Here is a 51,642-nt window from a genome sequence, read left to right on the forward strand (position 1 = left end):
CCCTGCAGGTATCTCCAGAACAACATCATCCGCTCCAATTACCAACTGCGGTGAGCCGGAACAGCCTAACAAAGCACCTGTAGTGAGTGCCGGTGAAGATAAAAGTCTTACGCTGCCAGAGAACAGCACTTCCTTTACTGCCAGTGCTACCGATGAGGATGGTTCCATCGCCTCTTACCTGTGGAAGCAGCTAAGCGGCCCTTCCGCCACGCTTGCAGGAACCGGTTCGGCCACGCTACAGCTCTCCAACCTCGTGGAGGGAAGCTACAGTTTTAGAGTGACTGTTACTGATAATAAAGGAGCTACCGCTTCAGATGATGTAAGCTTAAGCGTGGTAGCCAGCAGCAACAATGAGCTGTGCCAGTCACTGGTGTTGAATGGCAGCACTGCTGCTTCGCTAAGCAAGAACCTGGTGCTGAGCGGCGACTTTACCATCGAGTACTGGGCCAAATTCTCCGGCAGCATTAGCAATGCCGATGCTCCTGCAGGAGAAGGGGCCAGTCAGTACATCAACTACTACCGAGGACAGGCACGTATCTACAGCAATGGCGCTCCGGGAGGCAGTGACCCTATCATCTCCTCTCATGTAAGCCAGCCGGATACCTGGACCCACTATGCTTTTGTGAGAGCAGGAAGCCAGATGAAGGTCTATATCAACGGAGTGGAGGATACTAAGGCTAAAACCACCGGACAATGGACAGGAGATTTCACCATCAATAAACTGGGAGATGGTGCAGGCTATATGGCCGGTGAGCTGGATGAGCTCCGCGTGTGGAGACAGGCCAGAAGCAGTACCGCCATTGCAGAGAACTACAACAGCAGCATTTCTGCTTCCACTTCAGGACTAGCCGCTTATTTCAGTTTTGATGAACAGGATGGGGTGCTGCTGGATATCAGCGGAAACGGCTACGACAGCCAGACACTCCCTGCAGGTATCTCCAGAACAACATCATCCGCTCCAATTACCAACTGCGGTGAGGGAAGCAAGGATGAACAGACGGCTCCATCGGTTAGGATTGCAGAAAACAGCAGTGCAACAGCAACAGCGTCTGTAACAGTTTATCCGAATACCTTCCGCGATAACATCAATGTTGAAGTAAAGGATGATACAGGCGGGCAATTAGATATAAGAATTATCGACCTGAGAGGAAGAATTGTATACACAGGCAGCTTTACTCCTACAACAGGCAACTCAGGCATTCATGAGATTGATTTATCTGACAGCCAGCTTCGCGAAGGAATGTACCTGCTGGAGGTAGAAAACAGAGCCTCAGGCTTTAAAGAAGTGAAGAAGGTACTGAAAAGCTGGTAACCAGCTGTATAATACAATAGAAAACGACTGCTCTGAATAAACCCGGGGCAGTCGTTTTTTAATTAATAATGTTTTTTGCCTAAAACTGGGGAGACTGTAGGAAGGGTCGTAAATTTGCAGCAATGTCTGCCAAGGAGAAAGAAAAGAGGAATTACCAGCGCCTGGCTATTGCCACCGGAGCATTTATTCTGATAGTCAAGTTTTTTACTTACTGGCTTACCGGTTCTAATGCCATTCTTTCAGATGCACTGGAATCCATTATTAATGTTCTGGCCAGTAGTTTTGCTTTGTACAGCGTGGTGCTGGCTGCCCGGCCGCAGGACGAAAATCACCCTTACGGGCATGGTAAGATAGAGTTTGTATCGGTAGGTCTGGAAGGAACACTTATTCTCCTGGCCGGCCTTGCGACCATCGGCAAGGCATTCTACAACTTCTTTCATCCTCAGGAGGTACAGGCCATTGATTTAGGCATCCTGCTTACTGCCTTTAGTGGTCTGCTTAACTTTGGCCTTGCTCAGTTACTGCTCCGGAAAGGAAAGGAACTTGGTTCTCTTTCTATGGTAGGCGATGGCAGGCACCTGATGACAGATGTGTTTTCCAGCATTGGCCTTATTGCAGGCCTTACGGTGCTTTACTTTACCGGTCAGCTCTGGCTGGACAACCTTATTGCCATTGCTTTTGGCTGCTATATTATTTACGCTGGTTTTCGCCTGCTCCGCGATTTTATTTCCGGCATTATGGATGAGGCCGATGAACAGCTCATCAGCCGGGTTATCAGCATTTTAAATGCAAATCGCCGCCAAAACTGGATGGACATCCACAACCTTCGAATAATTAAATACGGCGATGGACTACATGTCGATTGCCACGCCACCATTCCCTGGTACTTTACCCTTGAACAGGCTCATCAGGAAGTAACGCTCATTGGCCAGCTGGTAGATAAAAACCTCCCCAACGAGGTAGAGTTTTTCATACATGCCGACCCTTGCGAGCCGCCTCTTTCCTGCGCCGTTTGTATGAAAGACGACTGCCAGGTTCGACAGCAGCCCTTCAGGAAAAAAGTTGAATGGAAGCTACACAATGTGCTACCGAACAAAAAGCACAATATTCATACCTCCTGAGCTAAAGCCCCATGTGCTTCCGAAGCAGGCGAAGCTGCAGGCGGGCTACCTCCGGAAAAACCGGATCGCAGTTAAGCATTACCAGGCAGTAGCCCAGCTTTGAGAGCTTCCAGTCTTTAACAATTTCATTTTTCCGGCAGCGGTACACTGCTTTAAAATGATGATCGAGCGAGAGTTGCTGACTCCGACACACACTCATGGCTCGTCGTACAGCTTCGCTAAGCTGGCTGTTCATGCTAAAGCCGAGTTCCTTCTGTATTTCACTTGCATAAAACTGTAAATGGCGTTCGCTTACCCCTCTGCGAAACTCCTCAAAAAAAGGACTTACTAATTCATCAATATGTATTAGCATATTTATTCTCTTTTAAAGTCTTCAATTGTCTGAACAGTTCCTTTTCCTCTGCCGACAGCCGTTGCGGCAGCACCACTTTTACCTGCACATACATATCGCCAAACAAATCTTCTTTGCCATAGACAGGCATTCCCTTTCCCTTAAGCCGAAGCACTTTATCGTTCTGGGTGTAGGGAGGCAGCGTTAATTGAACGGGTTTGGAAAGCGTAGGCACTGTTATTTTTCCTCCCAATACTGCCGTATACAAATCTACCTCCACGGTAGCGCGAATATCATTTCCTTCCCGCGTCCATTGCGGGTGTGGCAGTACGTGAATGGTTAGGTACAGGTCGCCGGCAGATCCTCCCTGAGGAGCAGGCGCCCCTTTACCTTTCAGCTTTAAGCTTTGACCATCCTCGATACCTGGTTTTAATTTTATCCGTAGTTGCTGTCCGTTTACCGTAAACTGGCGGGTAGCACCCCTGTAAGCCTCCTCTAAGCTGATCTCCAGACTGGCCTGGTAATCCTGCCCTTTAAAACGGCCGGACCGGCCAGCACGGCCAGTTGCACCAAACCCACCGCCGAACATATTCTGGAAAAAGCTCGAGAAGCTACCTCCTGCTGTACCTGCCTCATCAAAAAAGTCTCCGAAATTTCCATCAAACCCATAACCGCTTTGACTGGCACCTCCATACTGGCGGGAATACTGCGACCAGTCAAAGCCTGCCGGATCGCCTCCAGCCTGGCGGTACTGGTTCCAGTTCGCTCCCATCTGATCATACTGCTTCCTCTTCTCCGGATTACTCAGCACATTGTAAGCCTCACTCACTTCTTTAAACTTATCTTCGGCAGCTTTATCCCCCTTATTTTTATCAGGATGATACTTTACCGCCAGCTTCCGGTATGCTTTTTTTATCTCATCTGCGGAAGCCGTTTTACTCACGCCTAATATCTTATAATAATCTTTATAGTCCATAGACTAACTCTTTTAGTCAGTTGGTTAATTTTCTCCAGTAGTTATAAATAAAATTGCATGTTCATTCTACTTCAGTGCTTTTTCGGTTCCACCCTTATGAAGCAATAAATTAATGCAGTTGGTGGTAAACCTTTAAGCGATAGGAAGAGCCCTTTATTTCCCTTCCCTTGATTATCCTGCCCGAGCTCTTCTTATTAAAACGAAGCTATAACAATTTGCGTTTCTGCTTCCTCCACAAAAAATTTAAAAGGCAATATGTTTCTTTTACGAGGTTCTTCGCCTAATCAACTGCTGATCACTTACTTATTTCAACAATAATGTTCTATAATTATATGGTCTTTCTTATATTTGCACGTCTGTAAGGTACCTACCATTTAAGTTATTAATTCTTTAAATGATTTAACTCCTTACATAAACTGAGGCAAAATTCTCAGCTTCGCTTTTATTTGATTATACTTTCACCGGCTTCTATGGGTTCTTTTTCAAAAAAATTACCTGATTTTATTCTGTTGCGCTGTTATAAAATGCAGTAAAATGATATTTTTAGAAAATAGCCATTGAAAGGACTTGTAAAAAGTGTATGAATTTTAAAGGAATAGAAGTTAGTAGAGGTCACTTATGCAGACAGTATAGCTCCAGATTATTCTTGGTCTTAAGCCTGTTCCTGCTTGTCTGGCACCAGGCTTCTGCACAGCAGACAGGAAAACTTAAAACTTACCATTCCCATTCCTATTATGAGGAAGATGGCCTTGCCTCCAATATGGTTTATGAAATGGAGCAGGCAGCCGACGGGCTTATGTGGTTTGCTACTCAAAAAGGCATTTCCACCTTCGACGGCTTACGGTGGAACACTATTAATAATGACAGTGTTCTCACTGCCCCTAATGAGGATCGAAACTGTTTAATTGCCCTCTCAAATGGAGAAATGGTTTTGGGGGCCACTCACCCTCATGGAATCAGCTTTACCCATTTCGATGAAGATACCCTGTATGAGATTATTACACCCAATGTCCATCCGGAAAGTTCAAAGTTAAAACACATTCTTATTGCAATCTCTGAGTACAAGCCAGGTAAATTCTTGCTTTCTTTTACCTTAGACAATAGCCTCCATTTTTATTTATCTGAGCAGAAGAAATGGGAAAGCTTTGAACTTCCCGCTTCTCTTAACTGGGAGAGCGTTACTGACCTCCATTTCTTCGAGACTTACCTGTACTTACTAACTGAAAACGGTATCCATCGCTTCAATCTTCTGACCCAACAGTTTGAAGAATCAATTTTTCCTCAGCTCCAGGGCTTACACCTTCTCACTGCCTGTAGTGCACCCAATGGAGGGGCCATGTATATCCTGGGGGATAATTTTGTTGGTGAAATAAAAGATGGGAATTATAACCCCCTCATAAAATCAATTTACACTAAAAGGCCTAACTTTTTCCAGTACCACAATATTATAGCAGATAGCTACGGGCGCCTCTTCTTTCACCATAATGCCGCATTATTTAAATATAATATCAATACTGCCAGCCTGGAGCCCATAAAAATAGATCATGCCAGTTCAGATGCTATTCCAACCGATATTCTGCAAGATCAGGAAGGAAATTTATGGTTTGCGACCCTCAGAGGTTTAAATAAAATTAACAGTTTCCGTTTTCACTCGCTTAATAAGGCAAGTGGGCTGATTGCAAATGAAATCAGTACAATACAGCGCATCGGTGAAAATGCTATTCTGTTAGCTGGAAACAACGGGTACAGTATTTTAAAGAATGATTCCATACAAAACTTTTCTGAGCCTGTTGAGAATTACAATGTTTCTCTTAACAGAATTTTAGATGCAACTACAGGTTCCGATGGCAAAACCTACCTTGCAGCTAACAGCCGTGGCCTTGGAATACTTTCTCCAGATTTATCCCTGCAATGGTACTCTCTCCCTGTTGATGAACTGGTCAATACCGTTACCTTTCACAACGACAGCCTGCTGGTTGGAACCAACAGCGGAAATATTTTTCACTTCCATAAAGGAAAGTTCCTCCCCTTTTGGTTTCAAAGGGAATTTTACATTCGGAAAATCTTTACTGAGGATAAAAAGCTGATTATACTAACCAATTTCGGATATTATAGTAAATCCGGGAAAATGATTAAGCATATTCGGCACATGAACAAACCGCTCGAAAACATATACAGCTATATTAGGTGGAAAGAAAAAATCTATTTAGGCACCCGCGGCGGACTGGCAGAGCTCAGGAATGACAGCATCATAAAAGTAACCGAGCCCGGCATGGAAATAGAAAGACCTGTTTATGCCCTACTCGAGGATACGGAGGGACGCCTATGGGCCGGCACGGATAAAGGGGTGTATGTTTATGAGCAAGAAAAAGAGAGCTTCGTTAACTATAATTTACACCACGGCCTCTCCGGTAAAGAAGTAAACCGTAATGCATTTGAGCTCATGCCCGATGGCAAAATATGGATTGGCACTGACCAAGGTGTTTCTGTTTATAACAGCTCTGATGATATTGAGCAGAAATTAGCACCAAAAATTCGCCTGACCAATCTGTTGATTCCAAATGAAGAACCGCTTTCTCCCAACAGGGAACTGGAATTAAGCCATCACCAGAATACGCTGGAAGTAACTTTCCAGGCAATCAGCTTTTCCAACCCCACCGATCTCCAGTTCCGCTACAGGCTCGAAGGCCTTGAGGATAACTGGATATATTCTGATAACCACCTCCTGAACCAGGTGCGGTATCCGGATTTAGCAGCAGGAGAATACCGCTTTGTAGTGCAGGCAGGTTTGGGAAATAACCAGTGGAGCAAGCCCGCACGGTCTGCTATTATTAGTGTTCTCCCTCCTTTCTATGCCACCCCCTGGTTCTTATTGATTTCTTTAGCCGCCATTTCTTCCATTGGGTACCTAGCTCATGCCATGCAAACCCATAGGAGAAATGAGCAGAAATTAAAGGAAGCCATTGAGCAAAAGAAAAATGAGGTGGAAAAATCGGAGAAGCGATTCAGAGCAGTATGGAATGCGACTGATACCGGCATTGCGCTGGTTGACCAGGAAGGGAAAATATTAATGGCAAACCCTTCTTTATGTTCCCTCCTCCGTACCGAAGCGAGCGCTGCCTGTGGCAGGCCTATTTTCCACCTCATGCCTACCGCCTTATTAAAAAAAGAAAACCTCCAGAAGCTTTATACAGAAAAGACTGTTTGCAAAAGGGATATCAGCATCAATCTTCACAGGCAAACGCACTTTCTCCTGGTTACCATTTCTTTTATAGACCACCTGATTCAGGGAGAGTCACTCATGATTATTGGCTGCAAGGATATAACCAGCCAGCGAATGGCTGAATCCAAAAACATACGCCTTAATGAGAAGCTTTTGCAGCAGAACACCTCACTTATCAAGAAGGAAGAAGAGCTGGCAAATTATAACCATGAGCTCCTCCAGCAAAGAGAAGAGCTGGAGCAGGCGTTAAAAGCCGTAGAAGAAAGGAATTATGAACTCGACCAGTTCGTCTATAAGACTTCCCATGATTTGCGGGCACCTATTGCCTCGGCCCTTGGTTTGCTCAACCTTATTGAAATGGAGAGCGATCAGCAGCGGCTACCTGAATACCTGAAAATGATTGGCAATGCCCTTGAAAAGCAGGATGGATTTATAAAAGCGATGCTTAGTTTTTCCAGATCAACCCGCTCAAAAAACCTGGCAGAAGGAGTCGATTTTAAGGAACTTACTGATAAAATTTTCAGTGACCTGCAGCACCTGAATGGATTTGACGCCATAGACAGGCAGGTAAATATTGAAGCAGGAACTACAGCATTTCACTCCGACAACACCAAGCTTTATATTATTCTGGCAAATGTGATTTCCAATAGTATCAAATACCGCGACCCATCCAAAAAAAGTTATCTTCAGATATCGGTTAGCATCAATAAAGCCGGAGCCGAATTGGTAGTGCAGGATAACGGGATTGGAATTGCCAAAGAACATATCAATCATGTTTTTGATATGTTCTATCGGGCCACAGATCTGTCTGACGGTTCAGGCCTTGGCTTATATATTGTTAAACAGACTGTAAGTAAATTGCGGGGGCACATTAGTATTACCGCCAGCAGGGGTGAAGGAACCACTGTAAGTATTTTTGTTCCCTGCCAGCAAATCATGAGCCCGGACCCAGAACCGGCTTCTGTCGCTGCTAATGGCCGGGTTCAATCGGCATAAGCTATCCGTAACCATCCTCAGCAGAGTCACCTCCTACTATTCATTTTCCAGCCAGAGAACCTTTACTGCTTATACATGGCCTGGCATTTCCCACCTGTTCCGGTAGTCGGTACCTTCATGGCAGCCTTCGAAACACAGCAAAGCAGAAGCAGCCTTTCACTATTAAACTAAAATCAGGCACCGGTTCGACCAAAGCAATAGTCCGGCCTTTTTTACCTCTTCATTATTTCTCCCTCCTGCCATCACTGGTAGGTTTTGCCTGTGGATCTTTTCGCTGAGGCGGAACCGGAGTTTCAGGCTTTTTACTTTCCTTATCCTTATCTGGCTGCTGCTGTATATTTTCTCTCCGGTCGTTTTTATCATTTGTCTCCATACTCATCTGGTTTAGCTATAAACTATCTACCCAACTACCTGACAAACTGATTGTTAAAAGGAAAGGAAAATTTGTTACCCCGCAATGTTGGTAGCCAGTCCCCGGGAAGCCCGACACAGCTGTTTTCACTCATCAGGCGGCTATCAGGCAAAGAGCGGGTAGAATGTTCTGCTGAAGCTCTCAGTGGTTTTTCGATCTAAACGGCTGGCCACTACTGTGCTGGCCATCGAGTTTACAATTGACTTCATTTTAGCCTCGGTCTCACTTGGGTAGCCTTCCGGGTAAAACTCAAAAGTGTAAATACCAGACTCTTCCCCTCCCATACTCTTTTTAAAGCGAATAAGCCCCCGGTTTTCTTTTATATCACTCAAACCCAGATCGACAAAGTCAAAACCCTCCCGCTGTGCCTGGTGGATCAATTCATAAAACATTAAGTTATTTGGCCGATCAATCAGGTGCTGCTTCGAAGAGCAGCCCCACTTATAGTACAGGCCCCTGCCATTCTGCAGCACCACAGCCGATGCTAATAAGGTATCTTCCTTCCATACCTCTGTAAAAAATCCTCTGCCCTTACGGATAAACTGTTCAAAGATCCGCTCAAAGAATGAAAAAGGCTGTGGAATAAGGCCAAACTTTTGCATCCGCAGTTCATAGAAAAGCGAATAGAACTGCTCCAGAGACTGATAGCTGCAGGAGGTACCATATACGAGTCCACGGCTTCGGGCCCTCCTCATACCGCGCCTGAAACTGCCAGCCATTTTCTTATCCAGCTGTATATCCGGACTAGTATTTACCCGGTGGAGACTTCCTTTTTTAGCTATCGGACCAAGGCGGGAAAGTTCCTGCTCATCTACATGGGCCATATTTATTTTTACTACTACCGGATAATCAGGAAACTCTCTCTGGATAGCTTCGATGTGCAACTGCAGTGCCTGGGCCGAGGGAAGCCTCGGGCTGGTATAATCAGAAAAAGGTAAACTTACAATTTTAGGTCCGGTTAGCCCTTTAATGAGGGCAAAGATCATGAACTCCCCGCTGTTTATATCGGTAGTAACATAGTACTGGCAACCGTAGCTTTCGCGCAAAACCGACAACCACGTACTGCAATAAAATAAAATGTCCTCTTTCCCATCCAGGATATGACCCGGAAGCTCGTTGTATTTAAAAACGCTTACCACTTAATTTATCATCCTTTCCTGCTTCAGCAACTCAGTTCTTAAAATTTGTGGCGCCCTCCCCATTCCTTTTTCCTCAGGAGAAATATCAGGAAGCGCGCTTTGAGCGCATAAGAGGTAAACCTGCCACATAATCAACAGTTAAACCTTTTACCAAAGCAGTTGTTTCCGCCATTCCTCTTCATAATGCTTTAAGAAAAGGGCAGCCAGGTATTTTAGCGAATCTGACGGCCGAATGGAGTAAAAGAAAAGGCAGCGAGCTTCATATGCTGCTTTGCAAAAGGGATCCCTATAATCGTGATGGCCATAAGCACCGCAAACAATACATGGGTGAGCGCCACCCAAATTCCTCCAATTAGTATCCAGATAATATTCATAATCGTGGAAAGACATCCCTCCCCTCCTTCAGCCGGCCCCACTTCCTTTCCAAAAGGAATCAGGCTTAAAAATGCCAGCCGTACCGCCTGTATACCAAAAGGAATGCCTATAATGGTAAGGCAAAGCAGGAGCCCTGCTATCAGGTACTCGAAAAAAATGAAGATCCCGCCACCCAGGATCACCCAGAGAATATTTCCAAACGCATTCATAATTTTAATATAAACAGGAATACGGAAAAAACTGCTAAACACACTATTTTTGTTACACCTAAGCGCCTCCTGAGTCGTTATGATTCAGGAACTTGTTTTGCTCACAGGTGTTACCTTAAATCATGATCAAAATAAAAAATAAAAACGTGCCCTTAAAAGTTGATAAAGCTAGTCAGCTCGAAAGAACCCGCCGTCTCCGCTTTTTACTGAAGCTGAGCATATTTGTGGTTATAATTCTGTTTCGCTGGTTATATTCTGACAATTTACTGGGCGATGAAATTTATGTGCCGGAGCATTTCCTTAAAGCCATTGTTTTCTTCGCTACAGCTTATATGATTATTTCCTTTATTCGCCTTACCCTGGTGGCCATCTACCTCCGCCGGCACCACCAGCAGAGTGGCTTCAGGAATAATTTCGTTATTGGAATCAACCAGATTGCCAATCTGCTCTCCTACCTGGCACTCTTTATTTCAATTCTCTTTCTCTTTCATATTGAGCCGGGGCAGTTCTTCACCTCCATTTCCATTATTGCGGCTGCCATTGCCATTATCTTTAAAGATTATATTACCAATATGATCAATGGTCTGATAGTCATGTTCTCAGACCAGCTGGCTATCGATGACTATGTGAAAATTGGAGACCATAAAGGAAAAATAGTGGATATTACCCTGTTAAATGTTCACCTGCTCAATGAAGACGACGATTTGATCTACATCGCCAACAGTACTATACTCACCACCCATATCGTAAACCTTACCAAAAATAACCAGAAGAAGATTACCCTGGAATTTTCGCTACAGCCGAATCAAATCGAAGGACTGGATGAAATGGAACAGCACCTGGTCAATTCCATGGCCGAATATGAGGAGCACATCCGGACAGATAGTATGCACATGCGGGTAACCAACATCAACAACAATGCTGTTACCATTAAATTTCAACTGGTGTTAAACAAGCAAAACCGGCGCATGGAGCGCGATATCCGGCGCCACCTGAACTGGAACATTATTAGCTATATCAACGAAAGAAAGCACCAAGAAACAGCTTAGGGGCGGGAGATATGAGACATTAGACTTGAGACTATGGATATAGGACATAAGATTCAAGAGCCAGGAATCAGGACCCAGGACCGGAGGAACTCGTAAACCGCTGTCATTGCGATGGAGCCTTAGCGGAAGAAGCAATCTGTCCGTATGCAAGAGAGCTGTAAAGAGATAGATAATAGAGATAGTACTTACAGGCGGCAGGTTGCTTCGACTGGGTGTCCGCGTCGGCTACCGGTCACAACACCATTAATGAGTGTCGCACATCGCAAACTAGGCACCAGCAACTAACAACGACCAACCATCAACGATATAATGGTACTGAAAGACGGCAGCTTTTTTGAAAATGTATACGAAGTAGTAAAGCTGGTACCGGAAGGCAGGGTAACCAGTTATGGCGCCATTGCCCGCTACTTAGGCGCCAGCCGGAGCGCCCGTGTAGTAGGCTGGGCCATGCAGGCCGCCCACACCATGCTCGACCAGGTGCCGGCCCACCGGGTACTTAACAGGCAGGGCATGCTTACCGGCAAGCAACACTACAGCAGCCCCACCGAAATGCAGGAGCGGCTGGAAGCCGAAGGTATACCCGTAAAAGACGATCAGGTTCAGAATCACGAGCAGTACTTCTGGGACCCGAATACAGAGCTTCTTTAAGCCCGGATAGCTTTAACTGGCAGGCACTTCTTTTGCAGCAGTTTCAGGGGCTACCTTATGCCGGTCGTACCAGGTTAAGGCACCCTCCAGAGTGGTGGCAGGACGGCTGATGAGCCAAAGCCCTACAAAGGTAAGCACACCGTTTACCAGCAGAATAAAGAAGCCAAACTTAAATCCTCCAAACAGCTCTTCCGACCAGAAATCCAGGCCAAAAGCAATAAGAGGCGTAAGGAAACAAACCAGTGGCGCCCAGCGGTCGGTAATTTGCCTGCGGGTAAATAAACCAAAGGCAAACAGCCCCAGCAAAGGGCCATAAGTAAAACCGGCTGCTTTAAACAGCTGACTGATGACGCTCTTATCATTCAGGGAATTAAAGGCAAGAATGACAAGGAAGAGAATAATTGAAAAACCTATATGGACCATTGTCCTGATTTTCTTCTTCCCTTCATCAGGCTTTTTCCTGAACTCCAGAAAGTCCACACAAAAAGAGGTGGTAAGGGCCGTAAGGGCTGAGTCGGCCGAGCTGTAGGCCGCCGCAATAATGCCCAACAGAAAAAGTACTCCGGCTATGAGCGGGAAGTGGTCAAGCGCCAGCATAGGATAAAGATTATCGGTTCGCTCCGGCATGGCAATTCCTTTCTCTCCAATGTAAATATAGAGCAGGGCTCCCAGGCACAGGAAAAACAGGTTCACCACCAGCAGCACCGAAGAAAACCAGAACATATTCTTCTGCGCATCGCCCAGGCTGCGGCAGGTCAGGTTCTTCTGCATCATGTCCTGGTCGAGCCCGGTCATAACAATAGCAATAAAGGCACCGGCGATGAATTGCTTCCAAAAGTAATTGGCGCCATCGAAATTCCAGAAGAACATTTTAGAATACTCACTCTGCTGCACTGTCTGCAGCATTCCTTCCATGCCCATACTAAGCTCTTCGGAAATAAGGTATATACTGATACACACCGCCAGCAGCATAAAGGCCGTTTGCAGGGTATCAGTATAGACAATTGTTTTGATACCTCCTTTAAAAGTATACAGCCAGATGAGCCCGATGGTAACCGCCACCGTTACCCAAAACGGAAGCTCCCACGCATCGAAAACTGCCAGCTGCAGCACGCCTGCCACTAAAAACAGGCGGAAGGCAGCACCTACGATACGGGAGATGAGAAAATAAAAAGCCCCTGTTTTATAAGACCAGAAGCCAAACCGTTGTTCCAGGTATCCGTAAATACTAATTAAATTAAGCCGGTAATAAAGGGGTAACAACACACTCCCGATTACAAAATAGCCGACCATATACCCCATTACCACCTGGAAATAGCTAAAGCCTGTGCTTCCCACCTCCCCGGGAATAGAAATAAAAGTAACCCCACTGAGGGAGGCTCCAATCATACCAAAGGCAACCAGGTACCAGGGACTCTGGCGGTTGGCGGTAAAGAAAGTTTCGGAATCGGAGGTTTCGCCCCGGGAGGTTAAATAGGAAATCAGGAGCAGTAAACAGAAGTAAGCCGCAATGACAACGATAACGAGAATCGGATCCATACGTAAGTATTTATAAGCAGTAAATTTGCTGAATATTTATTATTTTTGCCACAGAACCGACATAAAGTATGAAAAGTCCATATCAATACGAAGAGGAAGTTGAAGTACTGGAAGAGGTCATAAGCGTAGATGAACGGGACCTGATGGTATACAATGACGATTTTAATACGTTCGATCATGTAACCGCTACCCTTATAAAGGTTTGTAAACATAGTGCCCAGCAGGCAGAGCAATGTACATGGCTCATCCATTATAAGGGAAAATGTTCTGTAAAGAAGGGCAGCTATGAAGAACTCAAGCCAATGAAGGACGGTATTTGCGAAGCGGGCATCGATGCTAAAATTGTGTAATATATGTACCACTGTTCTTCATTTCCAACTGAACTCCGCACTGTGTTCAGGTGTTAATATACCAATGAGTTAAGGCAGCAGTAGCCTTTTTAAGCTGCAGAGAATTTGCTCTTTCACATTATAAAAAGCACTTCCCTTCTGGCTTTAACACGCCGGAAAGTCCATAAATCAATAACACATCAGCACCTCAGCACTTTAAATGCAATATCCATCCAAGTATATAGAAAAGGCCGTGGAAGAGATTTCCAGCCTGCCGGGTATCGGTAAAAAAACTGCTCTCCGGCTGGCCCTGCACCTCCTGCGGAAAGACGAAGAAAATACGCATGCACTGGCCACCGCACTGGTCGATCTCCGTAGTAAGACTCAGTACTGCCAGCAGTGCCACAATATATCCGACGCGGCAGTTTGCAGCACCTGCAGCAGCCACCATCGTGACCGCTCCGTTATTTGTATAGTCGAGAATCCGCAGGATGTAATGGCCATCGAGAATACCGCACAATACCGTGGGCTGTACCATGTGCTGGGCGGCATTATCTCCCCTATCGAAGGAGTAGGTCCATCAGATATTAAACTGGAGTCGCTGGTCCAAAGAGTGGCCGAAGCAAGTGATCCTGCCATAAAAGAGGTAATTCTTGCCCTTAGCCCTACCATGGAAGGCGATACCACTGCTTTTTACATTACAAAAAAGCTTAAACCGTATGGAGTAAAGGTCAGCAGCATTGCCAGAGGTATACCTGTGGGTGGTGAGCTGGAGTATACCGATGAAATTACCCTAGGCCGTAGTATTCTCAGCCGCACCGCCTACGACACCAGCCACTCCTAAGCATTTTCGGGAGCCGTAAAGATATTTGTGCTTCGAAAATTATAGATTTGAGGCTAAGTTGTTAATTTTACGGCTCCAAAAACCGCAATTATGAACAAGCTTTCTGACAGGATTAACCAGCTTTCCGAATCAGCCACCCTGGCCATGGCTGCCAAAGCCAGAGAATATAAAGCCAAAGGTATCAACATCATTAGCCTGAGCCTGGGAGAACCCGATTTTAAAACTCCTCAGCACATACAGGATGCTGCCAAAGCCGCCATTGACAGTGGTGCTTACTTTACTTACCCCCCAGTACCCGGTTATCCTGATCTTCGTAAAGCCCTTGCCGAAAAACTACAGCGCGAAAACAACATCAGCTGCAACGAAAATAATATTGTGGTTTCTACCGGCGCTAAACAATCGCTGGCCAATGTAATGCTTTCGCTGGTAAACCCCGGCGATGAAGTGATTATTTTCTCTCCTTACTGGGTGAGCTATATGGCCCTGGTGGAGCTTACGCAGGCAAAAGCTGTTGAAATTAAAGGCAGTATCGAAAACAACTTTAAGGCTACTGCCGCACAGCTCGAAGCAGCAATTACCGATAAAACCCGGGTAGTTATTTATTCCTCGCCCTGTAACCCTACAGGAGCCGTATTTAGCCGCGAGGAGCTGAAAGCCATTGCTGCTGTGCTGCAAAAAAATAAACACGTTATTACCATTGCCGACGAAATTTACGAGCATATCAACTTTAGCGGAGAGGCAGTAAGTCTGGCTTCCTTCCCCGAGGTAGCCGAACAGGTAGTAACCGTCAATGGCTTCTCTAAAGGCTTTGCCATGACGGGCTGGCGCCTGGGCTATATTTGTGCGCCTGAATGGATAGCCAAGGCCTGTAATAAAATGCAGGGGCAGTTTACCTCCGGTGCTAATGGTATTGCGCAGAGGGCTGCCTTGGCCGCCATTACCTCCGACCTGGAGCCTACCCGTAAAATGACAGAGGCTTACCACCGCCGCCGCAACCTGGTACTGGAGCTACTGAAAGAAATTCCAGACTTAAAAACTTATACCCCCAACGGTGCTTTTTACATTCTGCCGGACGTAAGCGCCTACTTTGGCCGCTCCTTTGATGGCAATGTTATCAGCAATTCCGATGACCTGGCCCTCTTCCTGCTCGACCATGCCCGGGTTTCTGTTGTAACCGGCGATGCTTTTGGTGCACCGGAATGTATCCGGATATCCTACGCTGCATCGGAAGAAGACCTGAAAGAGGCTCTTAAAAGGATAAAAGAAGCGCTGGCAAAGCTACGGTAAATGAGGGAACGCTCACTTCAGGAAATTTTTGATTCCTTTAATTCCCTTACCGCCCTCATTATCGGCGATGTAATGGTCGATGCCTATATATGGGGAAAGGTGGAGAGAATTTCGCCCGAAGCACCCGTTCCGGTAGTGCAGGTAACCAAGAGAGAAAAGAGGCTCGGTGGGGCTGCCAACGTAGCCCTGAATGTGCAGGCACTGGGGGCTACCCCTATCCTTTGTACTCTTATTGGGGAAGACAGCTATGCCGATGAATTTGCCTGGCTCCTGAAAAACAGAGGACTCAGCGAAGAAGGAATTATCCGGAGCCCCCGCCGGATGACCACCTGTAAGGAACGGGTGTTGTCCGGGTCTCAGCACATTTTACGGGTCGACTCTGAATCGGACAGTCTGCTGCACGAAGAGGATGAAAAGGCCCTGCTCGAACGAATAAGCCGGCTACTCCCCCAGGCAGATGTGGTAATTTTTGAAGATTACGATAAAGGTGTTCTGAATGAAAATCTTATTCAGGAAGTTATAGCGTTGGCTCGAACAAACGGAATTCCGACGGTTGTAGATCCGAAAAAGCGGAACTTCTTTGCTTACAGGGGTGCTTCGCTCTTTAAACCCAACCTGAAGGAGCTGCGCGAAGGACTGAAGCTGGACTTCGAGAAGCATGATCAGCAGGCTATTGAACAGGCCGTAAAGCAGCTGAAAGAAATCCTTCAGCTACCTACTGCGCTAATTACCCTTTCCGAAAGAGGAATATACATCGATGCTCCTGAAGAGCACCATTTACTCCCGGCCCATGTCCGGTCCATTTCCGATGTATCCGGCGCAGGCGATACGGTGGTGAGCATTGCGGCACTTGCACAGGCACTTGGACTGCCACCGCGCCTATTGGCCGACCTGGCGAACCTAGGCGGGGGCCTGGTGTGCGAGCACCTGGGTGTTGTGCCGGTAGATAAGGCGCGGCTTTACCAGGAAGCGCTAAAGAATGAACTGCACCCATGAAGTTAAGCAAGCAAAAGAATAATGTGGCGGAGGCGCTCAATAACTTCCTGTATGAGAGCAGGAGCAAAGCCTATACCTCCATCCGTACAATCACTTTCATCAGTTCATTTGCAGCCATTAGCCTCATTACCTACCGGTTTGGTTTTAGCCTCAACTTAAGAGAGGAGCAGCAGGTATTTTACGGGCTTGACATTATTTTCGGCATTTTTGTTCTCGCTTATCTTGTCCGCTGGCTCTACGCCTTCAGGCGCCTCGACTTTATCAGGAAGCACTGGTTTGAAGGATTACTCATCAGCCTTATTCTCATTAATGGATTATCACTGTACCTGTTCGGCTACCACTTAATCCCTTCCCTCCTGGCCTATGCAGGAGTAGAAGAGCCGATTAGTATATACCAGGCAGCCGTCACCATCTTTATTTTTATCCTGCTCTTTTACGAAATAGGTATTGCGGGCTCTCAGCTAACCAACCTGAACATAAAACCGGCTTCAGCCTTCCTGATCAGCTTTCTGGTATTGATTGGAATAGGCACCGTCCTGTTAATGATGCCCGAAATGACGGTAGTGGCAGGTAGTATGCCTTTTCTGGACGCCCTGTTCACCAGCACCAGTGCCGTATGTGTTACAGGCCTGATTGTGGTCGATACCGCCACCTATTTTACCACCAAAGGGCACATTGTCATCATGACGCTTATTCAGCTGGGGGGCTTTGGCATCCTCTCTTTTGCCAGTTTCTTCACCCTTTTTCTGGGGCAGGGTGTAGGCATCCGCCACCAGGTAATGCTACAGGATTTCCTCAGCAGCGAGTCTTTGTTTACGGCAAAGGGTTTGATACGAAAAATTATATTCCTGACTTTTATCATTGAGTTCTTTGGCTTCATCTTCCTTTATTTTACCTGGGGAGGAGAAATAGAATTTGAATCTGTGGAGCAAAAGCTTTTCTTCTCTGCCTTCCACGCTATTTCTGCTTTTTGCAATGCAGGCTTCAGCCTTTTCTCTGCTGGCCTATACCAGGATTTTGTGCGCGAAGCTTACATTTTTCACCTGATCATTGCCGGTCTCGTCATTTTAGGGGGCATCGGCTTCCCGGTTATCCACGAAATTCTGTCGCCCAGCAAAATGCGGGAGCGCCTGCGCAATCCATGGAAAGACTGGAGCCTTGGCACCAAAATAGCCGTTTATGTTTCTATTGCCTTACTGGCTTTTGGCACTATCTCCTTTTACCTGCTGGAACGCAATAACACCCTGGCCAATCTTTCTTATGTGGAAGCGCTCATCAGCAGTTTCTTTCAATCGGTAGTTGCCAGAACGGCCGGTTTTAACACAGTTGACTTTTCCAGCTTACGCCTGCCTACTTACCTCATTATTATCTTTCTGATGTTTATCGGCGGCAGCTCAGGGTCCATTGCCGGGGGCATTAAAACCTCCACCTTCTTCCTTATTCTGACTTCTGCCTTTGCCACCATACAGGGTAAGCTAAAACTGGAAATTGGTCGCAACTATATCGGGAATTCGCTCCTCTTCCGGGCCCTTTCCATTTTTATTTTTGCGGTAGGTTTTATTGCCTTAGGCACTCTGCTCCTCACCATATTCGAGCCGGGCATGAGGTTTATAGATCTGTTCTTCGAAGAGGTATCAGCCTTTGGAACTGTAGGGCTTAGCACCGGCATTACCCCTGAGCTGAATGTGTATAGCCGAATGGTAATTATTTGCTCTATGTTTATAGGGAGGGTAGGCACCATTACCTTTGCCATTGCCTTTGTATCGCGTACCACCACCCATGCCTATAAATACCCGAAGGCCCACCTGATGGTAGGTTAAAAAGAATAGAAAAGCGGAATAAGCAGGGTTGCCAGCAGCCAGAAAAAGAGGTTGAGCATGGTGCCGACCTTCAAAAAATCGCTGAAGCGGTACTGTCCTGCTGTATAAATCATGGTGTTGGTCTGGTAGCCTACGGGCGTCATAAAGCTGGCAGAGGCGGCAAAGGTGACCGCCAGCAAAAAGGGCAGGGGATTAATGCCAAGGCCCGCAGCCGTTGCAATGGCAATAGGAGTAATAAGGGCGGCGGTGGCATTATTAGACATTATTTCGGTAAACAAGGAAGTCATCAGGTATAAGCCCGACATAATAGCGACGGGACCCCATGGCCCCAGGGCATCTACCAGGCCGCCGGCAATAAAGGCTGCCAGGCCGCTATTCTGCATAGCGACTCCCAGGCTCAGCGCTCCTGCGAGCAGAAACACCACCTTCCACTCAATTGCATCATAAAACTCTTTCATGCTAATACAACGGGTAAGCACCAGCAGGGCTGCCCCGGCAATTACGCCCATCATAATTGGTACCAGTTCAAAAGTGGCAGCCAGGATAACAGCCGTGCCAATGGCGGCCACTGTGTAAAACTTCCGGCGGTTAAACTCTGTCATTCCTGCCTCGGAGAGTACAATAAAAGGGCTTTCCTGCTCCCTTTCCATCTCTTTTAGCTTATCAAGATAGTGCGCTTTTACTTCTGCCAGAATAACGTCTCCAGCCTGCAGGGGCACATCCTGCAGCTTTTCATGCATTATTTCCTGCCGGTGCTTAATCGCCAGTGGCACGGCACGGTACTTTCTCCGGAAGTCCAGCCGTTTGAGCGTCTTTCCTTCAAACTCTGAATTAGAGGTAATAATCAGCTCTACCAGGCTGGTGTTCTTATCATTAAAGCTATTATTGTTTATTCTGATGGAACCCGCCGAATTTAACCGCTCCTGCTCCTTCAGCGATACCATCTTCTCCATATTACAGCGCACCTTCAGCACATCGCCTGCCTGTAGCACCAGGTCGCCGGGTGGCAGGTAGTGGCGGTTGCCGTTTATACGGCGCACTTCCATAATTTCCAGGTCGAGCTGGCGCACCAGGGGCGCATCCATAATTTTCTTTTCTACCGAATCGGCATTTTCGTTCAGCTCTATTTCGGCCAGGTAATCACGCACACCAAATTTGCTTTCCAGGTCTGTATCCTGCTTACGGTCGGGCAGCATTCGGTTGCCAATCAGCATCATATACACAATACCTCCTACCAGCAGCAGCAGGGCTACCGGCGTTAGAGTAAACATAGAGAATGGCTCCAGTCCGCTTTCTTCTGCAATACCGCTTACCAGAATATTGGTGGACGTACCGATAAGTGTACAGGTACCGCCAAAAATAGAGGCATAGGAAAGCGGAATCAGTAGTTTGGAAGGGCTCTGGCCCGCCCGCTGGGCCACCTGCATGATAATGGGAATAAAAATAGCCACCACCGGGGTGTTGTTAATAAAAGCTGAAATCAGGGCTACTGACAGCATCATTAAAATAAGACCACCACGGTAACTCTTCTGGAATACACGGGCTAACCTTGGGCCTACCTGTTGCAGGGCCCCTGTTTTTAGCAAGGCTGCACTAAGCACAAACATAAAGGCTACCGTAAGCGTAGCACTATTGCTAAAGCCGGCTACTCCCTCCTCAGGCGAAACAACCCCAGTCAATACCAGGCTTACCATAATCAAGATCGCCACCAGGTCTACCGGCATCCATTCTGTTATAAAGAGGACCACCGCCACACACAGGATCAGTAATACCACTATTGCCTCTAGGCCCATACATCAATAATTGAGAATTTGCTTTTATACCTATGCCGAAAGGAGCTATAAAACCTGCCGGAAGAATAGAACAGACAAAAATATTAAAAGTCTATAGAATTAATAGAGTTATGTAAAAATTGTTTTTAGCGCTGCTTCATTTGCTCTTCCCTGGAGATGATTTCAGAAAGGGTACTTCTTTTTAAAATATTCACCGTCTCATTCCGCACCTCCTGAAATACGTCCCTGATACCACAGCTGGCCTCATCGACACACTCTTCGCAACGCTCATAATAACGGTGGGTAACACAGGGCAGCAGCGCAATAGCTCCATCGAACAGTCGCATTACCTCTGCCATATTTACCTCTTCCGGCTTTTTAATGAGGTAGTAGCCTCCTCCTCTTCCCTTTTTACTGTTAAGGATGCCGGCATTTTTCAGGTCGAGCAAAATAGCTTCCAGAAACTTTTGCGGAATATGCTGTTCGCGGGCAATCTGGCTGATGAGCACCGGCCCCTGCTGATGCTGGCGGGCCAGGTATACCAGGGCATTGATAGCGTATTTAGTTTTCTTGGATATCATTTCTTTAAAAGTACATAAACTTTTATAAAGAGGAAAAGCGGCGCCCGCCAGCCGTCAGCTGCAGAATGATGATCAGATTCAGCAGCTATAAAATCCTCCTTACCTGCCATAAAGAAAGCGAACCCTTCCATAAGTGAGGAAAACGAGTGCACCGAAAGGAACAAAACCAGGCTGCCAGTATCACCGGGAAGGCTGCAATACGTATGAATAACAGAAAAATGCAAAAACTAGGCACCGCAGCATGCTTTTTTTGAAGAAGTTGTTAATTTGCAACTCCTTAGCTTATTAATGACATCATGAGAATTGAAGAGGAAATACATCAGAATAAATTCAGGAACGAATACCAGAAGGCGGCCATCAACCTTATTTATACCCACAACTGGTTAACCACCCGCCTGAAGAATTTTTTAGCTGAGCATGAAATAACGCTTCAGCAATACAATGTGCTACGCATTTTACGCGGGCAGTTTCCCGACAGCATTTCTACTTCTGCTATCCGTGAACGTATGCTTGACCGCAGCTCCGATGCCTCCCGTATTGTGGAGCGCATTCATAAACAAGGGCTGGTGGAGAAGAAAACAAGCATGGCAGACAAACGGCTCGTTGACGTTAAAATAAGCAATAAGGGCTTAAAGCTTTTAGAAAAGATAGATGCCGTAACCGAAGATTTAGACCGGATACTGGGAAATCTGGAACTCGAGGAGGCCGTAGAACTAAACAGATTGCTGGATAAAGTACGGTCAAAAGAAGAAGAGCAGTAGAAGTAAGGCAGCCTTGCGGAAGCCATAAAGAATTAAAAGCAGGCGGTGGCATACTGTAGCCTTCCCGCCTGCTTTTCTATTACAGATAGCCGGCGCTTACTCCTTCATTTGCGCACTGTATTCCTTTACCGTTCGTACGAAAGCTTTTACCTTCTCCGGCTCTATATCAGGATATACCCCGTGCCCCAGGTTGGCAATGTGCCTGTGAGGACCGAAAGCATCCAGCATTTTCCGCGTGGCATCCGCCACCTCTTCTTCTGTTCCGTAGAGGGCACAAGGGTCAAGATTCCCCTGCAGGGTTTTATTACTTCCGATAATGGCACGACTTTCTGCAATATCCATATTCCAGTCGAGGCCAATGGTTTCGCAGGGGAGCTGCCCCATTTCTTTACGAGCGAAGAAAGCTCCTTTTGCAAAAACTGTTTTCGGCACCTCCTCAATGGCTGCACAAATTTCTTCGATGTACCGGAACGAAAACTCCTGGTACTGGCCCGGGGGCAGAATCCCTGCCCAAGAGTCGAACAGCTGCACCAGGTTAGCGCCAGCCTCTATCTGGGCTTTTAAATAAGTAATGGTGGTATCGGTAATTTTCCGCAGCAGCTCATGGGCCAGCTGTGGCTCGGTATACAGCATCCGGCGGGCCTTGGCAAAGGTTTTGCTGCCACTTCCTTCTACCATATAGCAGAAAATGGTAAAAGGTGCCCCGGCAAAACCTATGAGCGGCACCCTTCCATTCAGTGCTCTTTTGGTAATGCTGATGGCTTCCAGCACATAGTTCAGCTCCACCGTTGGGTCCGGCACCTGAAGTTTACGAATATCTGCCGCCGATTGAACCGTTTCCGGAAACCATGGTCCCCGTTTTTCTATCATTTTATAAGGAAGGCCCATGGCTTCAGGCACTACCAGAATATCAGAAAAAATAATGGCTGCATCCACATCCAAAATATCTACCGGCTGAATAGTTACCTCTGCCGCCAGGTTGGGAGTGGTTGCCAGCTCAATAAATCCGCTAAGCCTGTTACGTATTTCGCGGTACTCAGGCAATATACGCCCTGCCTGGCGCATCAGCCAAACGGGAGTTCGTTCTGTTTTCTCTCCCCGGGCTGCCCGGAGAATCAGGTCATTTTTCAGTTGCATAATACAAAGGTAACAGGATTTAACAGAGATTGTGTAATGATAGTTGAGATTTGAGAGGGAGATACTGGATGTGAGAGCTGAGGCCATTGGATACAGAAATGAGGCAGAAATATAAAAAGACTCGAGCAACTAACCATCAGTCCCAATAACCATTAACGAATAACCACCAACGAACCAAGAAATGAGAAAAGCCGCTGTAAATGCCCCGGAATTCCCCACCCGCCATGGCTGGGTAAATACCGACAGGCCCTATACCCTCGATGAGTTCAGAGGAAGGATTGTACTTCTCGATTTCTGGACCTACGGCTGTATCAATTGTCAGCATATTTTACCCGACCTGCAGCGGCTCGAGGAAGAGTACCCGGAAGAGTTGGTGGTAATAGGAGTTCACTCCGGAAAGTTTACTGCTGAAAAAGAGAACAGCCACATCAGGGAAGCCATCCTGAAGTTTGGCATAAACCACCCGGTGCTGAATGATGCCGATTATGCCCTCTGGAATGCCTACGCCATCCGTGCCTGGCCCACTGTTGTACTTATTTCTCCAACGGGCAAAGTGGTGGGACAGCATGCAGGCGAGGGTATATACCAGGTGGCGAAACCTTATATCGAACAGCTGCTACAGGAAAACAGGGACAATATCCGCAGAAGTCTTTTTACTTTCCAGCAGACCCTCCTGGCTGAACAAAAAAGCTCTTTTTGCTTTCCCACCAAACTGCTTGCCGGGACCGGAGATACCCTCTGGCTGAGCGACAGCGGCCACCATCGAATTCTCCAACTAAACGCTGATGGAGAAATATTGATGAGCATAGGTAGTGGAGAGAAAGGATTTGCAGATGGTACTTTCGGCCAATGTAGCTTTAATGAGCCACAGGGACTGGCTTTACAGGACCACTTCCTCTATATTGCTGATACCAAAAACAACGCTATCCGTCTTGCCAATCTCCAGGCCCAAACCCTTACCACCCTGGCCGGCACCGGTGAGCTGGACTATTACTTTTTCGATGAACGCCGGAATGAAGAAGTGCTACCCAACTCCCCCTGGGATTTGCTCATCCATCAAAACACACTTTACATTGCCAGTGCCGGCAATCACCAGATTCTGCAAATGGACCTGAATGAGAAAGTTGTAAAGCGTTTTGCCGGCACCGGGCGGGAGGTACTCGCCAATGGCAGTCTGCACGACGCCTGTTTTAACCAGCCCAGCAGCCTCAGCCAAATTGGCAATGCCCTTTACGTAGCCGATGCTGAAGCAAGTGCTATAAGGGCTATTGACCTGGAGCAGGGGCTGGTATATACCCCTTTGGGTAAAGGCTTGTTTGACTTTGGAGACAAAGATGGGGATGTGGAAGATGCCCTGCTGCAGCACAACATGGGCCTGGTGGCACATGATGGATTTCTTTTTATCGCCGATACCTACAACGGCAAAATAAAGCAGTTCGATCTTTACAAAGAAAGGGTAAAGACCATCCTCTCCGGCCTTAACGAACCCAACGACCTGCTGTTCCACCAGGGGTACCTATGGGTAAGCGATACCAATAACCATCAGCTGGTTCGGATTAACAGACAAAGCCAGGAGAAGAAGATATTCCGTGGACAGTAACCTGCTTAGGCAGTCTCTTTCCCCTAAGAGAAGCCACAGCCCCCTTTCTGTAAAAAGATCGCACTTTTTCCGCTATATTTGTATTATAATACAGCCGGAATTGATTTAAATAATTCATTCTCCCGCTTACTGCCACAATGGGCAAAATTAAAAGAGCAAACAGATATGGCATTTCTATTCGACAGCTTTGAAGGCTGGAAACAATATTGCGAAGAGCATAATAAATCATTACACGAAACGGTACTGGCTTTTGAGGCAGAGCAGAAAGGTCGTACCAAAGACGAAGTGTGGGCACACCTCAGCAACGCCTACCATGTAATGAAGGATGCAGTGGAAACTGGTCTGCATGAAGATATGCAGTCGCAGTCAGGCATGATTAATAATGGTGCAAAAAAGGTATTCAATTACCCTACTCCTGTGCTGTCGCCGGAGTTTCAGCGGCTGATTTCGCGTGCACTGGCGGCTAAGGAAGTAAACTCCTGTATGGGCCGTGTGGTGGCTGCCCCCACTGCAGGCGCTTCAGGTATTTTGCCCGGCACCATGTATACCCTGCAGGAAATCCACCAGCTGGACGATGAGCAGATTATAGAAGGATTACTCATTGGTGCCGGCATTGCCCTTATTATTGAACAAAAAGCCTCCCTCGCAGGTGCGGTAGGCGGTTGCCAGGCCGAAACCGGGAGTGCCGCCGCCATGGCCTCCGGTGCCATTGTCCATTGCCTTGGCGGCAATATCGACCAGGTGTTTAATGCTGTGGCCACTACCATACAGTGCATGCTCGGCCTGGTGTGCGACCCTGTTGCGGGGTTGGTGGAGGTACCCTGTGTGGTACGCAATGCCAGCGCTTCGGCGATTGCTTTCTCCTCCGCACAAATTGCACTGGCCAATGTTAATGCCGTAATACCTGTCGACGAATGCGTGGAAGCGATGGGCGAAATTGGCCAGAGCATGGAAGCACGCTATAAAGAAACCGCTCTTGGAGGACTCGCCGCCACCCGCACAGGACAGGCCATCAGCAAAAGAGTGCTCATCCAGGACATCGAGATGCTGCCCGACGAAGAGCAGCAGGAAGGTTAAAAATACCTGAAAGTTTAAATGATAAAATACAAAGAGCCTCAGCGGTAAACGTTGAGGTTCCCTTTTTATAGGCTGTAACAGGAATCCAATCTTCCGGAATACTTCATATTCTGGAAAAGGTTATAGAACCAACCTTATTGCTTCCTTTATTCCACTAATCACAAGCTTTTACTGTTGATTAGAATCTTAAAAAATTATGGATTTTGCTATGTCTCTATATCACCCAGTCCCCTACTGAAAAAATTACGCCTGATATTACGCAGCTCCAAAAGGTGGAACTAATCAGCATATAGGTGATAATCTGTTTTTTAGGCCCTCCGAATAAATTAGCCAGAATAGCACCGCCAATGGGCGTAAGAATGAGCGGCGTAAGAAAGCAGACTCCTTTGAGTCCCCAGCGCCTCCAGATAAACACAAACTGCCTGTTGCGGCGGGTAAAGCGCCTTTTATTTTTCCAGATGGTTCGCTTCATAAAGTCCCTGAGCGGCTTCCCAGTAAAAGTAAAGAGAAGCACCACCGTCATCATACCGCACATAGTAAACAAGGCGGTTTCGCCATAGCTCAGCCCGGCGGCAATGCCTGTTAAAGGCCCCGCCACAAACTTGAGCATGCTCGACAGGTAAACCGTCAGGTATTTTACAAGAAGATTAAACATTCATTAGCTTACAACAGAATAGGTATAGACCACATATACCGTCAGGAGGACCCCTCCCTCTAATCGGGAAACCGTGCGCCTGGTTAGCATCATTGGCAGGATAAGTGCGGTAATGGCCAACATCCAAACCATATCAACATCCCGCATCAGCTCATTTACCTCAATCTGTGTTACGATACTGGTAATTCCCAGGATAGATAAAATATTAAAGATATTTGAACCAACCAGGTTTCCGACAGCCATATCTGTTTCCTTTTTAATGGAAGCGATTACCGAGGTAAACAGTTCCGGAAGGCTTGTTCCTAAAGCTACAACGGTAATACTGATAACCCGCTCGCTTACCCCTAAAAAGGCCGCCAGCGTAACGGAGCTGCCAACAAACCATTCGGCACCGAAATACAATCCTACACCTCCCAACAGCACAAACAGGTAATCTTTCACCGGATTGCCTGAGGGGGCCGGAATATCCAAATCTTCCAGAGCCTCAGTTGCTTTGGTCTCTTTTCGCGATTTTCGTATAATAAAAAAGGTAAATAATATTAAGATAGCCACGAACAAGGTACCATCCAGTGTATTAACCCAACCGTCCAAAACCAGGAAGTAGAGGAGCAGAGAGGCACCCATTGTCATGGGCCAGTCGAACTTCAAGCTGTCTTTATTTACGCCAATAGGCCTGATAACGGCTGTTAAGCCTAAAACCAGCGCCAAGTTGCAGATATTTGAACCAACCACATTACCAATGGCAATATCGGGGGTACCTGCCAGGGCCGCCTTTAAGCTCACCAGCAATTCGGGCGCAGAGGTACCGAAAGCTACCACGGTAAGCCCCACTACCAGTGGGGTAATTTTTGCCCGAAGTGCAATACCGGAAGCGCCTCTAACAAGAAAATCACCTCCCAGAATCAATAAAACAAGTCCTGCGAGTAAAACTAAAATTGTGTAAATCATAAAAATTAAATCTTTGGTCCATAGGCCAGGTCACCGGCATCACCGAGTCCTGGCACAATATAAGCCCGTTCGTCCAACCGGTCGTCGAGGGCACAGGTCCATATGGAAAAGTTGGCCTGTAAATTTCTTTGCAGATAGGTCACTCCCTCTGGTGCCGCAATAACGGAGGCTACATATATATGTGAGGGTTTACCCTGCTGGAGCAGCAATTCCAGGGCCATCAGCATCGATTTACCGGTGGCCAGCATCGGATCAATGATAATGAGCGGCCGCCCTTCAATAGGAGGCACACTGGCATAATCCATCGCCACCGTAAGGTCTTTTGCCGAGGTATGGGGAGCCCGGTATGCACCAATAAAACCTGTATCCGCCTTATCAAAAAAGTTACTGAACCCATTATAAAACGGCACCCCCGCCCGCAATATTGTCAGAAGTACCGGCTGCTCTGCCGGCACCTCAGTCGTAATGGTAGCCAAAGGGCTTTCTACCTCCAGGGGGGCATAAGCCAGTTTTCTTGATATTTCATAAGCCATAATTTCCCCCAGGCGCTCCAGGTTTTTCCGGAAGCGCATGCGGTCATCCTGCACCTTTAGCTGGCGTAATTCCGCGAGGTACTGGTTGGCAATAGAGTTTTGCTGGTTAAGGATAAACATGCTAATAATTTTCAGCGGAATGTTAAACGGTAAAAAGGAATGGGGCCCGAAAGCACAGGTTCAGCCTTCCTTCAACAGGCAAAATTATGAAAACCCACTTAAAATCCGGACGCATCTCTGAATTAATTCTATAATCACAACCCATCTCATTCCTTTCTGTTATTTTTGCAGCTTTATGCGCAAACTTTAATCGTCTATGCAGCTTTTACAACAATTATGCAGTCTCCATGCCCCCTGCGGCGAGGAGGCAAGGGTAAAGGAATTCATTCTGGAGTATGTACAGGCCCACAGCAAGGAATGGAAAGTGCAACCAAATATTTTGGCAGGCGACAACCTGCAGGACTGCCTGTTGCTGGTATTTGGCAAACCGCGTACAGCCGTTTTTGCGCATATGGATTCTATTGGCTTTACCGTTCGCTACCAAAACCAGCTGGTACCTATTGGCGGCCCCCATGCCGAAACAGGTTACCGCCTCACCGGCCACGATTCCCTTGGCCCAATCGACTGCGAATTGATAGAAGAAGGTGGGCAGCTCAGCTACAAATTTGCCCGTGGTATTGACAGAGGCACAAGCCTGGTGTTTAAAAGCAACTTCCGCAATACCAAAGAGTATGTCCAGTCCTGCTACCTCGACAACCGCCTGGGGGTTTATAATGCGCTCAAACTCTGCGAAACGCTGGAAGATGGCATTATTGCCTTTAGCTGCTGGGAGGAACATGGAGGAGGCTCCGTCCCTTATTTAGCTAAGCTGATATATGAAGAGTATGGCGTACGGCAGGCACTGGTGTCGGACATTACCTGGGTTACTGAAGGAGTTGACCATGGACAGGGTGTTGTAATTTCGATGCGCGATCGAAATATTCCCCGCCGGAGCTATATCAATAAAATAATTCAGCTGGCAGAGGAAAGTGGTGTGGATTTTCAGCTGGAGGTAGAAGGAGCCGGCTCGAGCGACGGGCGTGAGCTACAGCACTCCCCCTACCCTTTTGACTGGTGCTTTATAGGAGCCCCGGAAGACAATGTACACTCCCCCGATGAGAAGGTGCATAAACACGATATCAGCAGCATGCTTGCGCTCTACCAGTACCTGATGAAGCATCTGTAAACTTACTTTCCTTTTCCAGCGCCTTGCCTTTATCTCCTTACCTCCTTCTGAAGAAAAGAAAAACAGAAAGGAACCCTTCTTCAGAAGATAAAAAGCACTATCAACTTTAACTGAAATTTCGTTAGTTTGCGGCCTGAACAAAAAGAGGGTTGTGTTTATTACATCTACAATGATATGAAAGTCAAAGACAAGGAATTCAGCATATTTATCGACCGGGCCAAAATACTGGAGCGGGTCGCTGCACTTGCCAAAGAAATAAACCAGGATTACGAAGGCAAAACGCCTCTTTTTGTGGCTGTGCTTAATGGCTCTTTTATGTTCGCCTCGGACCTGATGAAGGGCATTGAAATTTCTGCAGAAATTTCATTTATCAAGCTCAATTCCTATAACAGAACACATAGTACCGGAAAAGTGAAAGAGCTTATAGGCCTGGATGAAAACATTTTCGGTCGCCACCTGATTATCATCGAAGACATTGTTGATACCGGGCTAACAATTAAGCATATGCTCGAAGAGCTGCGGGAACTGGGACCCAAGTCCGTTGAAATAGCCACCCTGCTCCATAAAAAAGAAGCCACCAAAGAGCCGCTTTCACTGCGCTATGTTGGTTTCGAAATTCCGAAGAAGTTCGTGATTGGCTATGGGCTCGATTACGACGGGCATGCCCGGAATTTGAACGATATTTACAGCCTTGCAAACTAGCTCTTAAATTGTTAGAACTTATCTGATTTAATTTTATCTTTGAAACTTTTCAAACCACTGCCCTCACAGAGGCAACCAGAAATCATATGCTGAATATAGTACTCTTTGGCCCTCCCGGTGCAGGCAAAGGCACACAGAGCCAAAAACTGATAGAAAAATATAACCTGAAACATATTTCTACAGGAGACCTTTTTCGTAAACACTTAAGCGAAGGTACGGAACTGGGTAAAACAGCACAGCAGTACATGGATGCAGGCAAACTGGTGCCCGATGCTGTTGTAATTGGCATGGTGGAGGATACCGTTGCCCAGAAAGGCCCCCACCAGGGATTTATTTTTGATGGATTTCCAAGAACAGTGGCCCAGGCAGAAACACTCGACCAGCTCATGGAAAACTTTAACATGAAGATTAATGGCATGGTGGCACTGGAGGTACCGGTAGAAGTACTGAAGGAACGTATCCGTGAAAGAGGAAAAACCTCCGGCCGTACCGACGACCAGGATGAAGCAAAAATTAATACCCGCATAAAGGTATATTTAGACGAAACCCTGCCTGTAGCCAAATACTACGAACAACAGGGGAAATTTGCAAAGGTAAACGGCGTTGGTTCCATCAATGAAATATTCGATAATATTTGCCAGGAAATAGAGAAATTTTAATTACTGTAACAGCAATTAGCGAACTGTGCTGCCTTTTGAAGAAAAGGCAGCATTTTTTGTATCTTTGCACAGGAAAATTCAGCATTACCGTACAGAGGGTCCCATGATCTGCCTAAACCCTGCATTTAGCCACCTAAAAACAGTCAGGATACATTACCGGAACTCTTATGCCAGATTTTTACCTTACATTTATTAGCACAACAGCGTATTTGCACATTTTAATATGGCTTCATCTAACTTTATCGATTACGTAAAACTTTGTTCACGCTCCGGGGCCGGCGGCGCTGGCTCTGCCCACTTCCGACGCGAAAAATTTGTTCCCAAAGGCGGGCCAGATGGTGGCGATGGCGGCCGTGGCGGTCACATCATTTTACGTGGCAACTCCCAGCTCTGGACCTTGCTGCACCTCAAATACAAGAAACACGTAATTGCACAGCCAGGCAAGCCCGGCGAAGGCGGGCTCCGCACAGGAGCTCAGGGAAGTGATATTGTGCTGGAAGTACCCCTGGGCACTGTAGCCAAAGATGCCGAAACAGGCGAAATACGCTTCGAAATTACTGAAGACGGAGAAGAAAGAATCCTTACTCCCGGCGGCCGTGGCGGGCTAGGCAACGACCATTTTAAAACCTCCACCAATCAGGCTCCGCATTATGCACAGCCGGGCGAACCGGGTATTGAGGAGTGGATTATCCTGGAGCTAAAGCTCCTGGCCGATGTCGGCCTGGTAGGCTTCCCTAATGCAGGTAAATCCACCCTGCTTTCGGCCGTTTCGGCTGCGAAACCCGAAATTGCCGACTATCCTTTCACCACCATCGTACCTAACCTGGGCGTAGTGGAATACCGGAATTTTAAGTCTTTCGTAATGGCCGATATCCCCGGCATTATTGAAGGTGCAGCGGAAGGAAAGGGCCTGGGCACCCGTTTTCTGCGCCACATCGAGCGGAACTCCATCCTGCTCTTTCTTATTCCGGCCGATGCGGAGAGCATCCAGAAAGAATACGATATCCTGCTGGATGAGCTTAGGAGGTATAACCCGGAACTGCTGGATAAAAAGCGACTGCTGGCTATTTCCAAAGCCGATATGCTGGACGATGAGCTGATGGAAGAAATGAAAAAAGAAGTACCTGAGGGCATCCCGAGTCTCTTTATCTCTGCCGTAACCAACTTCCATATTCAGGAGCTCAAGGATATGATTTGGCAGGCGATTAATGAGTAAAATGATAGAATGAGTGAATGAGTGAATGATAGAATAGGAACAATTTAGAACTCCTTCATTTATTCACTCATTCTATCACTCTACCATTCTCTCATTTCCTGTCAGTGTGTCATCTTGGCAGAGAGGCCTTTTTTGGCAAAGTAATTGACTGTCAGTAAACCAAACACACATCATAAAGTATAATTTGCCTTATGGATCAAAAGAAAGAACTGGAAAACGAAAATATAGCACAGGAAGAACAGCAAGCTCAGGAAGAAGTGACAACCACCGAGCAGAAAAACGAAGAAAATAAGGAAAAGAAAACGGAGTCGGACAGCGCCAATTCGGCAGCCTCTCAGCTGGAAAAAGAGCTGGCTGAACAAAAAGACAAATATCTTCGGATGTACTCAGAGTTTGAGAACTTCCGCCGTCGTACTGCCAAGGAAAAGCTGGACATGATTAAAACTGCCAACGAAAGTATGGCAACAGCCCTCCTACCGGTACTTGACGATTTTGAAAGAGCCATGAATGCTTTTGAAAAAGACGAGCAGGATGCCAGTGTACAGGAAGGCGTACAGCTCATATATAATAAATTAAAAAAGGTCCTGGAGCAGAAAGGTGTTACGGTAATGGATCTTAAGCAGGGCGATGAGTTTGATGCTGAATTCCAGGAAGCCATCACCCAGATTCCGGCCTCCGACGAGAAACTGAAAGGCAAAATAGTAGATGTCGTGGAAAAGGGATACATGCTGGGTGATAAAGTGATTCGATTTGCGAAAGTTGTGATAGGAGCATAGAAAGATTATGGCCAAAAGAGATTATTACGAAATATTAGGCGTTGAGCGCTCTGCCAGTCCGGAAGAAGTTAAAAAAGCCTACCGGAAAATCGCCATTAAATTCCACCCGGATAAAAACCCGGACGACCCTACCGCTGAAGATAAGTTCAAGGAAGCTGCTGAGGCCTATGAGGTGCTAAGCAATCCAGAGAAAAAACAGCGATATGACCAGTTTGGCCATGCAGGCATGGGAGGTGGCGCCGGCGGCTTTGGCGGTGGCGGCATGAACATGGAGGATATCTTCTCCCAGTTCGGCGATATTTTTGGCGGCGGTGGCGGCAGCGCCTTCGAAAGCTTTTTTGGCGGTGGTGGCGGAGGCCGTGGCCGACGCCGCAAAGGCTCCAACCTGCGCATTAAAATGAAGCTAAACCTGGAAGAGATTGCCCAGGGGGTAGAGAAAAAGGTAAAAGTAAAGCGCCTGGTATTAGCCGAAGGCGTTACTTACCAGACCTGTTCTTCCTGCCAGGGAACCGGCCAGGTTCGAAAGGTAGTCAATACCATGCTGGGTCAGATGGTTTCGGCCAGTACCTGCCCTGTATGCCATGGCTCCGGTAAAATCATCGATAAAAAACCATCTGGCGTCGACAATACTGGCCTCGAGCAGAAGGAAGAGGTCATTAATATTCGCATACCCGCAGGGGTGGAAGATGGCATGCAACTCAGTATGGCCGGCAAAGGTAATGAGCCGCCTCACGGAGGAGTACCGGGTGATTTGCTAATTGTGATTGAAGAAATAGAGCACCCTATCCTTAAGCGCGAAGGCAATAATGTAGTGTACGACCTGTACCTCAATTTTGCCGATGCAGCACTGGGTACTTCTGTTGAAGTGCCGACCATCGATGGTAAGGTTAAAATTAAAATAGAGCCGGGAACACAGAGCGGAAAAATCCTTCGCCTCAGAGGCAAGGGTATCAAAGACCTGAATGGCTTTGGCAGCGGAGATCAGCTCATCCACATTAACCTCTGGACTCCACAAACACTTACCAAAGAAGAAAAAGAAGCCATGGAAATGCTCCGAAACTCTCCTAACTTCTACCCTAACCCGGGCAAAGGCGAGAAAGGCTTTTTCGATAAAATGAAGGAGTTTTTTTAGAGGTAATCCAGAACGAAAATTAAATTGAATCAGCCGGCGAACAGCCGGCTTTTTTATTTAACAACCACCTTTCCGGCATTACTGCCGTTAATAATTTTTCCTTATCTAATTCAAGAATATTTCTATAATTTGCAACCTCCATTTTAACCCAAAGTCAAGGACGTGAACATCCTCGAAGCCCGTCATATCCATAAAAGCTATGCGACCCACACTGCCCTGCGCGATGTAAGCCTCAGCATACCTTCCCAGTCAATATTTGGTCTTTTAGGGCCAAATGGAGCAGGAAAAACCACTCTTATCCGCATTATTACCCAAATAATCGAGCGCGACAGCGGAGAGGTCTTCATAAAAGGAGAAGAGCTCAATCCGGAGCATATACTCAAGATTGGCTACCTGCCGGAAGAGCGGGGATTGTATAAGAAAATGAAGGTAGGCGAGCAGCTCCTCTACCTGGCCCGGCTCAAAGGCTTAAGCACAAATGAAGCAAAGCAGCGCATTACGCACTGGCTCAAAAGGCTGGACATGATGGAGTGGAAGGGCAAGAACATTGAAGATCTGAGCAAAGGCATGCAGCAGAAAATACAGTTCATCGCCACAGTACTGCACGAGCCGGAGCTGATTATCCTGGATGAGCCCTTTTCTGGCTTCGACCCAGTTAATGCAAACCTCATTAAAGATGAAATAATGGAGCTCCGCCGCAAAGGCAGCACCATCATTTTCTCTACCCACCGCATGGAATCTGTGGAAGAGATGTGCGACCACATTGCGCTTATTAATCGCTCCCGCAAAATTTTAGATGGAAGTAAGCAGGAAATAAGGAACAGCTACCGCAATAATACCTTCATTGTAGAACATCGTGGCAGCCTGAATGGCCATGCGGCCGATTTTAACCTACTGGAGCAGGAACAGCTAAACGACGACTTTTTCCGAAGTGTAATCAGAAACCGCGAAGGTGAGAGTCCCAACAGCCTGCTCAGAGATTTACTGGGGCATGTAGAAGTGTTCCATTTTGTAGAGAAAATTCCGAGCATCAACGAAATATTTATATCTAAAGTACAGGAGGTGGTTCATGAATAAGATATGGCTCATTATTCAGCGCGAATATGGCACAAGGGTGCGTAAAAAGTCCTTTATTGTCATGACTATCCTGGGTCCACTGCTGTTCGGCGGCATTTTTGGCCTGTCCATCTGGATGGCCACTAAAGATAGTTCGGAAGTGCGGACCGTGGAGGTAAAAGACGAAAGCGGTCTGTTCGCAAATGCATTTGAAAATACAGAAACACTGCACTTTACCTATACAAACCTCACCCTGCCGGAAGCAAAACAGCAAATAGAGGAATCGGGCAGCTTTGGCCTTTTATATATTCCCGAAATTGATATTCATCAGCCCCAAGGCATTACCTTTTACTCTGAAAGCAGTGCCGGCATTGAAATGAAAAGTCAGCTCGAGAAGATTATAGAAGAAGAAATACAGAACCTGAAGCTGGAGGAGTCGGAAATTGATCGAGAAACCCTTGCCTCCCTTAAAACCAGCATCGACCTGGAAGAGGTAAGTATTGCCGACGGAACCGAAAAACAGGCAAATACCGGGCTCTATATCGGCATTGGTTACATGGCTTCCTTTCTCATCTATATGTTTATCTTTCTGTATGGTGCCCAGATTATGCGCGGTGTTATTGAAGAGAAATCCAGCCGCATACTGGAAGTCATTATATCTTCGGTAAAACCTTTCCAGCTAATGATGGGCAAAATTATCGGTATCGCCGCAGTAGGCCTCACCCAGTTTTTGCTTTGGGTGGTGCTTACGTTTAGTGTATATACTCTCCTGATGACGCTGGTGGGCGTGGATGCCGAAACCATGGCGCAAATGAACCAGATTCAGGGAGCCGGAGGAGAATTTAGTCAGGCCCAGGTGCAAATGGCAGAGGTTTCAGGCGTCCTTTCCTCCCTCAATGTGGTGGAGCTGTTGCTGAGTTTTGTATTTTATTTCCTGGCGGGATACCTGTTATATGGGTCTTTGTTTGCCGCTGTAGGCTCCGCTGTCGATAGCGATGCCGACTCGCAGCAGTTTATGCTCCCCATCTCGCTGCCATTAATTGCTGCCATCATTTCCCTGGCTGCCGTACTGAAGGACCCGAACGGCTCGCTTGCCTTCTGGCTCTCGATGGTTCCACTTACCTCACCAGTCGTAATGATGATGCGGATTCCGTTTGGAGTACCAACATGGGAAATCTTATTGTCCATGGCCTTACTCGTTGGTGGCTTCATCCTCACCACCTGGCTTGCTGGCCGTATATACCGTATTGGTATTCTCATGCACGGTACTAAGGTTAATTACCGGGTATTGGGTAAATGGCTAATGATGAAGAATTAAATTTTAGTTTAGTTGTATAAAGGGAAGGCCGGTAACGTAAAACTTACCGGTTTTTTTGTTGCCACTTTACAGCAGCAACAAAAATGAAAGAAACAGCGTTAATTTCCCCAAACACTTTTTAATCACTCAACATATTTTTTCATGAAAGAGCTAAGAAACTTTTTTATAGTGTTACTTCCGGTGGTTTTTCTCTGTCAGACAGTGCAGGCTCAGGCCGAAGACCCTCCAGGATGGGATTTTCCGGAAGACAAAGAAAAGAACCAGATAGCCCGCACCAAGAATGCCCTCTATACCGATGCACTCAAACTAGAGCAATACGAGGAGGCTAAAAACCACCTTTACTGGCTGTTGGTAAACAACCCGGAACTGAACGAATCTATTTATATTAACGGAATAAAAATCTATGAGACCCTTTCGGAAGAAAGTCAGGATCCGGAGCAGAAAGCTGTATATGCCGATTCTGTTATGAAACTGTACGACCTTCGGCTAAAATACTTTAATGAAAAAGAAGACGTACTGAACAGGAAGGCCTTTAGTGCCTATAAATTGTGGCGCGACCAGGAAGAGCGTTACGAAGACTTATACCGCATTATGCAGGAAGCCTTTAGCGCAAGTGGAGAACAGTTCTGGCCGCAAAATGCAGTGGCCTACATGGATGCCGCCCGTCGCTTTAAATCATCCGGCGGCGAGTTATCCGACATGGAAGTGATCAACCTCTACGACTCACTCGATGGAATACTGGCACAACAGGAAAAGACCAGCCAGGACAGTGAAACGGTTAAAGCCTTAAGGGACCAGCTCGATAATATATTAGCTGCCACTATTTCTGCCAGCTGCGAAGATATTGAAAAAAACCTTGGCAGCATGCTGAAAGAAAGGCCGGAAGATATTAAACTAGCCAAAGTAATTATTAAACTCTCATTTGCCTCCCAGTGTACCGATTCGCCCCTCTTTACACAGGCAGTACGGCTCGTGCAGGAAAAAGAACCTTCGGTGGGCCTGGCAAAACTTTTAGCCACCAAGGCTGCGGAGGCAGGCGAATTCGATGTAGCCATTCAGTCCTATGAGAATGCCATCTCCCTTACGGAAGATCCGCTGGAAAAAGCACAGCTTTATGTTGGGCTTGCCGAAATCTACTCCCGCCAGGGTAACAGAAGTGCTGCCAGGCAACAGGCCATGAAGGCCCTGGAATTTGACCCGAGCCTTAACTCAGTGTATACCTTCATTGGCAACCTATACTTCAATAGCTATGAACAATGCCGCAAAGGTCAGAGCCAGGTCGAAGACCGCCTGGTATTTATAGCAGCTTATGACATGTACCAGAAGGCGGGTAATACTGAAATGATGGCCAAAGCCAGGGAGCAGTTTCCTACAGTCACCATGCTCTTCGAAGATAACCTCCAGGCCGGGGAGCAAATGACCCTTGGCTGCTGGATTAACCGGACCGTTACGCTGCAGGCAGCACCAAAGTAAAGCGGTTATCCCCCACTTATCAGGGCCCGGCTGCATAGTTGCAGTCCGGGCTTTTTACTTATCCTGCCCAATTTTCCGGCCTCATCTCCTTAATCCATAAAATATTTAGTACTTTTCAGCGTACTTGTAGCGGATTCCACAACAAGCCCGTATTTATCGATTTGATGATCAATCCATTTAAAGAATCAGCTGAAAGCAGCCTGTACCAGCATAAAAATACCGTTAAGTTTATTGTACTGCTTATTGCCGCCATTATTGTAGTGGTCTCTATCTACTACAATAATTTTATAGTGAACCACCTGAAGTCGCGGGAAAAGCAGTCGATTGAGCTGTTTGCCAGAGCTACCGAATTCCTGGTCCAGCAGGGCGATGAGGCCAATGTAACCTTTATCAATGAGTATATCATCAAGACCAACGTAACGATACCGGTTATCCTGACAGACCAGGTTGGAGAACCCACAGGTGCCTTTCGTAACCTGGATATTGATGAAAGCAAGTCTTCCGAAGAGTTGCTGCAGCTGTTAAGAGAAGAGGTAGCGGAGATGAAGGAAGAAAATGAACCCATCCCCATTGTGTACCGGAACAGCCTCGGTGAAATTGAAAATTTTGAGTACATCTACTACCAGAACTCCGATCTGCTGCGCCAGTTGAATTACTACCCCTACATTCAACTGGCTATTATTCTCCTCTTTGCTGGCCTCACCTACCTGGCCTTCAGCTACAGCCGCACCGCTGAGCAGAACCGGGTTTGGGTTGGACTGGCAAAAGAAACAGCCCATCAGCTGGGTACTCCTCTCTCCTCCTTAATGGCCTGGCTCGAATACCTCCAGGCCGATGAGCGTACGCAGGGTCATGAAGCGGTTGCCGAAATGGGGAAAGATGTGGAGAAGCTGCTAATGATTACCGAGCGCTTTTCCAATATTGGATCTGTTCCCGTACTGGAGTCTACCGATGTATATGAAGTCATTCAGCAGTCTGTCAGTTACCTCCAAAGGCGCATTTCTACCAAAGTAAAGTTCACTATTAGTACAGTAGGGAAAGATATAGAAGCTCAAATAAACCGCCCGCTCTTTAACTGGGTTATTGAAAACCTCTGTAAAAATGCGGTCGATGCTATGAGCGGTATCGGGCAAATTGATATCAGAATAATGCGGGGCAGCGGGCAGTTCATTATTATCGATATTACCGATAACGGAAAAGGAATGAGCAAGGCTAATGCAAAAAAGGTATTTCAGCCTGGCTTTACCACCAAAAAGCGGGGCTGGGGACTTGGCCTAACGCTGGCAAAACGCATTATCGAGAACTACCACCGGGGCCGCATTTTTGTAAAGCACACCGAACCCGATGAAGGAAGCACCTTCCGGATTATGCTCCGTGCTTAAAACCAGCAGGTGAGCAGCAACTACAAACGATTGAAAGGCTTTTAGCTGCAGAAAAAACCTTTTTTGATGGCAGGATGAAAGGATTCGCAAATAAAAACAAATACTTGGCTTTAATAGTATTTTACCTTAGCTTTGCAGACTGAAATTGTACGCTGATAACCCTTCTTAAACAAACAAAATGGCAAATATTGGCAAAATAACACAGGTAATCGGCCCTGTGGTAGACGTTAGCTTCGAGACCGAAGGCGCCAAATTACCGAATATATTAGACGCCCTAACGGTAACTAAAGCAAATGGCCAGGTAGTAGTACTTGAGTGCCAGCAGCACCTTGGCGAAGATCGCGTTCGTACCATTGCAATGGACTCTACTGAAGGCCTTGTAAGAAGCATGGACGTAACCGACACAGGCGCCCCTATCCAAATGCCTGTAGGCGAAGACATTAAAGGTCGTCTTTTTAATGTAGTAGGCGAAGCAATTGATGGTATTCCGCAGCCAAAAGGCGAGAGAAGTCTGCCAATACACCGCTCGGCTCCTAAATTCGAAGACCTTTCTACCTCTACGGAAATCCTGTATACCGGTATTAAAGTAATTGACCTTATCGAACCTTATGTAAAAGGTGGTAAAATTGGTCTTTTCGGTGGTGCCGGTGTAGGTAAAACCGTATTGATTCAGGAACTGATCAACAACATTGCCAAGGCCTACTCTGGTCTATCTGTTTTTGCAGGTGTAGGTGAGCGTACCCGCGAAGGAAATGACCTTCTTCGCGAAATGATTGAATCCGGCATTGTTAAATATGGCGATGAATTCCTTCATTCAATGGAAGAAGGTGGTTGGGATCTTTCTAAAGTTGACCCTAATGCCCTGAAGGAATCTCAGGCAACCTTTATATTCGGACAAATGAACGAGCCTCCGGGTGCCCGTGCCCGCGTAGCCCTTTCCGGTCTTACCGTAGCAGAATACTTCCGCGATGGTGATGGCAGTGGAAAAGGACGCGACATTCTGTTCTTTATCGACAATATTTTCCGCTTTACCCAGGCAGGCTCCGAGGTATCGGCCCTCTTAGGTCGTATGCCATCGGCGGTAGGTTACCAGCCAACGCTGGCAACAGAAATGGGTGCCATGCAGGAGCGTATTTCCTCTACAAAAACAGGTTCCATTACTTCGGTTCAGGCCGTTTATGTACCTGCGGATGACTTGACGGACCCTGCTCCGGCTACAACCTTTGCGCACCTTGATGCCACTACGGTATTGTCGCGTAAAATTGCCGAGCTTGGCATCTATCCTGCTGTAGACCCTCTGGACTCTACCTCCCGCATCCTGTCTCCCGATGTTATCGGCGATGAACATTATAACTGTGCTCAGCGTGTAAAAGAACTTCTGCAGCGTTACAAGGAGCTTCAGGATATTATTGCTATTCTTGGTATGGACGAACTTTCTGAGGAAGATAAGCAGGTGGTACACCGTGCCCGTCGTGTACAGCGCTTCCTGAGCCAGCCATTCCACGTAGCAGAGCAGTTTACAGGCCTTAAAGGGGTACTTGTAGATATTAAAGATACCATTAAGGGCTTTAATATGATTATGGATGGTGAGCTTGACCACCTTCCGGAAGGTGCCTTTAACCTTGTTGGCAGCATTGAAGATGCCATTGCCAAGGGCGAGAAAATGATGGCCGAAGCCTAATAGTAATGAGTAGTAAGTATTGAGTATTGAGACTAAAGCCTTTTTTATTTAGTAATTCCATACTTAATACTTTAAACTAAATACCGCAGCGGCGGACTGTCCTATACTCAATATCCAACACGAAAGGCATGTATTTAGAAATCATAACACCCGATAAAAAAGTCTTCCAGGGAGAGGTGGATAGCGCAACTTTTCCTGGCACTAAAGGCTCTTTTCAGGTTTTAAATAATCACGCTCCGCTCATTAGCACGCTTGCGCAGGGCAAAGTTACTTATGTAAGCAAGGCGGAAGGAACTCATACCCTCCAGGTGGATGGCGGAGTAGTGGAAGTACTCAACAATAAAATTTCGGTACTGGCTGAACGCATTATTGAGTAAGGCCAAAACATACTTATAAAAAAGCCTGCTGTATCTCATAGGATGCAGCAGGCTTTTTTTGTCTCCCTTCTCAAGCCGATTTCAACCCAGCTTAAAACAGTAAAAACAGATAAGCAGCACAAAGAGAAGGAGAAAAAAGGTCAATCAGAAAAGATTCCTATGAAAAGGCCCGGGCGTCCGGCAATTCAATCACCTGACCTGGATAGATTTCATCCGGGTTCTTGATACAGTTTTTATTTGCCTCATAAATGATTTTCCATTTGGCAGCTTCGCCATAATGGTCCTTGGCAATCTTCGACAAGGAATCGCCCTGCTGAATTTCATAATATAGACGAGAGGGCGCCGGTGCACGATCTTTAGATCTGAAGTTTCTGTAGCCCGGCTTTAAATGACTGGAACCGGCCTCCATTTCATGTCTTCCGATGATGGGAAACTCCCCTGTAGAATTATTCTTTTTCTGCTGCATATCCATTTTCCTTCCCATTAAAAAATTAAACAACCTCATCATTTACCTCCTTTCTTTCTCTGGGCAAACCCAGTACAACCAATATTATTCTACAATATAACATTATTACAGATTAATAAGCAACTTTTTTCAAATAATACAGAATAAAAAATGTGATTCAGAAAATTTATCTACGGAAAATACTGCCGATCCGGCTAAAAAGTTTTCTCTCAAAATTCCAGAAAAAGCGATACTGTCCAAATAAGAATCCCCAGCCCAGCAATAAGAGCTGGTATATGGGCAATATGGTACAACAATAATACAACGATCGTAACCAAAAAGGAGTTTCATCGGTAACTCCTGCCAGTGCGTATAAAGGCTCTTTCAGAAATAAAACAGAAAAGCCTGTACAGGCAAAGGTTAACAGAACGAACAGTACCTGCCAGCCACTTTTGAGCTGCCATCGATCCTGAAGTTTCTGTGCCCAGCCGGGCGGGCGATTGTTTAGCTGAGACATAAATAAGAAATTATTTCCGCGCATTCAGAAAGAAAAAGCCTGGAACGCAGGAAAGGCAATAAGTAATGTTACCACTATAGAAAATTCCGGCAGCAGGTTCCTCCGGACATTCCTTGTATCAGTACATTCTATCGATATTCTTGAGCTTGATATTCTGCTCCTCCAGTACCAGGAACTGCTCCCAGAACTCATTATCCGGAAGCCCTGCGCGGATGAATAAGGGCTCTTTTTTTACCGGGTGTTCGAATTTTAGGTTCTTCGCATGAAGATTTATACTTCCGTCGGTATTAGGTTTGGAAAACCCGTACTTAACATCGCCACGGATGGGGCAGTTCATCGCTGCCAGCTGCACTCTAATTTGATGTGGCCGGCCGGTAAGCGGTCGCACTTCTAAAAGAAAATGATCATTCAGCTTACCCAGCACTTTATATTCCAGCTCGGCACGTTTAGCTCCTTCCACCTCCGTATCGTGAGCAGTGCTTACATTCCGGGCAGGATCTTTGGTTAACCAGTGCACGAGCCTCCCTTCTGCATAACGAGGCTTTTTCTTTACCACAGCCCAGTACACCTTATGCACATCCTTTTCTCTGAACTTCTTGTTCATGCGCTCCAGCGCTTTGGAGGTTTTTGCCAGCACCACGGCACCGCTTACCGGCCGGTCGATTCGGTGTACTACACCGCAAAAAATATTACCCGGCTTATTATACTTTTCTCGCAACCAGTCCTTCGCATAATCAGTCAGCGTTTTATCGCCGGTCTGGTCACCCTGCACCAGCACTCCTGCCTTTTTATTGACAATGAGCAAATGATTATCTTCGTATATAACTGTAAATGGCTCTTGTTCCATAGCTTTATTTTAAAAAGGCAAAATTACGCATAAAAATTAACAAGCGGTAAGGAGCCCGGAAAGCCCCTGCCTGAAAAAGATCTCAGGTCCCTCCACAATAGCAACTCCTGTACTTCCTGCCTGCTGCATGATTGTAACTGCAACTTCTCCAAAGAACAAGATCATAAAGGCATTCAACAGCCGGAAAAGCTTTATCTGTACAGCTTTATAAGCTGGGAGTCTAAAGCCTGAGGTTCCCCGTTTAGGCTGAGCCCTTCCATTTCCGTAACAGCCGGGCAACATTCCGACGGCTCCACCCGCCTTAGCTGTACATTTATCGTATCTGTTTTCCCCAGGGCGCTGACATACAGTTCCTCATGGAGCTCATGATGTAAATAAACCAGCACCCCCTGAGGTTCAATTGAAAATTCAACAGACTCCCTGGTCCCATCAGTTAAATAAAATACTTCAATATCCTCTTCGGAAATTTGTGCCTCGCTTCCCAGCACTAAATCCTCTCCACTTTCATCCGATTTAATCGTAAAATAAAAGAAATCTTCCGAAAGGCATTCCAGCCCGCTACACGGATCTGAACAGGCATAAAAGAACGGCAGGAGAAGAAACAACTTCAGCTTTTTCATGTGGTTATGGAGATAAAGAGGTGGTAGAGGAATCTTCTATTTTAACAGTCTGCTCAGGCTGTTTATTACTTTTCTCGTGCAGAATATTATTATTTGGCAGGTCAAAGATTAGTCGCCCTTTACTGTGTACATCATTCTTACATACCCTCCTGAAAAAGCATAAAAAAAGCCGCCGAAAGCAATTTCGGCGGCTTTGTGGGCCCTACTGGATTCGAACCAGTGACCCTCTGCTTGTAAGGCAGATGCTCTGAACCAGCTGAGCTAAGAGCCCGAGAAGAATACTTTGAAATTTGTGGGCCCTACTGGATTCGAACCAGTGACCCTCTGCTTGTAAGGCAGATGCTCTGAACCAGCTGAGCTAAGAGCCCTTTCAAATCTTCCCTAATGGGAATGCAAATGTAGCAAAGGATTTCATTTGCGCAAACACTATATTCAAAATAAATAAAAAAAATATAGTTGCTCCCGACGGCAAGGAGGAGCATTTTCATTCGTTAGACAAATACTCTCAAACCTTAAGTAATTAAAGGCGAAAACTTTATCTTTGCTCCCATGGGGTTAAAGCGTATTTACCGTTTTTTTGTATCGCTGCTACTTGGGCTTATCCTGCTCGTTTTGGCAGCCTTTACCTTTGTGCATTTGTATCAGGATGAGATTGTTGCGCTCTTCATTCGCCAGGCCAACCAGTATATCAATACCCCTGTGCAGACAGATAAGGTTTCTGTTTCGCTTTTTACCAAGTTCCCCGATGCCGCCATTAGCCTTGAGAATGTAAGGATACAGGAAGGCTTTGCCGGCAGTGAAGAATCCCTGGCAGTTGCCGACAGAATTTATTTTACCTTTAGCTTACTGGATCTCATTCACAAGGAATATAAAATCAGGGAAGTATATCTTGAAGATGCAGAAATAAACCTTCGGGTGAGGGCAGATGGCTCAGTCAACTACGAAGTAATCAGCAATCAGAAGAAAGACTCCACCTCCATTAATAAGGGACTGGCTTTTGATATTGAAGGGATCCGCCTCCTTAATGTAAAGGTAAATTACAGCGACCTCCGGAATGAACAGCTGCACCGGCTACTCGCAAAAAACGTAGAGGCAAGCCTGCAGATAAAAGAACCCGTTTATACCATTGCACTGGCCGGTAAGCTCCACACCTATGAAATTAAAAGCAGCGATCGCCTCTTTTTCCAGGAGCAGGAAGTGGAGCTCGATACCCGCTTTACCTACCATACCGAATTGGAGCAACTCCGGTTCGAACCATCAAACTTATTAGTAGGCTCCTCTGCCTTTCAGCTTAAAGGAACAATCAGCACGCTGGAGGATGTGTTGCTGGACCTCAGTATTGAAACGCCGCAAACAGATTTCCAGACCCTGGCTGCCATCCTGCCGGCAGAGTATACCAAAGAAATACGGACCTACCGAAGTAAGGGTGAATTAAAGCTCATAGGCAAAGTACAGGGGACTTACAGCACCTCCTCCATGCCTGCCATTACCGTAGACTTCAGTGCCCGGGAAGCCTCCTTTTTCCACCCAGATTATGGACAGGCACTGGAAAGCATCACCCTAAATGGGCGCTATACCAATGGCGAATCCCGCAACAACCGCAGTTCCAGCCTCCAGATTGACCACCTCCAGGCAAGCCTCAACGATAAACCAATAAACGGTTCGCTCGTCCTTCGCAATTTCGACGACTACCACCTTACCTTTAAAACAAAATCTCAGCTGGACGCTACCTCTTTATTAACATTTTATCCCCTGGAAAATGTACAGGAAGCCGGAGGAATGATCGATATAGACATTAGTTTCGCTGGTCGCCTCAAGGACCTGGAAAAGGCTGGCAGTATGCAAAAGGTTAAAGCCGAAGGAGAAATTATGGTCCGGGATCTTAATTTTAAGTTAACGAACACTTCTTACCCTGTCCGGAATTTAAACGGCAGCCTTATTTTCAATAATAATGACCTGGCGCTGAGCGACCTCAGCGGTTATGCAGGCAAAAGTTCCTTTGTTATCAACGGGCTCTTCAAAAATATTTTCTCCTATCTCCTGCTCGATAATCAACCCCTTACCATAGAAGCTGATCTGCAGTCAGATAATCTCGATCTCGATGAGCTGCTTACGGATGCTCAGGCAGAAGATACGGCTACTGCAAATGAAGGAGATCATTTTTATGCTTTTGACATCCGCCCGAACACCAACTTGTATTTTAACTGTAAGGTGGCCAGGCTAAAATTCGACCGCTTTAAAGCCAAAAATGTATCCGGAGAGTTAAGGGTAGCGAATGGGGTAGCAAGAGCTAAAAATGTACGCCTCGAGGCTTCCGGCGGCAGCATGGCTATTAACGGCCAGGTAGATGCCCGTAAAGATGACCTGCTGGACGTGAAAGTAGAGGCCCGCTTCAATAACATATATGTTGACAGTACCTTCTGGATCTTTAGGAATTTTAACCAGAACTTCCTCACTCACCATAACTTAAAAGGCAGGGTTACGGCCAATGTTTCTTCCACTATGGCCTTCGATAAGAAGTTGCGGTTTAAATACGACCAGCTCCTTGTAAATGCTAACGCAAGTATTGTAGACGGACAGTTAAGAGAGTTTGAGCCTATGCAAAATCTGTCGACTTTTATTAAGGAAGACCGCCTGGCCGATATAAGCTTTTCTGAAATTACGAGCAATATCCAGGTTCGTAACCAGACCATTTACTTACCTGAGACCATTATCCGCTCCGACATTAGTGCAGTTACTATAAGGGGCGACCACACCTTCGATCAGCACATCGATTACCATGTTAAAGTGCCTGTTCAGACCCTTTTAACAGGGAAAAGGAGAGAAATGCCTGCTTCCGCCATGAGCCAGGAAGGGAACGGGATGCACCTCTTTCTGCACATAAAAGGAACAACCGACGATTATACCATTGCCTATGATGCCAATGCGGTAAAAAAAGAGATTGTAAAGGATATCCGGCAGGAAGGAAAAGAGCTAAAAGAAGCCATTCAGAATAAAACAGCCCGTACTCGTGAAGCAGTGGTGCCAGACGAAGAAGAATACTTCGACTGGTAACATTTTCGTTGGTAAAAAGTTATTTTTTTTTAACTGTAACCTTGTTCTGCTTTTCGAGGTAGAATAGATACTACTTTTTTAACTATCGAACATGGCGGGCGGAAATAGATTGTTTCTTATTTTTTTAGGAATCCTGATTGCTATCCCTGCCCTGTCTGTAGCTCAACAGGTTTCAATTAATGGCTTTGTGAAAGATGCTAACAGCGGGGAGGTATTACCAGGTGCGAATATATTTGTGCTGGCAACAAATAAAGGCACCGTAAGTAATTTAGAGGGGCAATACGAGCTGAAGGTACCTAAAGGAAAGTCAACGCGTTTGCGCGTTTCCTATATGGGGTATAGCCCCCGTTATGTAGATCTGCTTTGCTGGCGCGACACCAGCCTCCACATTCAACTCAGTCCCATTCAGCAACAGCTTCAGGAAATTGTAGTAGAAGCCAGTACGGCAGCCAATCGCTTTAGCAGCGGCCTTATGAACGTATCTTATCTTTCTCCGGAGGATATTCAATCGACAGTAGGCTTTTTAGGTGAATCGGACGTCATAAAAGTACTTCAGCTAAAACCGGGTATCCAAAGCGGCAGTGAAGGGAGCAATGGCTTTTTTGTAAGAGGAGGCCAGGCCGACCAGAACCTGATTCTGCTCGATGGCGCCCCGGTATACAACCCCTCCCACCTGTTTGGCATGTTCAGCCTTTTCAGCAGCGATGCCATTGAAGATGTTAAGCTTTATAAAGGCGGATTCCCCGCCCGTTTCGGTGGCCGTATTGCTTCTGTAATGGATATCGATATCCGCCCGGGCAATAAACAGGAGTTAAAAGTGAAGGGAGGCACCGGTCTTATCAGCTCTCGCCTCACCATAGAAGGGCCCCTGCTCAAAAATAAAGTATCCTGGCTGTTTTCTGCCCGCCGCACCTATTTCGACCTCATTACCAGCAAAATCAACGAAGCCCATGCAGGAGAAGTAGGTTACCAACCTATTCCAGATTATTTTTTTTATGATCTGAACGGGAAAATCCATGCCCAACTGGGTCCAAAAGACCAGCTTTCTTTAACGGCTTACACCGGTAATGATCGCTTCGACTTCAGAACGGACAGGCTTGGCTTTAAATTTCTTTGGGGCAACAGGGTGGGTTCTTTACAGTGGAAGCATGCTTATAATGAAAAGCTCTTCCACAACCTGCAGGCCACCTACTCCAGCTATCAGTACAGAGTCCGTAACACCTATTACGACTTCGATCGGACCATGGGCTCAGGCATTAACGACCTTAACCTGAAAAGCAGCTTCGAATATCTCCTCAGCGATAGCCATACTCTTACTTTTGGCCTCCAGTATACTCATCACACATTCGATGTGCTCCGGGTGCAGGCAGAAGATCCTGAAGCTGCACTACAATTTAGGGGAGGCAAAAAAGATCAGGTACTGGCTCATGAGGCAGGGATATTTGTTTCAGATACCTGGAAAATCACCGATCGATGGACAGTAGATGCCGGCCTCCGCTTATCAGCTTTTGAAGTACCGGAGTACCTGAAGAAAAATGAGGAAAAAGCCGGAGAGCGGCACTATGGTATAGAGCCAAGGTTCAGCACCCGCTTTCAGGCAAGTGAACAACTGGCACTTAAAGCCAGCTACAGTAAAGCCAATCAGTATGTTCACCTGGTAAGTAGCTCAGGAGCTTCCCTTCCCAGCAACTTCTGGTACCCTTCCAACAAACAAATTCTTCCACAAATCGCTGAGCAGTATGCTGTAGGGAGTGACCTGTTACTTGGTCAAGGCTCCTACCTCCTTAGTAATGAAATTTATTATCGCCCTATGCAAAACCAAATCGATTTCCGCGATGGCGCAGAATTAGGAAGTCCCAACGCAATGGAAGATCTGGTTTTCGGCAAAGGCTGGGCGTATGGGAATGAATTTTACATCGAGAAAAAGAAAGGAAAGACTAGCGGGTGGATCGGCTATACGATTTCATGGTCCAACCGGCAGTTCGAAGATATAAACGGAGGCAGGGCTTTCCCCTCTTCGCACGACCGCAGGCATGATTTTACAGTGGTTCTAAGCCAGGAACTGAGCCGGCGCCTTTCCTTCAATGCCAACTGGATTTACTGCACCGGCAATGTAACCACCCTCCCTGAAGCCCGCGTGCTGCTGCAGGACCAGAATGGATCTAATCCTACCATTGTACCTGTCTATTCCGAGCGCAACTCTTACCGGCTTGACAGTTACCACCGCCTTGACATGGGACTTGTATACCAGCTGCAGCCCAGCTGGGGAGAGGCCGATATACGGATGGGAATATACAATGTATACAACAGGCGCAATCCGTATTTTATTTATTTTGAAGAGGAAGATACAGAGGCGGGTGAAGGAATTAATTTCGCCGCCAAACAATTATCGCTCTTTCCCATTCTTCCTTCCATCAGCTTTAACTATAGTTTTTAATTTAATATGCTCAATAACTACTCTCCATACCGGCTCCTATTGTTACTCCTCCCTTTTACCTTTTTCGCCTGCGAAATGAAACAGGATGTAGAGCTAGACCTTCCTGCAGCGGAACAGCAGTTGATTGTGGAGTGTTACCTCGAGCCCGGGGGCCAGTATAAGGCCCTGGTCACCAAGAGTCTTAGCTTTTTTGAGTCGACTCAGCTCGAAGGAGTTGACACTGCTCAAATAGTTATTTCGAGCGGCGATAAAGAAATTAAACTACAGAACCTCCGGCATGCAGATACCCTCAATAAAAAGGTGTATAATTATTGGCATCCGAAGGAGGTTAAGTATGAGGAAGGAAAGGAGTACCAAATTAGTATTTCCTTTGATAATGAAATTAAAGTAAGTGGAAAAACCCGCTTTTTACCCATAGCCCCTATACTAAAAGTCTATCCTGAACTAAGAACTGATACAACCGCAGCTTTATTTGTAGAGATTGAAGACAATCCAAGGGAGGAAAATTATTACCGGGTAGTCATAAAATCCCCTAATCCACAAATCCCCCCCACTTATGATAAGGTTTGGGCGGATGATAATAGTAATCGAAAGTTTACGGTCAAAACTCCTGTTATATTTAAAATGGGATGGAAAGTAGCCGTAAATGTTTACCACATCGATAAGAAGTACTACAACTTCCTAAAATCAAGTCAGCAGGCGAGGGACGCCAACTATAATCCCTTTATGCAGCCTGCCACCATCGAATCGACACTTGATGGCGCCACCGGTGTATTTACAGCTATTAGCCTCAGCAGCGATACCGTGGTAATAGAGTAAGTAAAGGGTCTACCTTACTTGCACTCTCAGGAAGCAGCAATGTTTAAAAACTCATTAAAAGGCTGAGCCGCCTTAAAAGTCTCCACTACTTCATGGGTAAGGATATCACTTTTTACTTCCTCGTCGCTCAACTTGCGGATGGCCAAATAGCTCTTGAGCTTTAGAAACTCAATATTAGGATGGTCGACAGGGTAGCCCTTAGGCGCCCTGCTGAGCTTCTCCCCCTGAATACTGCCAAAATACTGCTGAAATCTTTTTTCAGTAATAATTTCTTTTAACTCACCGGCATTATAGTCGATTTCCTGCCGAACCTTTTTTAGCTGTTCGCCCGGAGGCTGGTGTAATCCGGTGGCAAGCATACTTTCATTTCCCGGCTGCAGGTGCAGATAATACACCGCCTCCAGCGTTTTACGACCTCCCACGGCCATTACGGCCGAAAACCAGGTTTTATAAGGGGCTTTGTCGGCACTAAAACGAATATCGCGATGAAGCCTGAAAATACAGTCTTTAGCTTCCACCCCTTCCAGGGAAGGATCAAAAGGTTTTAGTTCTTCCAGGATGGCGGCAACAAGCAACGTAAACTGCTCGCGCGCCTGCAGGTATTGCTGCTTGTTAGCTTCCATCCAGTCTTTCTGGTTATTCTCCCTGAGGGCAGAGAGGAAATCAAGTATCTGAGTGGTATCTGCCATAAGGCTTACAAATAGTTAACAACCTCTTCCAGTCCCATGCTGCGGGAGCCTTTAACCAGAAAAGTAGTATCGGTAAACTTCTTGGACTTCAGGTAGTTCAGTAGCATCTCCCTGCTTTCGAAGTGGATAGCATTTGGATTATTATCCATTACCTCAATTATACTGAGGCCACACAACAAAATGCGGTCGAAATGATAACGTGCTAACAGGCGCCCAAGCTCGTGATGCTCCTTAATAGTATCGCTACCCAACTCTTTCATGTCACCAAGAATAACCACTTTCTTTGGCCGCTTTAAGGCCGCAAAATTCTCGATAGCGGCCTTCATTGAGGTAGGATTTGCATTGTAGGCATCCAGTATGATGTAATTACCATTTTCATGCTCAATCAGCTGAGAACGGTTATTACTCGGGCTGTAGCCTGCTACCGCTTCGTTGGCTTTTTTAGTATCTACTTCAAAATACTTTCCGATACAAAGGGCAGCCGCTATATTTTCGAAATTATAAATACCCATTAGTCGGGTAGTAATTTTTTCTCCATTCTCTGCTTTCAGCTCAACAAAAGGATCGGCAGTAATCAGCTCACAATGGTAGTAATCTTCTTTGGCAGGATAATATATGGGGTCCTGAAAGCGCTTGCCCATATTCTCCAGCAGCTCATTACGGGAATTTACAAAGGCTGTACCCTTATGCTCAAGCAAAAACTGGTACAACTCACTTTTGGTCCTGATTACACCGTCGAAGCCTCCAAAACCCTCCAGGTGGGCCTTTCCTATGTTCGTAATGAGTCCATGAGTCGGTTCGGCAATTTCGCAAAGCTCCTGAATATCCTTCAGCTTATTCGCCCCCATCTCCACCACCATTATTTCAGTATCGGCCGGGGCATTTAACAGGGTCAGGGGCACCCCTATGTGGTTATTAAGATTGCCCTTTGTTGCCCAGCACCGATATTTCTGCTGCAGCACGGCAGCAATGAGTTCCTTGGTGGTGGTTTTACCGTTACTTCCTGTAATACCTATTACCGGAATATTCTGCTGGCGGCGGTGGTGATTTGCCAGGAGCTGCAGGGCATTCAGGCTGTCCTCGACCAGTAGAAATCGCTCATCCTTCTGGTATTTTTCATCACTGATAATGGCATATCGGGCGCCTTTCCGCACAGCCTCTTCTGCAAAAGCATTGGCATCGAAGTTTGGCCCTTTCAGCGCCACAAACAGGCATCCTTCGGGTAAATTGCGGGTATCGGTACTTACACCTTTGCAATCTTTATATTTCTCGTATAGTGCTTCTAATTCTTTCTGATTCATGACAATTTATTCCTTCCTGTGTTAAGGTAAGACAGTACACCGTCTTTGCTTCTTTTTCGTTATATTGTTAACACATTTACGGCTATAAGTTATAAACATGCAGCTGCACTTAAAAAAAACTACAGGCATATTCCTTATTTTTTTTCTTTTCTTCTCCACAAAGCTGCTGGCACAGTTTACACCTGCCACTAATATATCCTTAAGTCGTAACGGGCAAAGCCTCTCCATGCCCTGGGGCGGCGGCCT

46 protein-coding genes and 2 tRNA genes are annotated in these 51,642 nt (G+C 46.4%); 28 read left to right on the forward strand and 20 right to left on the reverse strand.

Features of this window, described 5'->3' with window-relative positions; all coding sequences use genetic code 11:
* A partial coding sequence (locus F752_RS24380) for a PKD domain-containing protein (RefSeq protein WP_040664759.1) occupies window positions 1-1,312 on the forward strand: 1,312 nt, incomplete at its 5' end.
* 122 nt (window positions 1,313-1,434) lie between these two features.
* On the forward strand, window positions 1,435-2,433 hold the full coding sequence (locus F752_RS0116050) for a cation diffusion facilitator family transporter (protein WP_017732766.1): 999 nt from the start codon (window positions 1,435-1,437) through the stop codon (window positions 2,431-2,433).
* Between the two features lies 1 nt (window position 2,434).
* Here F752_RS0116050 and F752_RS0116055 read toward each other — a convergent pair whose 3' ends face one another.
* Entirely contained in the window at window positions 2,435-2,785 is a 351-nt protein-coding gene (locus F752_RS0116055; protein ID WP_017732767.1) for a hypothetical protein, read from the reverse strand.
* Entirely contained in the window at window positions 2,769-3,740 is a 972-nt protein-coding gene (locus F752_RS0116060; RefSeq protein WP_017732768.1) for a DnaJ C-terminal domain-containing protein, read from the reverse strand. Before F752_RS0116060 ends, F752_RS0116055 begins: the two co-directional genes overlap by 17 nt.
* Window positions 3,741-4,320: 580 nt before the next feature.
* Between F752_RS0116060 and F752_RS25475 the strand changes: the two genes are divergently transcribed.
* Window positions 4,321-7,959: an ATP-binding protein gene (locus F752_RS25475; protein WP_081604588.1), complete on the forward strand. Its 3,639-nt coding sequence runs from the start codon at window positions 4,321-4,323 to the stop codon at window positions 7,957-7,959.
* A gap of 223 nt (window positions 7,960-8,182) precedes the next feature.
* Here the strand turns inward: F752_RS25475 and F752_RS26285 are convergent, their stop codons facing one another.
* The 3 genes from F752_RS26285 to F752_RS0116085 form a co-directional block, all read right to left on the reverse strand.
* Entirely contained in the window at window positions 8,183-8,332 is a 150-nt protein-coding gene (locus F752_RS26285) for a hypothetical protein (RefSeq protein ID WP_017732770.1), read from the reverse strand.
* 143 nt (window positions 8,333-8,475) lie between these two features.
* Window positions 8,476-9,510 carry a GNAT family N-acetyltransferase gene (locus F752_RS0116075; protein ID WP_017732771.1) on the reverse strand — a complete coding sequence of 345 codons (1,035 nt, stop codon included), beginning with the start codon at window positions 9,508-9,510 and terminating at the stop codon, window positions 8,476-8,478.
* Between the two features lie 212 nt (window positions 9,511-9,722).
* Window positions 9,723-10,094, reverse strand: coding sequence for a YccF domain-containing protein (locus F752_RS0116085; protein WP_026135788.1), 372 nt, complete (start codon window positions 10,092-10,094; stop codon window positions 9,723-9,725).
* A gap of 122 nt (window positions 10,095-10,216) precedes the next feature.
* Here F752_RS0116085 and F752_RS0116090 point away from each other — a divergent pair, with 122 nt between their 5' ends.
* Both F752_RS0116090 and F752_RS0116095 read left to right on the forward strand, forming a co-directional pair.
* Entirely contained in the window at window positions 10,217-11,143 is a 927-nt protein-coding gene (locus F752_RS0116090) for a mechanosensitive ion channel family protein (RefSeq protein ID WP_017732774.1), read from the forward strand.
* A 309-nt stretch (window positions 11,144-11,452) separates the two neighbouring features.
* On the forward strand, window positions 11,453-11,791 hold the full coding sequence (locus tag F752_RS0116095; RefSeq protein ID WP_017732775.1) for an MGMT family protein: 339 nt from the start codon (window positions 11,453-11,455) through the stop codon (window positions 11,789-11,791).
* Between the two features lie 12 nt (window positions 11,792-11,803).
* On the opposite strand, the gene F752_RS0116100 is transcribed toward F752_RS0116095, so the two are convergent.
* The gene (locus F752_RS0116100; protein ID WP_017732776.1) at window positions 11,804-13,330 is read right to left on the reverse strand and encodes a sodium:solute symporter; all 1,527 of its coding nucleotides are present in this window, start codon (window positions 13,328-13,330) and stop codon (window positions 11,804-11,806) included.
* A gap of 68 nt (window positions 13,331-13,398) precedes the next feature.
* On the opposite strand from F752_RS0116100, the gene F752_RS0116105 reads away from it, so the two are divergent.
* From F752_RS0116105 to F752_RS0116125, 5 genes are all read left to right on the forward strand, one after another.
* Window positions 13,399-13,680: an ATP-dependent Clp protease adaptor ClpS gene (locus tag F752_RS0116105; protein WP_017732777.1), complete on the forward strand. Its 282-nt coding sequence runs from the start codon at window positions 13,399-13,401 to the stop codon at window positions 13,678-13,680.
* A 199-nt stretch (window positions 13,681-13,879) separates the two neighbouring features.
* Complete coding sequence (recR, locus tag F752_RS0116110; RefSeq protein WP_017732778.1) at window positions 13,880-14,503, forward strand: recombination mediator RecR; 624 nt, start codon at window positions 13,880-13,882, stop codon at window positions 14,501-14,503.
* Window positions 14,504-14,593: 90 nt separating this feature from the next.
* Window positions 14,594-15,790, forward strand: a complete 1,197-nt coding sequence (locus tag F752_RS0116115; protein ID WP_017732779.1) for a pyridoxal phosphate-dependent aminotransferase — start codon at window positions 14,594-14,596, stop codon at window positions 15,788-15,790.
* Window positions 15,791-16,786: a bifunctional heptose 7-phosphate kinase/heptose 1-phosphate adenyltransferase gene (locus F752_RS0116120; protein ID WP_017732780.1), complete on the forward strand. Its 996-nt coding sequence runs from the start codon at window positions 15,791-15,793 to the stop codon at window positions 16,784-16,786.
* Window positions 16,783-18,606 carry a TrkH family potassium uptake protein gene (locus F752_RS0116125; RefSeq protein ID WP_017732781.1) on the forward strand — a complete coding sequence of 608 codons (1,824 nt, stop codon included), beginning with the start codon at window positions 16,783-16,785 and terminating at the stop codon, window positions 18,604-18,606. Before F752_RS0116120 ends, F752_RS0116125 begins: the two co-directional genes overlap by 4 nt.
* On the opposite strand, the gene F752_RS0116130 is transcribed toward F752_RS0116125, so the two are convergent.
* Both F752_RS0116130 and F752_RS0116135 read right to left on the reverse strand, forming a co-directional pair.
* The gene (locus F752_RS0116130) at window positions 18,603-20,399 is read right to left on the reverse strand and encodes an SLC13 family permease (RefSeq protein WP_017732782.1); all 1,797 of its coding nucleotides are present in this window, start codon (window positions 20,397-20,399) and stop codon (window positions 18,603-18,605) included. The two genes, F752_RS0116125 and F752_RS0116130, sit on opposite strands and share 4 nt — an antisense overlap.
* A gap of 125 nt (window positions 20,400-20,524) precedes the next feature.
* Window positions 20,525-20,959 (reverse strand): RrF2 family transcriptional regulator, encoded by a 435-nt coding sequence (locus F752_RS0116135; RefSeq protein WP_017732783.1) that lies wholly within the window; start codon window positions 20,957-20,959, stop codon window positions 20,525-20,527.
* Window positions 20,960-21,255: 296 nt separating this feature from the next.
* Between F752_RS0116135 and F752_RS0116145 the strand changes: the two genes are divergently transcribed.
* Entirely contained in the window at window positions 21,256-21,720 is a 465-nt protein-coding gene (locus F752_RS0116145) for a MarR family winged helix-turn-helix transcriptional regulator (protein WP_017732785.1), read from the forward strand.
* 96 nt (window positions 21,721-21,816) lie between these two features.
* Here the strand turns inward: F752_RS0116145 and hemE are convergent, their stop codons facing one another.
* Complete coding sequence (gene hemE / locus F752_RS0116150) at window positions 21,817-22,857, reverse strand: uroporphyrinogen decarboxylase (protein WP_017732786.1); 1,041 nt, start codon at window positions 22,855-22,857, stop codon at window positions 21,817-21,819.
* A gap of 181 nt (window positions 22,858-23,038) precedes the next feature.
* Between hemE and F752_RS0116155 the strand changes: the two genes are divergently transcribed.
* Both F752_RS0116155 and sdaAA read left to right on the forward strand, forming a co-directional pair.
* Window positions 23,039-24,457, forward strand: a complete 1,419-nt coding sequence (locus tag F752_RS0116155) for a thioredoxin-like domain-containing protein (protein ID WP_017732787.1) — start codon at window positions 23,039-23,041, stop codon at window positions 24,455-24,457.
* Window positions 24,458-24,622: 165 nt separating this feature from the next.
* A complete protein-coding gene (sdaAA, locus tag F752_RS0116160; RefSeq protein WP_026135789.1) occupies window positions 24,623-25,534 on the forward strand; it encodes an L-serine ammonia-lyase, iron-sulfur-dependent, subunit alpha in 912 nt (303 codons plus the stop codon).
* Between the two features lie 214 nt (window positions 25,535-25,748).
* Here the strand turns inward: sdaAA and F752_RS0116165 are convergent, their stop codons facing one another.
* The 3 genes from F752_RS0116165 to upp are packed head-to-tail and all read right to left on the reverse strand — an operon-like array spanning window position 25,749 to window position 27,790.
* Window positions 25,749-26,189, reverse strand: a complete 441-nt coding sequence (locus tag F752_RS0116165) for a hypothetical protein (RefSeq protein WP_017732789.1) — start codon at window positions 26,187-26,189, stop codon at window positions 25,749-25,751.
* Window positions 26,190-26,192: 3 nt separating this feature from the next.
* Entirely contained in the window at window positions 26,193-27,137 is a 945-nt protein-coding gene (locus F752_RS0116170; RefSeq protein WP_026135790.1) for a calcium/sodium antiporter, read from the reverse strand.
* Window positions 27,138-27,142: 5 nt separating this feature from the next.
* Complete coding sequence (upp, locus tag F752_RS0116175; protein ID WP_017732791.1) at window positions 27,143-27,790, reverse strand: uracil phosphoribosyltransferase; 648 nt, start codon at window positions 27,788-27,790, stop codon at window positions 27,143-27,145.
* A gap of 196 nt (window positions 27,791-27,986) precedes the next feature.
* On the opposite strand from upp, the gene F752_RS0116185 reads away from it, so the two are divergent.
* The 12 genes from F752_RS0116185 to atpC all read left to right on the forward strand — a co-directional run bounded on the left by F752_RS0116185 (window position 27,987) and on the right by atpC (window position 40,667).
* Window positions 27,987-28,895, forward strand: coding sequence for a M20/M25/M40 family metallo-hydrolase (locus F752_RS0116185; RefSeq protein ID WP_017732793.1), 909 nt, complete (start codon window positions 27,987-27,989; stop codon window positions 28,893-28,895).
* A gap of 174 nt (window positions 28,896-29,069) precedes the next feature.
* Window positions 29,070-29,597 carry a hypoxanthine phosphoribosyltransferase gene (gene hpt / locus F752_RS0116190; RefSeq protein WP_017732794.1) on the forward strand — a complete coding sequence of 176 codons (528 nt, stop codon included), beginning with the start codon at window positions 29,070-29,072 and terminating at the stop codon, window positions 29,595-29,597.
* Window positions 29,598-29,683: 86 nt separating this feature from the next.
* Entirely contained in the window at window positions 29,684-30,256 is a 573-nt protein-coding gene (locus F752_RS0116195; protein WP_017732795.1) for an adenylate kinase, read from the forward strand.
* 223 nt (window positions 30,257-30,479) lie between these two features.
* On the forward strand, window positions 30,480-31,472 hold the full coding sequence (obgE, locus tag F752_RS0116205; protein ID WP_017732797.1) for a GTPase ObgE: 993 nt from the start codon (window positions 30,480-30,482) through the stop codon (window positions 31,470-31,472).
* Between the two features lie 191 nt (window positions 31,473-31,663).
* The gene (locus F752_RS0116210; protein WP_017732798.1) at window positions 31,664-32,248 is read left to right on the forward strand and encodes a nucleotide exchange factor GrpE; all 585 of its coding nucleotides are present in this window, start codon (window positions 31,664-31,666) and stop codon (window positions 32,246-32,248) included.
* Between the two features lie 7 nt (window positions 32,249-32,255).
* Window positions 32,256-33,380, forward strand: coding sequence for a molecular chaperone DnaJ (dnaJ, locus tag F752_RS0116215; protein WP_017732799.1), 1,125 nt, complete (start codon window positions 32,256-32,258; stop codon window positions 33,378-33,380).
* 162 nt (window positions 33,381-33,542) lie between these two features.
* Complete coding sequence (locus F752_RS0116220) at window positions 33,543-34,457, forward strand: ABC transporter ATP-binding protein (protein WP_017732800.1); 915 nt, start codon at window positions 33,543-33,545, stop codon at window positions 34,455-34,457.
* Window positions 34,450-35,754 carry an ABC transporter permease gene (locus F752_RS0116225; RefSeq protein ID WP_017732801.1) on the forward strand — a complete coding sequence of 435 codons (1,305 nt, stop codon included), beginning with the start codon at window positions 34,450-34,452 and terminating at the stop codon, window positions 35,752-35,754. Before F752_RS0116220 ends, F752_RS0116225 begins: the two co-directional genes overlap by 8 nt.
* Window positions 35,755-35,895: 141 nt before the next feature.
* Entirely contained in the window at window positions 35,896-37,227 is a 1,332-nt protein-coding gene (locus tag F752_RS24390; RefSeq protein WP_017732802.1) for a tetratricopeptide repeat protein, read from the forward strand.
* A 164-nt stretch (window positions 37,228-37,391) separates the two neighbouring features.
* Window positions 37,392-38,609, forward strand: a complete 1,218-nt coding sequence (locus tag F752_RS0116235) for a sensor histidine kinase (RefSeq protein ID WP_017732803.1) — start codon at window positions 37,392-37,394, stop codon at window positions 38,607-38,609.
* A 178-nt stretch (window positions 38,610-38,787) separates the two neighbouring features.
* Complete coding sequence (gene atpD, locus F752_RS0116240) at window positions 38,788-40,290, forward strand: F0F1 ATP synthase subunit beta (RefSeq protein ID WP_017732804.1); 1,503 nt, start codon at window positions 38,788-38,790, stop codon at window positions 40,288-40,290.
* 128 nt (window positions 40,291-40,418) lie between these two features.
* A complete protein-coding gene (atpC, locus tag F752_RS0116245; protein WP_017732805.1) occupies window positions 40,419-40,667 on the forward strand; it encodes an ATP synthase F1 subunit epsilon in 249 nt (82 codons plus the stop codon).
* Window positions 40,668-40,824: 157 nt separating this feature from the next.
* On the opposite strand, the gene F752_RS25480 is transcribed toward atpC, so the two are convergent.
* The 6 genes from F752_RS25480 to F752_RS0116280 form a co-directional block, all read right to left on the reverse strand.
* Window positions 40,825-41,139, reverse strand: coding sequence for a LysM peptidoglycan-binding domain-containing protein (locus F752_RS25480; protein WP_081604589.1), 315 nt, complete (start codon window positions 41,137-41,139; stop codon window positions 40,825-40,827).
* A gap of 160 nt (window positions 41,140-41,299) precedes the next feature.
* Window positions 41,300-41,653, reverse strand: a complete 354-nt coding sequence (locus F752_RS26910; protein ID WP_017732807.1) for a DUF6787 family protein — start codon at window positions 41,651-41,653, stop codon at window positions 41,300-41,302.
* Between the two features lie 94 nt (window positions 41,654-41,747).
* On the reverse strand, window positions 41,748-42,476 hold the full coding sequence (locus tag F752_RS0116260; protein ID WP_017732808.1) for an RluA family pseudouridine synthase: 729 nt from the start codon (window positions 42,474-42,476) through the stop codon (window positions 41,748-41,750).
* Between the two features lie 191 nt (window positions 42,477-42,667).
* The gene (locus F752_RS0116270; RefSeq protein WP_017732810.1) at window positions 42,668-43,096 is read right to left on the reverse strand and encodes a hypothetical protein; all 429 of its coding nucleotides are present in this window, start codon (window positions 43,094-43,096) and stop codon (window positions 42,668-42,670) included.
* 196 nt (window positions 43,097-43,292) lie between these two features.
* A tRNA-Val gene (locus F752_RS0116275) sits at window positions 43,293-43,367 on the reverse strand.
* Window positions 43,368-43,389: 22 nt separating this feature from the next.
* Window positions 43,390-43,464: transfer RNA gene (locus F752_RS0116280), tRNA-Val, on the reverse strand.
* A 181-nt stretch (window positions 43,465-43,645) separates the two neighbouring features.
* Between F752_RS0116280 and F752_RS0116285 the strand changes: the two genes are divergently transcribed.
* The 3 genes from F752_RS0116285 (at window position 43,646) to F752_RS0116295 (ending at window position 49,406) form a co-directional block, all read left to right on the forward strand.
* Window positions 43,646-46,150 (forward strand): AsmA family protein, encoded by a 2,505-nt coding sequence (locus F752_RS0116285; protein WP_017732811.1) that lies wholly within the window; start codon window positions 43,646-43,648, stop codon window positions 46,148-46,150.
* Between the two features lie 91 nt (window positions 46,151-46,241).
* Window positions 46,242-48,587: a TonB-dependent receptor gene (locus F752_RS0116290; protein ID WP_017732812.1), complete on the forward strand. Its 2,346-nt coding sequence runs from the start codon at window positions 46,242-46,244 to the stop codon at window positions 48,585-48,587.
* 75 nt (window positions 48,588-48,662) lie between these two features.
* Window positions 48,663-49,406, forward strand: coding sequence for a DUF4249 domain-containing protein (locus F752_RS0116295; protein WP_160164125.1), 744 nt, complete (start codon window positions 48,663-48,665; stop codon window positions 49,404-49,406).
* A 26-nt stretch (window positions 49,407-49,432) separates the two neighbouring features.
* Here the strand turns inward: F752_RS0116295 and F752_RS0116300 are convergent, their stop codons facing one another.
* Together F752_RS0116300 and F752_RS0116305 are read right to left on the reverse strand one after the other, a co-directional pair.
* Complete coding sequence (locus F752_RS0116300) at window positions 49,433-50,095, reverse strand: DUF2461 domain-containing protein (RefSeq protein WP_017732814.1); 663 nt, start codon at window positions 50,093-50,095, stop codon at window positions 49,433-49,435.
* Between the two features lie 5 nt (window positions 50,096-50,100).
* The gene (locus tag F752_RS0116305) at window positions 50,101-51,396 is read right to left on the reverse strand and encodes a UDP-N-acetylmuramoyl-tripeptide--D-alanyl-D-alanine ligase (RefSeq protein WP_017732815.1); all 1,296 of its coding nucleotides are present in this window, start codon (window positions 51,394-51,396) and stop codon (window positions 50,101-50,103) included.
* Window positions 51,397-51,642 lie beyond the last annotated feature (246 nt).

Source organism: Nafulsella turpanensis ZLM-10 (genome assembly GCF_000346615.1).
GTDB lineage: Bacteria > Bacteroidota > Bacteroidia > Cytophagales > Cyclobacteriaceae > Nafulsella > Nafulsella turpanensis.

Coding starts and splice junctions, on each gene's coding strand:
- F752_RS0116050 (WP_017732766.1), top strand. CDS start 1,435: ATGTCTGCCAAGGAGAAAGAAAAGAGGAATTACCAGCGCCTGGCTATT.
- F752_RS0116055 (WP_017732767.1), bottom strand. CDS start 2,785: ATGCTAATACATATTGATGAATTAGTAAGTCCTTTTTTTGAGGAGTTT.
- F752_RS0116060 (WP_017732768.1), bottom strand. CDS start 3,740: ATGGACTATAAAGATTATTATAAGATATTAGGCGTGAGTAAAACGGCT.
- F752_RS25475 (WP_081604588.1), top strand. CDS start 4,321: ATGAATTTTAAAGGAATAGAAGTTAGTAGAGGTCACTTATGCAGACAG.
- F752_RS26285 (WP_017732770.1), bottom strand. CDS start 8,332: ATGGAGACAAATGATAAAAACGACCGGAGAGAAAATATACAGCAGCAG.
- F752_RS0116085 (WP_026135788.1), bottom strand. CDS start 10,094: ATGAATGCGTTTGGAAATATTCTCTGGGTGATCCTGGGTGGCGGGATC.
- F752_RS0116090 (WP_017732774.1), top strand. CDS start 10,217: ATGATCAAAATAAAAAATAAAAACGTGCCCTTAAAAGTTGATAAAGCT.
- F752_RS0116095 (WP_017732775.1), top strand. CDS start 11,453: ATGGTACTGAAAGACGGCAGCTTTTTTGAAAATGTATACGAAGTAGTA.
- F752_RS0116100 (WP_017732776.1), bottom strand. CDS start 13,330: ATGGATCCGATTCTCGTTATCGTTGTCATTGCGGCTTACTTCTGTTTA.
- F752_RS0116105 (WP_017732777.1), top strand. CDS start 13,399: ATGAAAAGTCCATATCAATACGAAGAGGAAGTTGAAGTACTGGAAGAG.
- recR (WP_017732778.1), top strand. CDS start 13,880: ATGCAATATCCATCCAAGTATATAGAAAAGGCCGTGGAAGAGATTTCC.
- F752_RS0116115 (WP_017732779.1), top strand. CDS start 14,594: ATGAACAAGCTTTCTGACAGGATTAACCAGCTTTCCGAATCAGCCACC.
- F752_RS0116120 (WP_017732780.1), top strand. CDS start 15,791: ATGAGGGAACGCTCACTTCAGGAAATTTTTGATTCCTTTAATTCCCTT.
- F752_RS0116125 (WP_017732781.1), top strand. CDS start 16,783: ATGAAGTTAAGCAAGCAAAAGAATAATGTGGCGGAGGCGCTCAATAAC.
- F752_RS0116130 (WP_017732782.1), bottom strand. CDS start 20,399: ATGGGCCTAGAGGCAATAGTGGTATTACTGATCCTGTGTGTGGCGGTG.
- F752_RS0116135 (WP_017732783.1), bottom strand. CDS start 20,959: ATGATATCCAAGAAAACTAAATACGCTATCAATGCCCTGGTATACCTG.
- F752_RS0116145 (WP_017732785.1), top strand. CDS start 21,256: ATGAGAATTGAAGAGGAAATACATCAGAATAAATTCAGGAACGAATAC.
- hemE (WP_017732786.1), bottom strand. CDS start 22,857: ATGCAACTGAAAAATGACCTGATTCTCCGGGCAGCCCGGGGAGAGAAA.
- F752_RS0116155 (WP_017732787.1), top strand. CDS start 23,039: ATGAGAAAAGCCGCTGTAAATGCCCCGGAATTCCCCACCCGCCATGGC.
- sdaAA (WP_026135789.1), top strand. CDS start 24,623: ATGGCATTTCTATTCGACAGCTTTGAAGGCTGGAAACAATATTGCGAA.
- F752_RS0116165 (WP_017732789.1), bottom strand. CDS start 26,189: ATGTTTAATCTTCTTGTAAAATACCTGACGGTTTACCTGTCGAGCATG.
- F752_RS0116170 (WP_026135790.1), bottom strand. CDS start 27,137: ATGATTTACACAATTTTAGTTTTACTCGCAGGACTTGTTTTATTGATT.
- upp (WP_017732791.1), bottom strand. CDS start 27,790: ATGTTTATCCTTAACCAGCAAAACTCTATTGCCAACCAGTACCTCGCG.
- F752_RS0116185 (WP_017732793.1), top strand. CDS start 27,987: ATGCAGCTTTTACAACAATTATGCAGTCTCCATGCCCCCTGCGGCGAG.
- hpt (WP_017732794.1), top strand. CDS start 29,070: ATGAAAGTCAAAGACAAGGAATTCAGCATATTTATCGACCGGGCCAAA.
- F752_RS0116195 (WP_017732795.1), top strand. CDS start 29,684: ATGCTGAATATAGTACTCTTTGGCCCTCCCGGTGCAGGCAAAGGCACA.
- obgE (WP_017732797.1), top strand. CDS start 30,480: ATGGCTTCATCTAACTTTATCGATTACGTAAAACTTTGTTCACGCTCC.
- F752_RS0116210 (WP_017732798.1), top strand. CDS start 31,664: ATGGATCAAAAGAAAGAACTGGAAAACGAAAATATAGCACAGGAAGAA.
- dnaJ (WP_017732799.1), top strand. CDS start 32,256: ATGGCCAAAAGAGATTATTACGAAATATTAGGCGTTGAGCGCTCTGCC.
- F752_RS0116225 (WP_017732801.1), top strand. CDS start 34,450: ATGAATAAGATATGGCTCATTATTCAGCGCGAATATGGCACAAGGGTG.
- F752_RS24390 (WP_017732802.1), top strand. CDS start 35,896: ATGAAAGAGCTAAGAAACTTTTTTATAGTGTTACTTCCGGTGGTTTTT.
- F752_RS0116235 (WP_017732803.1), top strand. CDS start 37,392: ATGATCAATCCATTTAAAGAATCAGCTGAAAGCAGCCTGTACCAGCAT.
- atpD (WP_017732804.1), top strand. CDS start 38,788: ATGGCAAATATTGGCAAAATAACACAGGTAATCGGCCCTGTGGTAGAC.
- atpC (WP_017732805.1), top strand. CDS start 40,419: ATGTATTTAGAAATCATAACACCCGATAAAAAAGTCTTCCAGGGAGAG.
- F752_RS25480 (WP_081604589.1), bottom strand. CDS start 41,139: ATGGATATGCAGCAGAAAAAGAATAATTCTACAGGGGAGTTTCCCATC.
- F752_RS26910 (WP_017732807.1), bottom strand. CDS start 41,653: ATGCGCGGAAATAATTTCTTATTTATGTCTCAGCTAAACAATCGCCCG.
- F752_RS0116260 (WP_017732808.1), bottom strand. CDS start 42,476: ATGGAACAAGAGCCATTTACAGTTATATACGAAGATAATCATTTGCTC.
- F752_RS0116270 (WP_017732810.1), bottom strand. CDS start 43,096: ATGAAAAAGCTGAAGTTGTTTCTTCTCCTGCCGTTCTTTTATGCCTGT.
- F752_RS0116285 (WP_017732811.1), top strand. CDS start 43,646: ATGGGGTTAAAGCGTATTTACCGTTTTTTTGTATCGCTGCTACTTGGG.
- F752_RS0116290 (WP_017732812.1), top strand. CDS start 46,242: ATGGCGGGCGGAAATAGATTGTTTCTTATTTTTTTAGGAATCCTGATT.
- F752_RS0116295 (WP_160164125.1), top strand. CDS start 48,663: ATGAAACAGGATGTAGAGCTAGACCTTCCTGCAGCGGAACAGCAGTTG.
- F752_RS0116300 (WP_017732814.1), bottom strand. CDS start 50,095: ATGGCAGATACCACTCAGATACTTGATTTCCTCTCTGCCCTCAGGGAG.
- F752_RS0116305 (WP_017732815.1), bottom strand. CDS start 51,396: ATGAATCAGAAAGAATTAGAAGCACTATACGAGAAATATAAAGATTGC.